Genomic DNA, 57,671 nt, shown 5'->3' on the forward strand with positions numbered 1-57,671 from the left:
GACTCATCCCGTTTATTGTGAATCAGTAGCGCAGCAATCGCATCGCTGCCTTGAATGCGGTAACCCTTACTGTGAGTGGAAATGTCCGGTACATAATTACATTCCCAATTGGCTTAAATTGGCGAGTGAAGGTCAGATATTTCAGGCGGCAGAATTGTGCCACCGTACCAATACTTTGCCTGAGGTTTGTGGACGTGTCTGCCCGCAAGACCGCTTATGTGAAGGCGCTTGTACCTTAAACGACGGCTTTGGCGCGGTGACTATTGGCAATGTTGAGAAGTATATCAACGACACCGCTTTTGCCCTTGGCTGGCGTCCTGATATGTCCGATGTGATTTGGACGGACAAAAAAGTCGCTATTATTGGCGCTGGTCCAGCAGGTTTGGGCTGCGCAGATATCTTAGTCAGAAATGGTGTAACACCTGTTATTTTTGATAAACGCCCAGAAATTGGCGGCTTATTAACCTTTGGTATTCCAGAATTTAAGATGGAAAAAGACGTCATGCGCAACCGCCGTGTCATCTTTGAAGGCATGGGCATGGAGTTTCGTTTAGAGACAGAAATCGGTACTGATGTCAGCATTGATGAGCTGCTAAGCGAGTATGATGCGGTATTTATGGGTATGGGTACTTATACCTATATGCGTGGCGGCTTTGCTGGTGAAGAGCTAGAGGGCGTCTATGATGCGCTAGATTACCTGATTGCCAACGTCAATCGCTGTAACGACTGGGAGAAAAATCCAGAAGAATATATCGATTTAAAAGGTAAGAAAGTGGTGGTGCTAGGCGGCGGTGATACGGCGATGGACTGTAACCGTACCAGTATCCGTCAAGGGGCGCAGCAAGTGGTTTGTGCTTATCGCCGCGATGAAGAAAATATGCCAGGCTCCCGCCGCGAAGTGGTCAATGCGCGCGAAGAGGGTGTTGAGTTTTTATTCAACCGTCAACCGACAGAAATTATTGGTTTAAATGGCAAAGTAAACGCGGTCAAAGTGATTACCACTCATCTAGGCGCGCCTGACAACCGTGGTCGCCAGCGCCCCGAGCCCATTCCCAATTCAGAAGAAATTATCCCATGTGATGCGGTTATTTTGGCCTTTGGTTTCCGTCCTAGCCCTGCTGATTGGTTTGCAGGGCAGCAAATCACGATGGACAGCTCGGGTCGGGTCGTAGCCGCCGAAAAACAAACCTTTAAATTTCAAACCAGTAACCCCAAAATATTTGCTGGTGGTGATATGGTACGCGGCTCTGATTTGGTCGTGACCGCTATTTGGGAAGGTCGTGAAGCGGCGGAAGGTATTCTAGATTTCTTAGAGGTATAGCATTTGGCTCTAGCAATAGCTAAAGGCTCTTAGCCAGACGTTCTCAGCTAAGCACTATCTTGGCGTGCTTTTTTGTTGTTATGTGCTAGCATGTTTTGACCTTTAACGTCTTTTATCTTTTAATAGATGAAAGGCGTTATTTTTTGACCCTTGCTTTATTATCGCTTTATCAATAGTTAAGCTAGCAGTTATTATTTAACCGCATTTTTATTCATTTATTTTTATTCATTTATTATAAGAGACAGCCTGCGTGAAACCGACTTTTTGGCAACGATTTACTGCACCGTTTGTGGAGCCATATGCCCGCTATCAGCATGCGGATATTTTGCATGCCATACGTTTGGGTGTGGCCGTGCTGATTGCACTGTTGTTAAATGAGTTCACGCACTTGCCGCATGGCGAGTGGACGACCATTACCGTGTTTGTGATATTGGGCTTATTGCAATATCAAGGGGCGATTTATACCAAGGCCAAAGAGCGCATACTCGGCACTTTACTTGGGGTGGTGGTCGGGCTGAGTTTCTTATGGCTGATCCAAGATACGGGTCATTGGCTATGGTTATATTACGGGCTGATTGGTATTATCAGTGGCATTATTGGTTATGTGGCGGTCAAGCAGCTGGGCTATATTGGTCTGTTGACAGGGATTACGATGCTGATGATTGTTTCAAGCCCTGATCATAGTAATATTGCCCAAGATGGTTTATATCGCGCCTTTAATATCTTACTTGGCGCAGGGGTGGCGGTAGCAGCGACGTTAATCCTACCGCTTAAATCGACGTTAATGTGGCGGTTTTTATTGGCAAGCAATCTTGAAACCTGCAGTAATTTGTACGCTGGAGTTGGCAATCATATTGATGCGGAAGTTTTGGTACCTAAGCCATTTAAATATAGTAAGGCGACCAGTTCAGCTAGCATTATTTATCCAAAGAGCAGCTCTGTACCAGATACACCCGTTAATAAATCTTTGGTAAAGGCGCTACAAAAAATCAATAAGCGCTTGCTTGCCGTGCGCCCGCATATCGCCGCGACAGCCAGTGAATCAGGGATTGAAAAAGAAACACTAGAGACCATTCAGCGTACCCATCGTAATATTATTGGTACGATTGATTTACTGTTAAGTGCCGCGCCGCGCTTGGCCAATATTGAAATTGACGATGAAAATCATATTTTGCTTATCCATTATCAGCATGAATTAACGCAAGCGATGCAGCATATGGCGGCGGTATTACGTAGCCCAAACGATGAGGTATTTCGTCCTATTACACGCATTGCGGTATCAGAATATCCAAGTGTAGAAAATTTGGGCTTTGAGTGGCAAGGCTATTTTTGGTTAACTCAAACTTTACAACTACAACTGCAGCGGCTCAGTGATTTGCTACAAACCACCAAGCCGCAATGGTTTGCCGCCTCAGGTCTGCGTTATCAGCGCCGCGAGCAGCGCCGTATTGAGCATAAAGGTAGCGAAACTGATTTGCATTTATAAATAGAAAAATAAATAAAAGACAAATAAAAAACGCTGACTCTATAAGGTCAGCGTTTTTTTATAGCCATATTTGCTAAAAACAGCTAATAACCATCAGCCATTAATAATCATATTTTAACAAACAATGATTAACGACCGGTTTTTAGCTTATCCCAATACTGCTGATACACTTGCAAGGCTTCATCACCGACATCTTCTTGGAATTCAGCTTTTGCTAGCACATCTTTGCTTGGATAAATGGTTGGATTGTTTCTAACCTCTTCTGGCATCATCTCACGCGCGGCGATATTAGGCGAGGCATAACCAATCTCTTCGCTGACGATTTTAGAGTTCTCAGGACGCAGTAAGTAGTCAATAAATTTGTGTGCTGCATCGACCTGTTTGGCGTTTTTGGGAATCACAAAGTTATCCATCCATAAGATAGCGCCCTCAGTTGGATATTTATATACCAAGCTGGTCAAGCCTTCGTTATTGGCAATGATAGCTTCACCATTCCAACTCATACCAACCGTGGTTTCGCCTTCCATATACGGCATGCGCGAGGCATCGGAGTTAAAGGTTTTTACATTTGGCATCAAGGTCGTCAGCTTCTCATAAGCGGCTTTGATTTCGTCAGGGTTTTTACTATTACCTGAATAGCCAAGGGTTAATAGCGCCATGCCAAACACTTCGCGCATGTCATTCATCAGCATCACTTGACCTTTATATTCAGGACGCCATAAGTCATTCCAGCTATTTACGGTCGCAGGATCGACCGCTTCGCCATTGATGGCAAGACCGGTGCTACCCCACATGTAAGGAATCGAGTATTTGTTTTCTGGGTCAACTTTAGTATTGGTGAATGAGGTATCAAGATTCTTAAAGTTGCTTAATTTTGATTTATCCAGCTCTTGTAGCAACCCTTCTTTGGCCATTTTTTCGACATAATAGGTCGATGGAATCGCTAAATCATATTGGCTAGAGTCATCAAGCAATTTAAGCTTGGCGTACATGGCTTCGTTAGAGTCAAAGGTGGTGTAATTGACCCGAATGCCCGTCTCTTCGGTAAAGCCGTCGAGGATTTCCTGCGGCATATATTCAGACCAGTTATACAAATTAAGCGTTTCTGTACTGGCAGTTGTACCGTCAGCTGCCGCATTGTCAGAATTGCTGCAGCTGGCAAGTGCAAGTCCGACTGTCACCGCTAAAAGCGCTTTTGGCAGTATACGAGCGGCAGGGTGGGATGATGATAAATGGGTCAAAATATCTCTCCTAAATAAGAATGATGCAAATGAGTAAAAGTTAGATGGTAGATAGTTAATGCTAAGTGTTGAATACTAAGTGTTAAATACTAAATATAAGCTATCGAGCCAAATGTAAAACTATTATGGCTATGATTGTGAATAATTTAAAGGGTAAGGATGCAACCGATATTCATACCACTATTAAGGCTCATGCTGATAACTGGCTAAGAATTATTTACAAGTAATAGTATGAGGTTTTCCGCTAAACTTTTGTAAGATAATAAGCACAAATAATCATGTTATGATGGGCGCTGGTTTATTTTTCAGCCTCCACTTAACAACATAGTTTATATAAAACAAATAGATTAACCATAACACAATAATAAAGGATGCAACATCATGACTCAGAGTAACCCACTGATTCCAGCGCTGCTCACGGATAAAGTCGCTATCGTCACTGGCGCTAGTCGCGGACTTGGCGCTCAGATTGCAGAGCAAATGGCAGCAGCAGGCGCATGCATTTGCGTCAATTATCTTAGTAGTAAAGGCGCTACCGACCAAGTGGTTGCCGATATCATTGCCGCAGGTGGTCAAGCATTTGCTTATCAAGCTGATGTTAGCGATTTAGCACAAATGCAAGCGCTGGCGGCTGAAGTGGTTGCGCGTTATGGTCGCATTGATATATTGGTCAATAATGCCTTGCCAAGTTATCAGTTTAATCCGAGTGCCGACTATACCAGTATCGAAACCGTCAAATGGGCGCATTTTTCGCAGCAGCTTGACGGTATTGTTAAAGGTGCGGTCAATAGCGTGCAAGCGGTACTACCACAAATGAAAACGCAAAAAATGGGCAAGATTATCAATATCTCGACCAATCTTGTTTATAATCCGGTGGTCACTTATTACGACTATACCACTGCCAAATCTGCATTGATTGGGCTGACGCGTAACTTGGCTGCGGAGCTTGGACAATACGGCATCCGCGTTAACTTGCTGGCAGGTGGATTGCTACAAACCACGGATGCGAGCCGTTTAACGACTGAAGAGGTCTTTGATTATATCGCCACCACCACGCCATTACGACAAGCAACCTCGGTGGCTGACTTTGCCAATTCGGTGCTATTAATGGCGTCTGATTTGAGCTTGGCCATCACCGGACAGTCTATCGCTGTCGATGGTGGTTTGACGATGCCTTAAGGCTTTGAGGTCATGATGCTTTGATGCCGTGATATCTAAACGTTGATAAAAATAGCAAGATAAAATAAAAAACAAGCGCAGTTCTAACCATATTGATTAAATAAGAGATAGAGGAATAAGATGAATAACCGTAAACGAGCTGGAATCATCGCCGCAGTAATTGGGATGGTCGCTTTTATGATGATGTTCCATGCTGGCTCACCGACGCCTATCTTAAACTGGCCGGTGGAAACCTATATGGGCTTGGCATTTACCATTGGTTGGCTGAGTAGTGTGCCTAATTGGCTGGCCTATGTACTGGCAGCGCTGGTGCTTATCCTGATGGTCGTCGGCTTTTATAAAATTGGTGGCTGGGTTTATAGTCTGATGACAAGGAAGCGTTAAGTCCTTTTTTGCTCTATATTTAATTATTCAGATAGTTATATGCGGCATTATTCTTGCGACCAGCTGTGAGTTATCAACCAAAAATTAGCAATGACTAGAAAAAAACCCTTGTCAGCGATTGGCAAGGGGTTTTTTTGGTTATAAAGATAAACGCTATGACTACTTTCTCTTAAGATTCTTATACTTACGATGCTACCTTAAATTGTTCAAGCACTGCTTGTATTCCGTCCTCTTCAATCGTGCCAGTGACGAAATCTGCGCGCTCGATTAGTGCGGGCTGAGCATCGCCCATCGCTACTGCATAGCCGACTAAATCAAACATCTCTAAATCATTCATGCCATCACCGAACGCCATGCATTCACGTGCATCTACGCCATAATACTGACAGACGTCTTTGATACCGCGTGCTTTAGAGGCGTTTGCTGGCAGAATATCTGCGCCAATATGATGCCAATGTACCAGCTTTAAATCGTCCTCTGCAAAGTCGATATCTTGCATCTTCTCTTCTGGATTGTTAAAAAATACTGAGCATTGATAAACCGTATTTGCCTTATGATAATCTGGGTCAAGAATAGAGTTTGGCGTTATGGCGTTGTATTCACGCAAGCGGGCGTTTTCACCGGACCATGCGATATGCGTCGCCGAGTCGAACTTATGAATCAGCTCGCTTGTTTCACATAACTGGACGATTTTGTCCGTCTGCTTAGCAGATAAAGGGTAATGACTGATGACACCCTTATTATCAAAGCTATATTGCCCATTCATACAAATAATCGCATCTAAGACATCAGCTTCAAACAAAGCTAAAATATCTGCTGGCAATATCGCTTTAGAGCGTCCCGTCGAAATTACCAATTTAATATCAGTTTTGGCAAGCGCTTCAAGGGTCGCTTGGTTGTGCGCGGCGATAACACCGTTACGGCTAAGCGTATCGTCGATGTCAAAAAATATCACTTTCGGCACTGGCAATGTATGCTTCATACTGGCTGTCGCCGCCTTATCTACAATAAACATGAGTATCCTTTATATTTGAAAAACGACTATTTAGGTAATTAGAGCAGGTGTTGAGAGTCGTTGAGATTTGCTTAATAATTTTAAGTATTATCGCTAATAATGTAGTTTGTATTTATTAATAAGTATTCAATTTTATATGACTAAGAATACAGCAATAGGGTGGTTGTGACTCATTTATGTAGCGCTTTTATAACGATAAATGCCTTCATATTTAGAAGGCGCTGGCCAGCAAACGGTTGATTTTATACTTTTTGACTTTATATAAGATCTAAATAAAAATAGCATTTCTTTTAGTATTCTTAATAAATATATAAAATGCAAACTTGCCCGATAAGGACAGCATAATGAGCTTATCTACCGAAAATAATATGAGCCAAAAAGCCTTAGACGATGATTTATTTACTTTGTCGCCGCGTCATCCTGACAGTCGGCTTGAAACGGATTGGTTGTTCTTATTCAACAAGCTACCGCCAGATCAATGGTTTAGCGCAGATTATGCTTACAAAACATCGGGCTGGCTAAAAGTACATACTAACATACGCAAGCGTCAGCGTATCTTGACACAGATTAGTGAGGCTTATCAATCTGGCGAGTACGACTGGGCAGCGTATCGCTCGCAGATGCTTAAGCGTATCAATATGCATATCCTTAAATTGCATCAACATCATGGCGTCGAGGATGAGGGGTTTTTCCCTGAGTTTATTCGGATGTATCCGCAGCTACAGGCAGGGTTTGAGATATTGGGTCGCGACCATGTGCGCTTGGATGCGCTACTCGATAAGTTGCAAGTGCAAAACGATACGTTGGCGAGAAGTGAGGTTGAGGATAAGGCGCTGGCAGCGCAATTACATCAAACCTTGGTGGAGGCGACCGATTTACTCTCGCAGCATCTGACCGATGAGGAAGATTTAGTGATTCCGATTTTGGGGTTGAGGCAGGGTTAGGGGTTGAATATTGCGCCTTTAAAGATAGAGTGCGCCCAGCTCACCATTTCCATATGTTATCAATCTTATCTAAAACCCTCTTGCACTTAGAAAAAGCAGTGTCTTGTTGTCTCTTAGCTCAGGCTAATGGTGAGCTTATAATTTTTTCATTATTGGTCGTGGTTTGGGTTGTCTTTGCTATTAATAAATCAAGATTGTATCTACGATAGCTATAAGCCTAAGAAATCATGATATCTGATAAAGAAATCGGTCAAAATCCAAAAATATTATTGATTATATTTCATCATAAAGTGTATCTTGGTTTAGATAAGTATTTTACAAATAAGGTTTTTTATGCAGATAACGACGAGCCATACTCCAGAAAGCAAAAAAAGAAATGGCGAGCATATTCTTATCAACATGACATATATCGCCAAAAATGTCGACCTAGATTCGGGAATCGAGCTGACTCGTGCATTTGAGTATTGGCGAAGATATTTTGAAGAAAACAATATAGTTTCAGCTTTAGTCATTAGTGAAGGTTATTTCGTTCAAAGTTTTCAAGGTACAAGGCCTGCTATCAATATTGCCTTAGGAAAAATACTTGACAAGCATTCAACCATTTTCCCTAATATTGTTAATATAGAGGAAATTGAATCGCGTCAATGGAATGGGTTTTTAGTTAAATATCTAACATCAAGCGCTGAAGATGAAGAATATGCCCTAAAAAGCTTCTCAGCAGGTTCTGACTATAATCCCTATCTCATGACAAGTAATCAGATTGAAAGCTTTTTGACAGCAGTTTTTGCAGATACCGAATCCAGCAAGTTTTAGACGAGTATTATCTTTTCACTATAATGGTCATCTGTTTGAGCTTGCCTAAAAAAGCCGTCTATACCTTGTGTATAGGCGGCTTTTTGTTAAGAATATTGTGAGCTTTAAATGTTAGAGACTAAAGTGCGAAGTATAGATATTATCACCCAACCTCAACACTCGTCACATTCTGAAAGCCTCTTGGTAGCTGCCCACCACGATTACCGCGAGTGCCCGTATAATTGGCTAAATCATTGGGTTTTAGCGTCACATGACGTTTACCAGCAGTAATAATTAAGCTGTCTTGTTGACTGAGTGGCGTGATGGCAAGCACCTCTTCACCGTCTTTTAATTTGATCAGCTTATTACCTTTACCACGAGCCTGTTCAGGCAAATCATCAAGGGCAAATATCAATAGATATCCTGCATTGGTCACGACAGCAACATGGTCAGGCATCGCGCTTGCGCTGCTATTTTCCCCTTCGGCATTCTCATTATTAGCATTGGCAGTCATAGCCACTGGCGCATCGATACGCGCAATAGGGAGTAAACGACTACCAGTCGCTAGGTTGATGATGTTTTTCCCTGCTTTTTGATTGCTATCGAGATTGCCAATAGTATTGATAAAACCATAACCTGCTGAGCTGGCGAGGATGATACGTTGATCGTCAGCACCCGTTAATAGCTGCTCAAAGCTAGCACCTGCTGGCGGTTTGAGTACGCTGGTCAGCGGATCGCCTTGACCACGGGCGGATGCGAGGCTATGCGCATCGATACTATAACTGCGTCCAGTGCTATCGAGCACGTAGATTCTCTCATTGGATTTACCGCGCACGTGCGCTTGATAGCTATCACCTGAACGATAGGTCATGCCAGCAGCATCGACGTCATGCCCTTTAGCGGCGCGAATCCAGCCCGCTTTCGATAGAATGGCGGTGACAGGCTCGCTTGGTACGAGGTCAGACTCTTTGAGTGCTTGCGCTTCTTCGCGTTCTGCCAATTGTGCCACGCGCTCGTTACCGTGTTCTTTCATATCGGCGGTAAGCTCATCAATCATCAGATTGGTCAGGCTGTCTGGATTGTCCAAGTATTCTTGAATGATAGCGCGTTCAGCAGCCAGCTCATCTTGCTCGCGGCGCAGCTCAATCTCTTCTAGTTTAGCGAGCTGGCGCAGACGAATGTCCAAGATAGCATTGGCTTGTATCTCAGTCAGGTCATAGTCTTGCATTAATGATAATTTTGGATCGTCTTCTTCACGAATGATACGAATGACTTCATCGATATTCAGATAAGCAATCAGCAAACCTGCAAGGATATGCAAGCGCTTATCGATCTTATCGAGGCGATATTGCAAACGGCGCGTGACCACTGAGCGGCGACAGACGAGCCATTCTTCAAGGATTTCTTTGAGGTTTTTGACCTGCGGCTTACCATTTAAGCCAATCATATTCATATTGACGCGGTAATTACTTTCAAGATCGGTACTGGCAAACAGATGACTCATTACTCGCTGCACGTCGACGCGGGTAGATTTTAGCTCTAAGACGATACGGCAAGCGTTTTCATGGTCTGATTCATCGTGGATATCAGTAATCCACGGCAGCTTTTTATCCGTCATGAGCTTAGCAATTTGCTCTTGAATCTTATTGCCTGAGACTTGATAAGGAAGCGCATCGATGATGACTAAATTCTTCTCTTTTGGGTCAATATGAAAGGTAGCACGCATTTTATAGCTGCCGCGACCAGTCTCATACATCGCCTGCAAGTCTTTTTTACTGGTAATAATTTCAGCGGGCGTTGGCAAATCAGGTGCTGGTATTGATTGGGTTAATTGCTTAACCGATAGCTCAGGATTTTTTAGCAAACGAATAGCCGCGCGTACCACTTCATTTAGGTTATGCGGCGGGATATCGGTCGCCATACCGACGGCAATACCGGTCGTACCATTCAATAAGATATTCGGCAGGCGGGCAGGTAGGGTGGTTGGCTCTTGCATGGTGCCATCGAAGTTATCTTGCCAATCGACCGTGCCTTGTCCGAGTTCTGCAAGCAAGGTATTGGCATAAGCCGACATTTTGGCTTCGGTATAGCGCATCGCGGCAAAGGACTTGGGATCATCTGGGCTACCCCAGTTACCTTGACCCGTGATGAGCGGATAGCGATAACTAAACGGCTGTGCCATCAGAACCATCGCCTCATAACAAGCACTATCACCATGCGGATGGTATTTACCCAGCACGTCACCGACGGTACGCGCAGACTTTTTCGCTTTCGCCGTCGATTTTAGCCCAAGCTCGCTCATGGCATAGACGATACGGCGCTGGACAGGTTTTAGACCGTCAGCGATATTGGGTAGCGCCCGATCCATAATGACGTACATGGCATAGTTGAGATAAGCTTGCTCGGTAAACTCCGCGACTGAGCGGGTATCCATTGGTTCACTTGGGATAATGGGCGTAATCGTATTATCAATAACATCGGACATAGAATAGGTTTCGCTTCTGAGTTTTAATAGGTATAAATAATTGGTGCAAGCATGCAAATAGGATAGTGCTATCGTAAAGGATATTGGCAAAATTAAAAAGGCATAAGTCAGAATAGACGACAGGTCGTGACGTGCTAGATAGACGTGCTGATTGCGTTTTGGCTGATAGCTTTTACAAAATAAGAGAAGTATAGTGAATCAGACGCATATGGTTTGTCTTTTTACTAAGCGCCTATTTCATAACGCACTATGCAATAGTGCTCAGCAATAATTATTATAAAGGCTGTAACACGGAACCGTTATCATCGAACTGTCTATCCAAGCCGTCTATCTATCCAAGCCGTCTATCATATGGAGTAGCTATTATGTCATCGTCATCTATATCACCTGCCTATTTATCACGAACGCGTGCTCAGCATCTAACCAAAAATGCGCTATTAGTCAGTGCTGTCGCCAGTATGATGGGATTGACGGCGTGTAGCTCATCGCCAGTGAGTCAGCCGATGGCTGAGCAAACCCGTAGCACTATCGGTCAAAACGCTATAAAGCAATCAGATAATAAAAAATCTATGCCGCCTATTGTAGCAGTCGCCGAGGCGGAGGTGGCGATGCCACGTGTTGTCTTAGCTGACAGTGCTATGAGTGCTACCAATAACACCATGAGCAATAGCATGAGCAGCATGACACGTTCCGCGCCGCAATGGAGTGTGCGGCCGTTATCTGGCATCAGCGTACAGCCACCAGTACGTGATAATTATCAAAAAAACGACGCCAACCCAGTACACCGCACCACTGAGATGGCGGTTGCCACTCTATCCATCGATACCGATACTGGCAGCTACGCCAATGTGCGCCGCTATCTTAATGAAGGGCAGCTGCCACCTGTCGATGCCGTGCGCGTAGAGGAGTTAATCAACTATTTTAACTATCAATTCGATGATGGCAAACGTATCGCCAACGCACCTTTTATCGTCGCAACAGAAGTGGTTGATTCGCCGTGGGACAAGGCCGATCAAGATAATAAAATCGTCAAAGTCGGGATTAAAGCGGTTGAGAATAGCTGGTCTAGTAAAACTGCCAATCAAGTTATGCCACCCGCCAACTTGGTATTTTTGGTCGATGTGTCAGGCTCCATGTCATCACGCGATAAGCTACCACTGGCGCAATCGTCATTAAAGTTACTCACCGAACAGATGCGCGCCCAAGACAGTATTAGCATTGTCACTTATTCGGGCACTACCAGTGTGGCGTTGCCTGCGACCAGTGGTGACCAAAAAGCAAAAATACTCGCTGCCATAGAAAGCTTAACTGCTGCTGGCTCGACCAATGGTGAAGACGCCTTAAAGCTGGCTTATAGACAAGCAGAACAAGGCATGAAAAAGAACGGTATCAATCGCATTATGATGCTGACCGATGGCGATTTTAATGTCGGTATCAGTGATGTCGATGAGATGCTAGAGTTGGTCAAAGCCAATCGTGATCGCGGTATCTCCTTGTCAACCGTCGGTTTTGGTCGTGGCAATCTCAACGACCACATGATGGAGCAGATGGCGGATAACGGCAATGGTAACTATAGCTATATCGACAGTTTGACTGAGGCCAAAAAAGTCTTTAGCGATGAGTTGGCGGCGACCTTTAACACCGTTGCCAAAGACGTCAAGGTGCAAGTAGAGTTTAATCCAAATGTGGTCAGCGAATGGCGTTTAATCGGTTATGAAAACCGCGTCCTTAATGAAGAAGATTTTAATAATGATAAAGTCGATGCCGGCGAGCTTGGAGCAGGTAAGGCAGTCATTGCGCTGTTTGAAGTGACGCCAACTGGTGCAAAAGGATTGTTTAGCGACCGCCGTTATAATGAGAATGAATCAAAGAAGACTGCTCGCGGCAAAAAAACAAACGAGCTAGGCTATCTAAATATTCGTTATAAAGCGCCAAAAAGTGGTAGCTCTAAGTTGATTAACCAACCGATTATTAATGCCAGCCGCCCTTTAAATAAAGCCAATATCGATACCCAGTTTGCCATCGCCGTAGCAGGGTTTGGTCAACGCTTAAGCCAAAGCAATTATATTAATGACTGGCATTATAGCCATAGCACCAAACTTGCGACCAGTACTCTGGCTCAAAAACCAGATAGCGACAAGGATGGCACGCGGCGTAACTTTGTGACCTTAACCGAGCTTGCTGCTGCCCTTGATAGTAAACGTTAAGAGAAGCGTAAGGTACGGTTATTTCTATTAACAATAGAACAATGTTTGGTAATAAATAATTGGTAACAATCCGTGGTATGGCCGGTCATTTAATGGTTAAGTATTTGATAGTAATATAATTAACGGCCGTCAAGTACGTTTAAGAACTCAGGTAGCAATCTTTTATATTGAGTAGTTTGTATAAAGTGTGTATGTTAATCAACAAAGGGCTATTTATCGCTATATTGTTGACTCATTGCCAGACGCTTATATCGTCAGCCGCCCGCCATCATGGTTATATGGATGGTTAGCTTGAACGATGAGGTTTGGTATGTTTATCACTCTGTGATAGAGATGGGTTAATAGCAGCACACTATTACTAGGCGCAGTAAGATTATGGAAAATCAAGGTAACCTAATTCGTCGTAATGACAAAGCGTGGCTCAAAACTTACGAAAAGCTTGGCATACAGTACGAGATTAATATGCCGCCCGCCAATACCTCTTTAATCGATATTCTTGAGCAGAATTTTGTTACTCATGCTGGTCGTACCGCCTTTGTGTGCATGGATGTAAAGCTCTCGTATGAAGATTTAGACCGTTATAGCAAACAGATTGCCGCGTATTTACAGTCGCTTGGTCTAAAAAAAGGCGATAAAGTCGGCGTTATGATGCCCAATATCTTGCAGTTACCGGTTGCCGTATTAGGTGTCCTACGTGCTGGCATGACCTTGGTTAACGTCAATCCACTTTATACCACCAAAGAGCTTCAGCATCAGTTAGAAGATTCTGAGACTAAAGTGCTGTTTATCCTAGAAAACTTTGCCAAGACTTATGAAGATATCGGTAAAGATTTGGTCGATCATGTGGTGGTGACCTCGATGGGCGATTTAATGAGCCCGTTAAAAGGTTTTATCGTCAATGCTGTCGTACGTCATGTGAAAAAACTGGTGCCTCATTACACGCTTAAAAAGAGCGTAAACTTTAAAAAAGCACTCAATCAATTGTCTGCGAAAAAGTATAACCGCCCCACCAATATCGGGCTTGATGATGTCGCCGTATTGCAGTACACCGGTGGTACGACAGGTGTGGCAAAAGGCGCGATGCTAACGCACGGTAACTTGGTCGCCAACTTAATTCAGTGTGATACCTATCTTGGCGATGCGTTTGATAAGTTTGAAGCGCGTAATGAGCAGCCTGTTATTATGACAGCCTTGCCGCTCTATCATATCTTCTCATTTACAGTTTGTGGTATGTATGGCTTATATCGTGGCTGTATCGGTCTGCTGGTACCGAATCCACGTGATGGCGCAAGTTTAATCAAAGCCTATAAAGATTATCCACCGGCGTTTTTTCCAGCAGTAAACACGCTATTTAATGCGCTCGCTAATAGTGACGCATTTAAAGCCTTAGACCATAGTAAGCTTGAGATGTCGATGGGCGGCGGTATGGCAGTATTAAAAGACACGGCTGCTAAATGGGAAGAAATAACCGGCAACATCATTGTGCAAGGTTATGGTCTGTCGGAAACCTCTCCTGTTGCTTCAGCAAATCCGCAAGGTACAGGCGAGTTCTCAGGTAATATCGGTCTACCGATGCCTGGAACAGACATGGCCATCTTGGATGAAGAAGGCAATGAAGTGCCACTTGGTGAGCGCGGTGAAATTTGCGTTCGTGGTCCGCAGGTCATGAAAGGCTACTGGAAACGTGATGATGCCACCGCTGAGGTCATGACGTCTGATGGTTATTTCCGTACCGGTGATATCGGCGTGATGGACGAAGAGGGTTACTTTAAGATTGTCGATCGCAAAAAGAATATGATTTTGGTATCAGGCTTTAACGTCTATCCAAACGAAGTAGAAGATGTGATGTCAGGTCATCCAAAGATTTTGGAATGCGGCGTTATCGGTGTCGATGATGAAAAGAGCGGCGAAGTACCGAAGATTTATGTCGTGCGCAGTGATGACAGCTTAACTAAAGAAGACGTGCTCGCTTATAGCAAAGAAAATCTAACCGGTTATAAGCGTCCTCGTTATGTTGAATTTATCGATGAGTTACCGAAATCTAACGTCGGTAAGATTTTACATAAAGACTTGCGCGCTTTAGAAGAGAAGAATCACGGTTAAGTGATTTAGCACCGAATATCATGTTTTTTACCCACATTTATCACGCTTAATACATGATAAATAGGGTTAAAAACAGCCGGATATTCGCTGGTGTCATACTGAAAGATGATAAGGTCGTTTTTATAAGACCTTATCATTTTTTTTATTTTTCTATGATGATTTGGCAGTACGCATAGAGAATGGCGAGCAAAACTGCTATAGTTCCTGCCGATTATATTTTTGTATTTCACGATAAAAGTGCATGCTTAAGCGCTTAATACCGTTATAAAAGCATCGACAATGCTGGCTATTTGAATAATAGCTTTTTGCGTTAATGCGTTTACAACTGGTGATACAATAGCTTTTATGCATTTGCATCATAGTGAGAGTAAACTTAGGCATGCGGTTTATATGTCTAAAGATTTTTGATGTAAAAAGTTTGTGAATAACAATTGCGCTCAGAGCTTAGGTGATGAGCAGTTATTTATTCACAAACTTTTGATTTTATCAATACGTGGTTGGCGACCACGGTAAGGGCAGCACATATACTCTATATTTTAACAGTAACATTTAGGGACGATTATGACGGACAGTATCAATAAAGAAACCACCAACCATAACGCTGCGGGCAACGCTCAATCAATGGTTGAAAATGCATTTCCTACCATGCCGACAATAGATAGCGACAGTCCGTGGCTGAGTGCTTATGAGCGCTATGGCATCGATGCGAGCATCGATATGCCAGATGACAGTACGTCTTTACTTGAAGTGTTCGAGCGTAACTTTAGTCGTTATGGGCAAAAACCTGCGTATATTTGCATGGGTGCGTCCATTACCTTTAAGCAATTAGACTTATACAGTCGCCAAATTGCCAGCTACTTACAGTCGTTAGGATTGGTAAAGGGTGATAAAGTTGGGGTGATGATGCCCAATATTTTGCAGTATCCAGTGGTGGCTTTGGGTATTATCCGTGCAGGTATGGTACTGGTTAATGTCAATCCTTTGTATACCAGCCGTGAGCTATCGCATCAGCTGCATGATAGTGGCGCTAAAGCGTTGTTTATCGTTGAAAACTTTGCAAAAACCTATCAAGATGCCGAAGATAAAGGCCAAGTGAAGCATGTCATCGTTTGTAAGCTTGGTGATATGCTTGGCTTGGTCAAAGGGGCAGTGGTCAACCTGGTCGCGCGTCATGTTAAAAAAATGATTCCCGCTTATCGTCTGCCAGAGAGCACCAGCTTTAAGCATGCCTTAAATGCGGTTTCAGCCAGCAAGTATAAGCGTCCTGATTTAAACTTAAGCGATGTGGCTTTGTTGCAATATACGGGCGGTACGACCGGTGTTGCCAAAGGCGCGATGCTATCGCACGGTAACTTGGTCGCTAATATGCTCCAGATTAGTGTCCTGATGAACAGCGCTTTTGATGATGATGTCGATGCCAATGATGTGATTTTGACCGCGCTCCCGCTATATCATGTGTTCTCATTTATGGTTTGCGGCATGTATGGTATGTACCAAGGTTATGCCGGTCTATTAATTCCAAACCCGCGTGATTTGGATGGCTTGATTAAAGAGATGGGCAAATACAAGCCATCGTTTATCCCTGCGGTAAACACCTTGTTTAATGGTTTGGTACATAAAGAAGGCTTTGCAGATTTAGATTTCTCTAACCTAAAAGCCTCGATTGGCGGCGGTATGTCGGTATTGCCAAGTGTGGCAAAAGAGTGGCATAAAATCACTGGTCTGCCTATCGTTGAAGGTTATGGTTTGTCTGAAACCTCGCCAGTGGTTGCCTTTAACCCAATGACTATTTCTGAATTTACCGGAAAAATTGGTATTCCTGCTTCTAGCACTGATATTATTTTAATCGATGACGATGAAAATGAAGTGGCATTAGGTGATCGCGGTGAGATTTGTGTCAAAGGTCCACAGGTAATGATTGGCTATCAAAATCGTCCACAAGAAACGGCTGAAACCTTTACCGCTAGTGGATTCTTAAAAACGGGCGATATCGGTATCATGGACGAAAAAGGCTTTATCAAAATCGTTGACCGCAAAAAAGACATGATTTTGGTTTCGGGCTTTAACGTTTATCCAAATGAGATCGAAGAAGCCATGAGTGAGCATCCTGCTGTGGTAGAATGCGGCGCTATTGGTATTCCAAATGATGACCGCGGCGAAGATCCAAAGCTATTTGTGGTCAAAAAAGGCAATGTCACCGAGCAAGAGCTGCTTGATTTTGGCAAAAAGCAATTGACCGGCTACAAACGTCCGCGTCATATCCAATTCGTTGATGAATTACCAAAATCAAACGTCGGTAAAATCCTACGTAAAGAATTGCGTAAGATGGAAGGTTTAGAATAAAGTTAACGCTAAACCTTGCTAAAGCAGCGGCGTAATAGCTTGAGAGAATCTTGCTATTGCGCCGCTGCCACGTTAGGATATCGTCATATTTACGTCTGCGAGCACATCCGTCGACGTAACGACGAACTTATTATTGTATAACTTTATACAACCATAACTCTGCTTTTACAACATCGTACTAGGAAATTTTATGCGTATTGACAACCGTGAGCTTAACCAACTTCGCTCAATCAGCTTTGAGCGCCATTACACTAAGCATGCCGAAGGGTCAGTATTGGTCAGCTTTGGCGACACCAAAGTATTATGTACTGCGAGCGTTGAGTCGGGCGTACCGCGCTGGCTTAAAGGTAAAGGCAAAGGCTGGATTACCGCAGAATACGGTATGTTGCCACGTGCGACCAATACCCGTAATCAGCGTGAAGCCGCACGCGGTAAGCAATCAGGTCGTACGCAAGAAATCCAGCGTTTAATCGGTCGTAGCTTACGGGCGATGATTGATTTAAGTAAGCTTGGCGAAAATACCATTTATCTAGATTGCGATGTATTGCAAGCAGATGGCGGCACGCGCACCGCTAGTGTGACGGGTGCAGCTATTGCTCTTATCGATGCGCTAGAAAGCCTACAAAAAACCAAAAAGCTCAAAGCTGATCCATTAATTGGTTTGGTCGCTGCGGTGTCAGTTGGTATGAAAGATGGCGAAGCCTATCTTGATTTAAATTACGAAGAAGATGCCAGCTGCGATACGGACTTAAACGTGGTGATGACGCAAAAAGGTGAGTTTATCGAGCTGCAAGGAACGGCAGAAGAAAAGCCATTTACCCGCGCGCAAGCAGACGATATGCTGATTCTTGCGGAAAAAGGTATCGCTGAGCTGATTGCTATGCAAAAAACAGCACTAGGTTGGTAAATCTCTAAACGTTCTTTTATGACTTTTTATTTAAACTTTTAACCATTCACTGCTTTTGAACAGGTAATCGCGCATGCTAAAGCTGACTGATGACGGCGCCAAAATCACCTTACAAGGTCAGTCGCCAGCGGCTGACAATGGGCTGTTTTGGTTTGGCTCCGCATTACTGGTTGGCGCAGTGGCGGTTGCTTTGGCCATGAGTCTGTTGCCTGAGCGCTTGGCTATTGGCGCTTTGGCACTGCTTATTGTTGGTAGTTTTATTTTTAATCGGCAACGCTTGAAGCATAAACAAGCCATGAGCGGTATTATTAGTAGTGGCGTATTGTGGGTGCGTGATGGCGAGTTGGTGCATGATAATCAAGGCAAACGTGAGCATATTCATCTGACCGATGGCGATAAAATTACTCTGATTGGTGAACAGCTACAGATTGTCGATTGTGATGACATACGTAAATATTTGATTGGCGGTTTTGACAATATCCAAGAAGCTAACGCGGCCAAAGCCATTTTACAAGGTCAACCGCTGAGCAAACGCCATGCCAATATTAAGATGAGCAACGATTAGATTGTCGATTGGTTTTAGTCTGTTCATACTGTGAGCTATATTTAACATAGCTTATAGCTGATTCAATTTAGAAAAAAATTAGTGCTGCTGGAAAATTTTTTGTGAAGCCTCTGGAGTGCAAAGCACACAGCAAGCGAGCAAAACTTGTTCCAGCAGAACGCTATGTAGAATATACCTTTTTGATATTGAACTGATGATATTATCTTTCCTAAATCTCTGCCTTCATTTCTAAAACCCCTATCTCGTTTTACCATTTATCCTTAATATCATACCTTTTATCGCTTATCTCCAAGCAATAAGACTTGCAGATTCCTGTGCAAATGGTTTATAAATAGGATTGAAAAATCTTATCTTACTTATCGTTAATACGCTTATTGATACTGAGCATTGATAGCCGTTTATTAATATTAAATTGAGTCGGCTAATCAATAATATGTTGACAAGGAGTTAGTCATGTCGCGTTTGTCCCTTTGGTCAATCACAACGTCGTGCAGTGCCTTATTATTTACCTTTGCTGCGGCCGGTCAGGTTCATGCCGATAGTATGAGCGCCTTGATTGCGCAAAAATCTGTCCAACCTGATTATAGCGCCCGTTATACCCCAACGTATTCAGCGGTTCCTTCGGCCAAAATTAGCACACGCTCTACCATTCAGCGTGCTGGCAATGCCACTAGCTATCGCTCGAATTCGAGCAACGCGCAACCAAGCTATTCTAGTAATAGCTCTTCTAATAACAGCTACTCTAATAACTCCTATTCTAATCAAAATGCTTACATCGGTAATGCCCAAAGCAATTACCGTTACCCTGAAGTAGCACGCCAAGCACCATCTGTTCTGCCCGCATTTTTATCTGGCAATTATGATAATGTCGATAGCGAATATTTACCGCTGCTAAGCAATGCTGAAACCCAAAGCAGTCGGGCGGCGCGCGAAGTGATTAGCACCGCGCGCAAGATGGCGTTAAATGAGCGTACGATTATTAAAGGTGGCTGCTGGGACTATCTCAATGCCGTATTTAATCGAGCAGGGGTAAGCCGCGATACCATCTATAAAGGCACTTATGGTCAAGGTCCTTATGCCAGTAGCAAGGATATTGAAGTCGGCGATTGGCTCTATTATATAAACCACGGCTATAATGGCGTCGAGCATAGCGGATTGTTTGTTGGCTGGGTCGATGAGCGCGCCAAGCAAGCCTTGATACTGAGCTATGCTGGTGAAAATCGCCGTGAACCTGCGCGCTACCGTGTCTATGATTTAAGCAACGTCTATCAAATCATGCGACCAAACGTTTAATTGTATTTACTAAGCTTACTTGAGAGATAAAAAAGCGTCCGTCACTTGTTAGAGTAACGGACGCTTTTTTGTGGATTTTAGACTCAAGATAAAAATGCTTATAAGGTAAATAAGCTTTATTGTTAGCTGTTTTTAAAAGGGCTTTACCACCGCTAAAATCACAATAAAGATTAATGCAAATACTGGCACCTCATTAAACCAGCGCCAAAATTTATGCGATTTATAATGCGGATTATCAATGAGCTTTTTACGATAAAATCCGCAAGCCCCATGATAACCAGAAAGTAGCACCACCAATAATAATTTTACGTGTAGCCAGCCCTGAGTTTTATAAACATCCCAGCCCATGCCCAACATCCATAAACCAAACAACCAGGTGGCTATCATCGATGGTGTCATGATACCGCGATAGAGCTTGCGCTCCATAATGGCAAAGCGCTCGTGGCTGATGCTATCGCCGCTCATCGCATGATAAACGAATAGGCGCGGCAAATAAAATATCGCCGCAAACCAGCACACCATAGAGATAATGTGTGCCGCTTTAATCCAATTGAAATAATCTGCCATCATATTCTCTCTTACGATTTGATATCTTATGCGCAATTTCTTGATTAATAATGTCGGCAAGCTTAGCGCAGATTACGCGATAATGGTAGCGGCACGCATGGCATTTACTCTGCTAAGACAACTTGCGACTGATGACCACTCATGGCGTCAAGCACCGGTACTTGCTTTGGCGCTCGTGGCGCGGAAAATTGCTTGGTTAACCCAAGCTCGCGCATCAGCCTATCGTCACCCGACTGGCTGGCATTGCCCGTGGTCAGTAGCTTATCACCATAAAAGAATGAATTTGCCCCTGCCATAAATGCCAGTGCTTGCTCAGAGTCAGATAAACTTTCGCGTCCAGCAGATAAGCGTACATAGCTGCTTGGGCAGCAAATACGTGTCACGGCAATCGTCCGTATCCATTCAAGGACTGGCAGCTGACCTTCTGCTAAAACTTTGTCGCCGATGGGCGTACCTTGAATAGGAACCAATAGATTGACCGGAATAGACTCGGGTGCTTTTGGCATTTTAAGCAGCTCATGGACCCAATCGATGCGGTCATCACGGCTTTCGCCCATACCGACGATGTTGCCGCTACAAACGTTAATACCTGAATTGCGTACGTTTGCAATGGTATCTAGACGCTCATCATAGCTGCGGGTACTGACTACTTGCTCGTAGTAACTTCTTGAGGTATCGAGATTATGATTGTAATAATCTAAACCTGCATCAGCCAATTGTGCTGCTTGATCCGTATCTAGCATGCCAAGGGTCATACAGGTTTCAAGCCCCAATGCTTTGACTTCTTTGACCAGTTCGACCACATAAGGCATGTCTTTGGCGCTTGGGTGCTTCCACGCTGCACCCATACAAAAACGCGATGAGCCTGTGGCTTTGGCGCGCTTAGCGGCGGCAATGACCTTATCGACCTCGATACGTTTTTCCGCTTGTAACTTAGTGGTATCGCGGTGGTGACCAGACTGGGAGCAATAACCGCAATCTTCAGGACAGTTACCGGTCTTGATAGACAGCAAGGTGCTGATTTGTACTTCATTGGCGGTAAAGTGTTGGCGGTGTATCGTCTGTGCTTGCAGTAATAAATCCATCAAAGGCAAGTCAAACAACTGAGCAATCTGTTCACGGCTGTGCTTACTGGCTGTTTGTTGCTTGGTATTAGTCGCGTCTGTTGCCAATGTCGCTAAAAAATCATGGGACGCGTTTTTATTATTAAGTGTTGTATCAGTGTGGTTATGATTGTGGTTATTGGCATTCGGTTCTGAGATGTTAAGCAATCCTGCCATGAGATAAATCCTTTTATAACGGTATTTAGAAGTGTTAGATAACTTAATAGCTATTAGTTAAATTAAGAAGAATTGAGTAACCTTGAATTTTTTGCCCTTGCTAAAGTTAAAACGATAAAATCTAGGCAATAAAAAAGGTTGCCGTATAGTATACCGCAACCTTTTTATAAAAGCAGAATAGTGCTAAGTAGCTCGTTAGAGGTTAATCAGCTACTTAATTAGGTGACGCAATTATTTACCCAACTTGTGCTTAGCAACGCCGAGCCAATGGTTGGCAAACTTCTGCGCTTTATAAGCATAAGGTTTGGCTTGCTGGATGTAAGGTTTGCACTGTTCTGGAACGGCTGGCACGATGTGTTTGGCAAGCTTATTGAACCACATCATTAGGCTATAGTCGCCCTCAATGCTTAGATTGCCTTCTTGTACAGCGGTCATAAAGGCAGGAAGACTGCCTTTGGTCAACAGCTTAACGCCGGTCATTGAGTCTTTGAAGTTAATCGTCAAATCGGCTTCTTTAGCATGACCACTATGTTGGCTAAATGTACCATTATCAAAGCTATAATAACGCGCCACATCAGCTTCAGTGCTGGCAAGCTCGATGGTTACTTTACGGTCAGCAAACAGCGCTTTGACGTCTTCGTTATCGCTATCAGCCAACATCGATAAACGGTAACCAATCACCGCCAATAAAACATCTAATGGATCAGACTTAATATCTAATACAGGAACAGTAAACATAATCGAACTCCTAAAGAATGAGACGCAAAATAATGCGTACTTTATAACAATTTTTGCGACAAATATATAATTAGATTATAAACGATTGAACGAATGATAGGTTTCAATTCTTTAGGAGTTACGTAGAGAGCCTTAAGTATCTTGTAACATTCGATGACGGCAGTATGATTGGGCAAACTTAGTGAATGACTGAATGACTGAATGACTGAATGACCGAATGACCGAATTACTGAAAGCGTGGTTGATAGTCATCATCATAGACGGGCGTATGTTCAATATAGCGGGCGGCTTGCAGCTCACGTTGCTCATGCACAGTGCGACTGACGTCTTCGTAACGCAATGCTCTGTAAAGTACCCAAGCAACCAAAGGTAGCCAGCTGATACCCATAGCAACCACATAATTGTGCCATTCTGACAAGACTAACCAATAGCTTAATAAACTATGAATGGCTTCAACCGCCAACCAATAGGCCATGCCACCGAACAGATACCATAGCAACCAACGCTGCGACGATAAGGCAAGCGCCAGTAGCAAGCCTAGCAGCAGACCAGTACCTAGTATGGCGCCAGCGCCCCATGTTTCACTAGCAAAAGTAGAAAATATTGTTAATAACATTGTTCATCTCGCTCTTCATCAGGTGAATTCCAACACGGTCATTATGAAAGTTTGTGACCTAAAGCTAAAGAGGCTAGCGACGACTTTGCGACAACAGCTGACGTTTGATTTTTTTAAACGATATTAAGGAAATACTGTGCAAATTCTGCCATTATTACCAACAAAAAAAGCGCCACAATCATGGGCGCTTTTTTGGAATCAAAGTGTTTTTTAAGAACTATTTAACTTTAAGGACGAACGCCGCGGCGCCCCCACCATGATAGAGCGGTTACCAACACGGCTCCTAACAGCATCAAGCCTAACGTAGTTAGCCAATGAGCACCCGTAGGATACTGCCATGGCATGACATTGTTGATGGCATCGCTATTTAATGTACCGAGCGCATCAGTTTTCCATGGCCATACTTTCACCAGCGAACCGGCGATAAAGCCTGTCAGCAAGGCAAGGGTTGCTTGATAGTAGCGTGATAGCAGCCATTTGAGCATACGGGTAAATAATAATAACCCCGTTGCCATACCGGCAATGACGGTAAAAATAATACTAAAGTTTAGCGTATGCACCGCTTCGAGTATCGAATCATAAGCGCCCATTAATAATAGGATAAAGGACCCTGAGATACCGGGTAATATCATCGCACAAATGGCAATCGCGCCCGCAAGGAACAAATAGGGTAAGCTTGGTGCCGTGGTCAATAACGGCAAGCTACTAATAACGACCGCGCTACCAGCCCCCAGCAAAAATAATGCGAGCCTTCCTATATTCCAGCGCGTAATCTCAGTTAATAAAATAAAGACAGTCGCCACTACTAAGCCAAAAAAGAACGACCAAATCAGTAAAGGCTGATTGTCCAATAAATGCTTAATGAGTCCGGCTAAGGTGGCAAAACTGGTGGCGATACCAAGTAATAAGCACACTAAAAAAGTAGCATCGACCTGTCGCCATACTGCAATGAAACCTTTAAGACCGCCCTCTTGACGAAATATCTGCCATAGATTGGGGCCGACGCTACTTAAGGCATTAATTAAGCGCTCATAAATCCCCGCAATCAAGGCAATAGTACCGCCAGAAACACCGGGTACAATATCCGCGGCACCCATCGCAATACCTTTGACATAGACACCCAGTAACTGCTTTGGAGTGTCGTGATAAATAGGCGAGCTTTCTTTAATTAAATGCTCATTATCTAGATTATGGGAAGATGACGGCGCATCTGGCCGCGGTGATTGTGATGCCGTCATGGACATTCCTTTCTTATTTAACAAGATAAAAGTGAGATGAATAGGGTAAAAGAGATATAGGTATATAAAGGCTTCAACATAAAGTCTTCAATCATAAAAGCTAGGTCAAAGACAAATCCTTAACCTAGCTTGTTTTTTAGAATAGTGAAGCGTTATTTTGTACGTACAAAGGCTGGATAGCCAAGCGCATAAAGCACGCCTTCAAGCCCTGTGACATTGACCGCGGCGTCTGCACGCGCTTGGACGATGGGCTTGGCATTAAACGCCACACCCAAATCAGCCAGAGCCATCATCGGTAAATCATTGGCGCCATCACCGACGCAGACCACTTGCGACATATCAATGCCTAAGCGCTCAGCGGTATGTTCAGCAATCGCTGCTTTTTTCGCGCCATTAATAATCGGCAGTTGCACATGACCGGTGACTTCGCCATCTTCGATATCTAGCGCATTGGCATGTACTTCATCGATGCCCAGCTGCTCAGCGATATAACGGGCAAAATAGGTAAAGCCGCCTGACACTAAGACCGTATGATAACCCAAGGCTTTAAGCGCACTGATAGTCGTGCGCGCACCTGTCGACAAGGTCAAACGACTGCATATATCATCGAGCACGCTGGTTGGAATACCTTTTAATAAGGCCACGCGCTGAGCAAAAGATTCGTCAAAATCCATCTCACCGCGCATCGCTGCTTCGGTAATGGTTTCGACTTGCTCACCGATACCAGCAGTTTTTGCCAGCTCAACGATGACTTCTTGCTCAATCAACGTAGAGTCCATATCGAAACAGGCAAGCTTATGGGTACGTAACATATGACCGAGCGATAAGATATGACAATCGACAACATCTAAATGGTCGCCCGCGATTGCGCTTTGCGAGTTTTTATAGTCTTCGGCTAAGTCATGACGTAGACGCGTGGTCAATTGGTCATCGATAATGTGCGCTGCTGCTGTCTTTTTAGCAGGGTGCATCAGCGTATCGGTGACTGGCACCAGCAAATAGCGGAACACTTGCACATCAATAAACGAGTGCTTGGCAAATGGCTGCGTAGTGTCTATATCAGCAATCTCAACATCGACAAAATTGGCATCGGCATCTTCTGCTACGGTGACCAAATGCCAGTTTGGCTGCTCATCCACCCATGATTGCACATATTGATGGATATCGAGCGAAGATACATGCGTAGGCAATACCACAATCAACGCAAAAATAGGCAAGGATTGCAGCGCATCAAAATCATGCAGATTAGTACCCGCAGGCAATAATGACGCTACAGAATCGACGGCTTGTTGCCATGCTTTGCTGTCTTTTGGTAACGAGTAAGATGTATTTTTTTGCATCGCTCAATTGTCCCTTGTATGCTGATATAAGATTAGGAATAATAACAGTTTTACCGGGCAGCGCCTATAGATGAGGTATAAAGTCTCACAGTCCGATAAAAATGCTTAGCATGAGCAAAAATCGCCGTCGAATAAAAGAAAATTCTTACAATAAATTTATGATATTAGCTGACGCCATAACCATTAGTATGGTGATATAGTAGAGAAAATAAACGGGGATTTGTCGATGTGCGCGTGCGCCAAACATACTTGCACAACAAATCTCATGTACGATAGTCAGGTCTCGTAAATGACATTTGATTAAATATTATTTAGCGAGTAGCTGCGGTAGTAAATTGAGCCAAAGTAAATATAAAAAAGATAGCTGCATACTCTTCCAGAAAATGAGCCATAGCCTCGTTTTTTAATTCCATTTATCCAAAAAAGTTTAACATATCATGACGTATTTAGCGCCGCGGCAAGGGTTGTTTGCCATTATTCTTCTGGTTAGTTTTTGTTTGCAGACCCTATTATTGGTCATCAGTACCGATCAGCAGCTGAGCAATAGCCGTGCCCAAAAGGGCGAGCAAATGGTCGCCCAGCTTATTGATGAGGCGCGCTTGTCTTTAGAAAATAAAGACCGCGTCAGCCTCAGCGTCATAGCCAATCGCTATACCAGTGAGCAGGACGTGACCCGCATACTGATTAAAGACAATAATGGTGATGTCTTGGTGCCGGTCGGTAATGCGCCGATGCAGCAGGGTGATACCATTAGCCAAATCGCCACCAAAGGCGATGCGGTCATCGGTAGTGTTGCCTTGACGCTAAAAGATATTAGCAAGGGTGAGATTATCGCCATGCAATGGCCGTTTGTCATTGGCTCGATGTTGCTGCATTTATTGCTATGGCTGATTTATGGTTATATTGCGCGTCCAAGTAGAGAGCAAATCAATGCGCTAAGCCGTGATATTCAAGACTTGCATCGCGAGCAGTATCGACAACTCGATCAACGTGAATTTGAGCGCGGTTATGAGCGCAACCTTAATCGTGAAAGCGAATCAGATAGTGAGCTTAACCCTGGATCTGCCTCTAACCCAACTGGTTTCGATAGCGCGATTAAAGAAACCGCTCACGATACCAGTAGCAAAAAACCGCATACTCGAAAATTAAACATTCATAGTGCGGTAAATCAGTATGTCAGAGGGCAACAAGGTCAGGATTCAGCGCTGAACACTGATGACAATAATAATGGTAATGAGGGCAATAATGGCAATGACGCTGAAAACTATACGGTAAATAGTGCGGGCAGTAATCATACCGACAGCACGCAAGACGAAATAGCGGCTAGTCATGAGAATGGTGGTAGCCATAAATCTGCTAGTGCTGCGCGCTTGTCGGCTACGCGTCCATTCGATAGTGTCAGCGTTCAGATTGTCTTTCACGATGAGTTCAATATGCTTGAGCGCCTAGCGCCATCGCAGCGTCTGCCTTATTTGGCGTTATGTACCCAATTATTGAACCAAGCAGTGACTGAGCTACTTAAGCAACCTCTGCTACTTGGGGTGAGCGCACTTAATGAGCCACACTTTGATGAAAGCGGCGCTTATGTCATGCTAAAAGCAGACAACAGCCACGCCAAAGTCGCGTTGGCAGGTGTGATGCTTGGCAAACTGTATTTGATGCTGAATAAAATCATTCATGATAAGCATGTCGAGCTATCACGTTTTGCCTTACCAGCAAAAGCGGGGGTGAGTGATAATGCGCAAGTCGAGGCGATGAGCCATCTGTTAGATAGCGTGGGTAAAAAGGAGCAAATGCTTATCTTGCTGCCCAATGCTGGTCTTAAACAAATCAGCCATCATGTACAAGTACAAAGCATCATGCGCCCAACCACCGTTTATGAGCGCGAATGCGCGATATTCGATGGCGGCAATGATGCCATGATTCAGCGTTTGGCCGATGTGCGCAATGCAGTATTAATGATTGAAGAGACAGAAGAGCAAGAGTAAATCGTAGCGTTAGATACAGGTGAGCCTCTACAATTGCCTGTGCGATAAGCGTTTGCGCAGGCTTTAACTTTGTACGTGATGCTATGATAGTGATAAAAAGGATTGACAACACTCAATAGAGACTTTATAAGGCATATATATATTCATGTATTTTTAATACCCTTGCCGAAAAATGATAGGAGTTTGTCATGAGTGACGCTGATATTGATGACGATTTTGATGATGATTTTGTAGATGATGATGATGCAAAGATGGTGGAAGAGGCCGAAACAAGTGTGCGTACACGCTTAAGCAGCCTAGAGAAACGCCGTTTGATCGATAATTTGCTAGAAGAAAAACGTTTGGCCAAAGAGCTAAAAGACGATCTTGATGATATCGATAATTTTGATGAAGATGGCGATGACTGGGATGATGACGATCTCTAAATCGTCATGCCCATTATCGGGTTGCAGCTGCCGTTTAACGGATAAGGAAAATGGCTTGGCTCCGTGATTTTTAGCCGAAAGTTGTTAACTGATTAAACCGATTGACAAGCTTAAAATCCTGCTGTCGAATGCATTGTGCTAAGCTGGTTGTTAGGTGTTTTTAATAATATTGCTCAATACTGTTTTTAAGATGAGGGTTCTTAGTATTATTATTCTAAATACTATTCTTCTTGATGCTATTCTTCTTAATGCTATTGGTTTATTAAAAATAACGCGGCAATCAGCGCTCTTCAATAGACATATTTTATAAAAGTGCTTTGGACAGGTTTTATGCGTTCAGACAGTTTTTGTTGTTGTCTACCTTGATTTTTAGCTTTCCCGCCTTTTATATTTCTTGTATTTCATAACTTATTTATTGCGCCTGACGTAATCTATCCTCCAAGGACTATCACACTATGAATAACCCACTCAGTTTCGATGAATTATTAGACTATTTGGACAATGAAGAAAGCGCGTTTGTGCTCGATAGTGTTGCCACCCATGGTTTTTTGACCGCGACTGTCATTGGCCGTCCGTTGCCAAATTGGATAGAAGCATTGTTTGAAGGTCATGTTAGTGAAATTCCAGAAAATGTTATTGACGGTATCCAGCGCTGGCGCGAATCGATTATGGCGGAACTAAAAAACGAGACGCCGATTGAGCTACCATTTGGTGAAGATGCCGGTAACGAAGAAGTGGCGGTCGATTTTTCAGACGAGTCAGATATCGTTGCTTGGTCAATTGGCTTTGTTGATGCGATGTATGGCGATGAAGCCAGTGATTGGTTTGAAGATGAAGAAACTGCAGAAGATGTGGCGGTCTTAACCTTGCCGATGATTGTACTCAGTGGCATCGATGACGAAGATCCTGAGCTTGCGCAAATGCGTGCCGATGAAGATAAAATGGCGCAAATGGCCAATAGCATTGAAGGCAATTTGACTGAGCTGTTTTTATTGTTCCATACCAACGACTAGAGCTGTTTGTATATAAACAGACGGACGAACAGATAGCTAAATAGACAGTGTTTATTCAGTATCATTATCAAAATAAATGCTGTCTATAAATTAATACTATCGATAAGCATTCTTCCTTACTATTTGCTGAATCCTTAAATATTCTTTGAACTCCCTATAAGTCACCGATAAGGCTGTACTATGACTGTGCAACTCTCCAATCTTGAGCACTTACCCAACTATCAGATTACCGAGCGCTTAGACGTCGTATATGGCAGTACCGTGCGTTCAAAGCATGTCGGTAAGGACTTATTTGCTGGGCTGAAAAACATCGTCGGCGGTGAGCTGACGGCTTATACCGAGCTGTTAGAAGAATCACGTCAAGAAGCGATCGATCGTATGGTGGTTAAGGCAGAAGCCTTGGGCGCTGATGCGGTCGTGGGCCTGCGTTTTTCGACCTCGAGCATTGCCCAAGGTGCATCAGAGTTGTTTGTCTATGGTACAGCGGTCAAAGCCGTCCCGCTGTCTCAGCAACCACCGAGCAATCACTCTGGTCATACGGATTTCAATAATCACAATCACAATCACGATCAAAGTCACAATCACAGCCAAGCAGCGCCTCAGTCGCCCAGCACCGCTACTGATGATTTGCCACGTTTCAACCCTTTTGGTTAATGAACCATAAAAAGCGGCAACGCTTTTTGATGATACGAGACGTCCGATGAATAACTCTCTTACCCAAATGCTGATGAACTACGCGCCGCTTATCGTCCTGTTTGTGCTGGGCTGGTTTTTTGGGGCGCGGCATGAGCGTCAGCATTTGGCACAACTAAGGGTTGCAGAGCAAGAACTCAGTCATATTATCGTCTCAAGCGAGCGCTTTTATGTGCCGAAGATTGCTGCGGATACTGAGGGCCAGTTGGTCATGGGCAGCGTGGTGATTGCACAAGATTATTTCAAAATGGTCATAGCGCGCATCTTAAGTATCTTTGGCAAAAATCTGACCACTTATGAAACCTTGCTTGACCGCGCTCGCCGTGAAGCATTGGTACGTATGCGCACACAAGCGCAGGTGCAAGGTTATAACCATATCTATGGTTTACGTCTTGAAGTGAGTAATATTAATCAGTTGGGCAGCATGGTCGAAGCCATTGCCTATGGTACAGCCGTACTTAGTACTGAGAATTCTATTAAAGCGCCCAATAACGCTTTCAGCAATACTCCTGCCAAAACCTCAATCAACATTTCCAAAAAATAAGCGTTTATACCGTCATAGCTATTTAACTAAAAGTAGTATTTAGCGCTAATTCTCTAAAATTACACCGTAAATGACCCCGTTTAAACCTCTGTTATTCCTACTCAATCTCTATATGCTGCATTTGACTGGTGAGTCGTTGAATAAAACAGCTAAATCTAACTTTTGCCCTATATACTCCCTTTATTAATTCTTAATTATTGTTGATAGTTAGCAATAACATGCTATGAAAGATGCTATAAAAAATCGTTCAAAATAAGTATTGTTTAAAACGGGTGATGTCAGTTATCTATAAGCATTAGCAAGGATTGCTAATCAGGCATCATTTAATCATTATAAATCGACCTAGCAATAGGTCTTATCTACAGGGATGTAGTTATGGAAAGTCTGGCTCTAGTCACCTTAGTAAATACCGTTGTTATTCCTGTTTGCTTGTTTTTAATCATGATGGGTATGGGTTTGACCCTGATTACCAATGATTTTAAACGGGTATTAAAATACCCAAAAGCTGTCGGCATTGGCTTGACCAATCAGCTGATACTGTTGCCAATCATTGGTTTTGCCCTAGCTAATATCATGCCATTACGCCCAGAATACGCCGTCGGAGTTATGCTCCTCGTTCTGTGTCCGGGCGGCACTACCTCAAACTTATTTACCTATTTGGCTAAAGGCGATGTGGCGCTGTCGGTGACGATGACAGCGATTGCCAGCGTTATTACCGTATTTACCATTCCCATTGTGCTGAGTTTTTCATTGATTTATTTTATGGGCAGCGGTAGTGAGTTTGAATTACCAGTAGTAAAAACCGTGCTTACCTTAGTGGTGCTGACGATTGTACCTATTAGTATCGGTATGCTAATTAAACGCTACGCCCCAAAAGTTGCCGATCGCTCACAAGTCTATGTGTCTCGCTTTGGGGTGATATTTTTAACGTTTTTAGTGCTGTTTTTGGGTTATGTGCAACGCGATATCATTGTCGATGCCTTTATCGCGACCGGCCCTGTATCAGTATTATTAAACGTCTCAACCATGGCGCTCGGTTATTATAGTAGCAAATGGTTCGGCCTTAACTTAGCGCAAAGAACTTCGGTGACGCTAGAAGTCGGTCTACAAAACAGTACTTTATCGATATTTATGGCATTAACGCTATTATCTAACTACGATATGTCGATGATGCCCGCCATTTATACCTTGGTAATGTTCCTAACGGCAGGGATTTTGGTGCGTATATTTAGCGCTCGGCACAATAAGCTGAGAAAGTCTGAGATAGAAAGTAGTGTGTTGGCAGCGCGTATGCTGTAAGTAGGGATGCGTTATTTGTACAATTATTCAGGCATAATTGCTCGATTATAATTTTTTAGTTATAAAGCTGCATAACCGCTTTCGATATAGTCAGTGCTAAATAAAATAAGTACAAATGTTATAAAGGGCTACTGTGGTAAATTTTCCTTGCTTGCTGTGTGCTTTGCACGCCAGAGGCGGCGTAAAATTTATCCCAGCAGCCCTGTACTATTTTTAAATGGAATTGATTATAGTTAACGTCGGTTATGGAGTTTTAGCGTGAGATTTAAAAATACTGTGCTGATTATCTCTAGTAAGGTCCACGGATATTGTTTTTTGCCTCTAGCTTATCCTTAGCTGTTTCTTCCTTTACTTTGGCTAATTCAAATAGGAAGGTACGGTTTTTAAGTATCGCGACAAATACCACGCCACCAACGGTATTGCCTATCAACACCACGGCTAAAAACAGCAAATAACGCCCTAAGCTGACGGTATTGCCATAGAGCAAGGCTGAGAATACTTCGATATTACCCACGATACTATGATGCAAACCCAAAAAGCCGATACTGCCAGTAATAAGCGTCACCAAGACGATGCGGCTGAGGGTATCGCGCGCTGAAGTTACAAGCCACGCGGTGACGCCCATCATCCAGCCTGCTAAGATGGCGCTGCCGAATATCACCCACCATCTAAACCCTAAGATATGCTCGGCATAAGTATCAATGTCGCTGACGCTAAACAGCTGCATATTTAAACCCAAACCTATCATCAATGCCGCAAATAAACAGCCGCCAACGACGTTGCCAGCGATGACGATGCCCCACAGGCGTAGCAGCTTATTGAGCGGTTCGATTTTATTGAGGACGGGTAGGCTTAAGAGTGAGGTTTGTTCGGTAAATAATAGCGACTGACCGATGACGACGATGATAAAACCAATCGGGTAAAGTAGGGAGGCGAGTACCACGGCATAATGGCTCGGTAGCACGCCACTCAATAGCGCAAAAGCCGCTAAAATCATAAAGAAACTGATGCCAATTTCAAGGCCAGCGGTAAAAGCACTGGTAAATAGTGAGCCAAGTGAGCGCTCAAAAGTTTCTCTGGCATCCATCACTTGCTCAACTAAGATACTGGCATAGCTTTTTGCTTGACTTAAATTGTCATCGTTGGCGAATTTTTTGATGGTTTCTTGGTCTTCTTTGCTAATATCCTCAGAAAAATCCTCATATTCTAAATTTTCTGTTGCATCGGTGTCGTCTGGCACATCAGCGTTGCTAACGTCCTTGTTGTTAGCATTAGATAGATGATTAGCGCTCTCATCAATCAAGCGCTTATCATCTATGTTGTCAGCTTCAGAGTGGCTGCTATTGCTATAGGTGTGCTCAGTCTCTTGGGACACGGTCGGCTCGCTATTTATCAGATTATTATTTTAGGATAAAGACGCCATTTATCATGCTATACGATAGCTATATACGATAACTATATAAGTTCTCGCATCACCTATATTTTATAACACGACTAGGATTTATTTTGTGGGAAGTTCAGCCGATTGGAGTTGTTTATTGGTATTTGCTGCTATTTGCTGGTGTTAGTGGCGCAATGACGCGCTGTAAGGCTGATAAATTACCTTAGCATCTAACAAAATCTGCCCATCTGCGTTAAAATCACTCTATTAATTATTTTCCCTATTTTTCCCTATTTTTCGATAACTTTGTTTGACCACATTCATTTTTAATAAAAGACCATTCTATTATGAGTACTCCTAATACCCCTGACAATACCAAGAGCAACCTGACCGAATCTATTCAAGCCGCCTTAAGTCAATTAGAGAACGCCTACAATCCAAGCGATGTCGAAGCAGGCATGTATCAAGGCTGGGAAGACAGTGGTTATTTTAAGCCAAGCTTTGATAAAGACGAGTCGTTTTCTATCGCCTTGCCGCCGCCGAATGTCACCGGCTCATTGCATATGGGTCATGGCTTTAATAATGCCATTATGGATGCGCTGACCCGTTATCACCGTATGGATGGTGACAACACACTCTGGCAACCGGGCACCGACCATGCAGGTATTGCCACCCAAATGGTCGTTGAGCGTCGCCTAGAAGCGCAAGGTATTAAGCGCCGTGATATGACGCGTGAAGACTTTATCGATAAAGTGTGGGAATGGAAAGAAGAGTCGGGCGACAATATCACCCGTCAGATTCGTCGGCTTGGCAGCTCGGTCGATTGGTCGCGTGAGCGCTTTACCATGGATGATGGCTTATCCAATGCGGTTAAAGAAGTGTTCGTGCGTCTGTTTGACGATGGTTTGATTTATCGTGGTAAGCGCTTGGTCAACTGGGATCCTAAGTTCCAAACGGCGCTATCGGATTTAGAAGTAGAAAACGTCGATGAAAAAGGCAGCTTATGGCATTTCCGCTATCATTTCACTGATAAAGAGTTGCAAACCCAAGAGGGTAAAAACTATCTGGTCGTCGCCACCACGCGCCCTGAAACCTTACTGGGCGATACCGCCGTTGCGGTCAATCCAAAGGACGAGCGTTACGCGCATTTGATTGGCAAAACCATTACCTTGCCAATCACTGGTCGCATTGTGCCTATTGTTGCCGATGACTATGTTGATATCGAATTTGGTACCGGCTGCGTAAAAATTACCCCAGCCCATGACTTTAATGACTATGAACTTGGTCGTCGTCATAACTTGCCATTGATTAATATCCTTGATGAGCGCGCTAACATTTTGCCAGCGATGGAAGTTTATCCTGATCTGCAAACACGTGAGCCAACATTAGAAACCACGCCAAGTGAATACGCTGGACTTGAGCGTTTTGCGGCGCGTAAATTCCTTGTTGAGCAAGCGGGCGAGCAAGGCTGGCTAGAAGATATCGAAGACTACGCGCTCAAAGCCCCGCGTGCTGAGCGTGGCGGCACCATCGTTGAGCCGTGGTTGACTGATCAGTGGTATGTAGCAGTAAGTAAGCTTGCCAAGCCTGCGATTGATGCCGTAGAAGATGGTCGTATTGAATTCGTCCCTGCGCAATATAAAAACATGTATATGTCGTGGATGACCGACTTGCAGGACTGGTGTATCAGCCGTCAGCTATGGTGGGGACATCGTATCCCTGCGTGGTATGACGACGCGACAGGTGAGATTTATGTTGCCCGTGATGAAGCGGAAGTACGCACTAAGTACAATTTAAGCGACGACGTCAAATTGCGCCAAGACGATGACGTGCTTGATACCTGGTTTAGCTCGGGTTTGTGGACGTTTAGTACGCTTGATTGGGCAGACCCTAACGCCGATCCACGCGTGCTTAAAACCTTTCACCCAACCAGCGTGTTGGTCACCGGTTTTGACATTATCTTCTTTTGGGTTGCGCGCATGATCATGATGACCATGCACTTTGTCAAAAACGAAGATGGCACGCCGCAAGTACCGTTTAAGACCGTTTATGTGCATGGTCTGGTACGTGATGGCAATGGTCAAAAGATGTCTAAATCTAAAGGTAACGTCTTGGATCCTATCGATTTGATTGATGGTATCGATTTGGAAACGCTGGTTGAAAAACGCACCAGCAATATGATGAATCCAAAAGATGCGGCGAAAATTGAAAAGCAAACGCGTAAAGAGTTCCCAGAAGGTATCCCAGCCTACGGTACCGATGCGCTGCGCTTTACCTTTACCTCCCTTGCTAGTACTGGTCGCGATATCAACTTTGATCTAAAGCGTGTCGAGGGCTATCGTAACTTCTGTAATAAAATCTGGAACGCCAGCCGCTTTGTACTGATGAATTGTGTCGATAAAGAAGGCAATGCCCAAGCGATTGACCAAGTGGCCAACATGGATGTTTGGGAATTACCAGAAAAGTGGATTATGAGTCGTCTAAACTCGATGATTAGTAATATCCATCAGCATTTTGCCCAGTATCGCCTCGATATGGTCAGTCATGATATTTATGAGTTTATCTGGAATGAATACTGTGATTGGTATGTTGAGCTTGCCAAAGCCAGCCTCAATGATGACTCGGTATCAAGCGAGCGTAAAGCGCAAATCCGCTATGTATTGCTGCATGTGCTTGAGACCGCGCTACGCTTTAGCCATCCAATCATGCCTTATCTGACCGAGCAAATTTGGCAGACGGTTGCACCGCTACTGGGTCGTAAGAATACCGACAGCATCGTCGTTGCTGACTATCCACAAACCGATACTGCCCAAATCAGTGAGCAAACTGAGGCTGATATGGCGTGGCTACAAGAGCTAATCGCTAGCGTGCGTAATATCCGTGGTGAGATGAAACTCGGTAATGCGGTACGTCTGCCAGTGCTACTACAAAATATCTCTAGCGACGAAGATGCGCGCCTATCACGTATCAAAAACCAGTTTAAAGCGCTTGCCAAAGTTGAGAGCTTAGAGATACTAAAAGAAGGTGATGAAGTGCCATTATCGTCATCAAGTATGGTTGGTCAGCTACGCGTGCTTGTGCCAATGAAAGGTCTTATCGATCCAACTGCTGAACTCGCTCGTTTGGGCAAGTCATATGATAAGTTGAAAGGTCAAGCAGAAGGTATCGCACGTAAGCTAGGTAATGAAGGCTTTGTTAGTAAAGCGCCTGTAGAAGTGGTCGATGCTGAAAAAGCAAAATTGGCTGAGCTAGAAGGGCAGATTAAGACTATGGCGGGGCAGATGGAAGAGTTGAAGGCGTTGTGATAACGCGTAAATAGATATGTTAGTGAAGAACGCCGTTATAATTTATGATGGCGTTTTTTATTGTCTACTGGTTAGTTCTCTAACTAATCTCTAGTTTTTAATATAACTGAATATTTGTGTGTTATTATCTATCGTATTTTTTGACGCAAATTGATCACTTACGATCAGAATGATTGTATCTGTTTAAAGGGAAAGTAGTTGTAAATGAACTTGATAAGTATTATGAGTTAGAAAAGAAAATAGTTATGATTATGGTGTAGATAGAAGAATTAAAATATTTATACGCTAAATAAAGGCACGATAATGATTTTATCTTTTGATATTTTTTATAATAGAGGTTGGGTATGAAAGCCAAAGAACTATTCCATGCTCAAAATGGCGAATTGAAACATAAAGTTAGGACAGTTAAAGATTTAATTCGCTTTATCGAAACTAAAGAAAATAAAGATGTATCTAACTATTCAATTTTTCTTGGTGCTGGAGCTTCAAGAAGTTCTGGAGTATCAACAGCACATGAACTCATTTCAGTTTGGATGCGAGAGTTGTACGAACGTTACCAAGGAGAGATTTTTCAAACCTCTGATGACAAAAATTATGGTAACGATCATAATGAATTAGTACGTTTTTTTGAAAAAGAACATTCGAGCTGGTTTGATGCTTCAAACGCCTATTCCTCCTTATTCGAGAGAAAATTTGATTTAGCACCTCAAAGAAGAAGATTTGTTGAACAAGAAGTAGATGGTAAACTGCCATCTATTGGGTATGCATATCTTGTTTCTTTAGTAGAAAATAATTTTTTTAATGCCATTTTTACAACAAATTTTGATGACTTACTTAATGAAGCTTTTTATCAATTATCTAGTACGCGTCCAATAGTATGTGCTCATGACTCTTCAGTTCATTCAATTTCAGTATCCTCAAAGCGCCCAAAAATAATAAAATTACATGGTGATTACTTATTTGAGAATATAAAAAGTACTTTACGTGAGACTGAGTCGTTAGAAGTCAACACAAAAGATAAGTTGATAGAGTTTTGTAAAGAATACGGACTAATAGTTTTAGGTTATTCTGGTAATGATCGTTCAATAATGGACATATTAGATTATCTTATAAAAAATGATACATATTTAAGAAATGGAGTGTATTGGTGTATCAGGCAAGACGATGAGATAAGTCCTGCTCTTAAAAACTTATTTTGGAAAGAGCGGATATATCCAGTATTAATCGATGGTTTCGATGAATTTTTTTCTGAAGTACATCATCAATTGTTGCCGAATACTAGGTTTTTAAATGGTTATAAAGAATCTAAACAACAAAAAATAATACAAAAGATTTTAGAAAATAGAGAGAGTTATAATAGCGAATATATAACAAAAGATATAACATATTTAGAGTTCGAATCTGAAAGACAAGACTTCTCATATTCTTTGACTGAAGATTTAGATATGCCAGACGATATGACTAAGTTAAAAACAACATTCCGAAATACAAAAAAGCTTATAGAGATAGATAAGCTAGCTTCAGAGAGTGTAGAAGATGCCTACAGAATGGCAAAGAAAGCTTTAAATGAAGAGAATTCGAAATACTTAAAGAATAAAATTTTACAAAAACTAATTAATTTCTCTTTACAGTTAAAAGAAAAGGATGATTACGATAAATGGGTGAGTTTATTAATTGAATTAGATCCATACAAGTTGGACTTCCATAAGGTTAGGTTCGAAAATATCAATAATATTCTAGAAAGATATACATCAGCTTTAGGGTTATTAGATAGGTTTATGAATGACTCTGATTATTATAATTATATTATAGGTTTAGGTTTAGATACCTTTGATTCCTATAAAGATTGTAAAAGTAATGATTTTTTAGATGAGATTGATAAAAATATTGAAATTAGTCTTAAGCTGAATCCTAGTCTAGAAAATATTGCTTGGAAACATAAGATTAGATTGTTGTTAAAAAAACGAAGTTTAATAGTAGATAAAAGTAAAATTAATGATATTAATAAAACAGTATATGATTTTGCCCAAAAGGCTAAAAGAATAAACTCACATGACGTAAATTTTTAAGTCTTGAGGTGTATTTTGTTAATCTGTTTGATGAAAAAATACGTTTCCGCATTGATCGAAGATTTATTTCTAAACTATAAGCAATCGAATAATTTAAATAAAAACAATATATCTATATTATTAAATAAGATTTTTAATAATATGGATTTGGATATCAACTTAGATAAAAAAATAGAGTTTTATAAGGATTATGTTGATTTCGAAGAATCCACACCAATAGAGTCTATTGTTACGAAGATAGAAATTTTATTTCTGAACAAAGCGGATAACTCTAAACTATCTAATATGCTAGAAAAACTAATAAAAACACGTAATTTTTTTGATGAGTTAGATAGAATAGTTCATTTATCTCGTTACATAAACCCTTCTCTTATAGAAAGTATGGAAAGTATATTAAAAGCAAAATTTTCCGACATTAGACCAAAGTATTATTATAATTTTCTGACTATTGTCTACAGTGCTAAATCAAAATTTAAAGATGCGATTGAGTCTTTTGAGCAGCAATATGAATATCAACCTATAAATGGTACTTACTTCTCTAGAAAAAGTTATTTGCTATTAAAGAATAAATCTTATGAAGATGTGATTAACCTAAAAGAGGAGTATATATCTAATAATTTTGATTTCGAAGAGGATTTCGAGGTTTTAAAAATTAATGCGATGTATGCTAACAAGATGTTAAATGATGCAGCCTATGATGAGAGTCTATTGAGAACTCTATCGTCTAGCGAAAATAAGTTAATAAAGATTGCCTCACGATTATTAGTTGATAACACAAGATCTCAAGCTATACAGAACATAATTTCAATGATTAAAGCAGATCCTAGGAATTACTTTATGTTTGATGACTGGGAGATTTTAACTTCTGATGAATTAACTAATATCAAGAGTAAAATAGAAGTTAATAATAAAATTAATACTTTTTTATAGTCGTTTTAGAAAGAAGAAATTTAAGGCCGCTCCAAAATTCGATGCGAGCGCTTTATTAAGATTATATTTAAACTGTTATATTTTAATAGCTTTAATCTCATATAAGAAACACTATGACATTACTCACATTAGAAAACGCTTGCCTTTAACTTAAATTTATATTGATGATACTGTATCAATAAGGTTAGATTTTAGTCGCTAAATTTCGATAGATATTACCTATTTTAAACAAGGATGTTTACCATGAAAAAAACATCAACCGCCAAAGCCCTTAACCTAAGCGCCTTGTTGTTAAGTCTAAGCGCTTGCGTCTTTGTCTCACCACCGACTAATGAAGACACTTTAACAGACGCCGATCTTATCCGAGCTACTGAGCAAAAAGAATCCGCACCAACCGAAGGCACGCAGCAGTGGGTGATTGGCTATCATCATGGTGTCGCAGTCGTCAAATCCTTCCAGTGCGCAGACCTCTGTCCGCAAAACACCTTGCGGGTGATTTATTATGACGTACCTGCCGATGCCACTTGTGAGAGTGTTGGCGGCGTGACCAAATCCATATTAGTACCCATCGCCATTACCGTGATGCCAAAAAAATACTGCTTTCCAAAGGCAATCGCCGATTACTGGGAAAGCTATCCTGCCAAATCGTAGTGAATAACGATCTACATTTACCTAACTGCTAAACAAACTACGTATCCGTAGCAAAACCGTGCAAAATCAGTCTTGAACCTAGGTTTGAACTTCTTTATCTTTGATAGCTTATATAGGTAGTCCAAACCTAACGACCGAATGTCTCATACTGATTGATTAAACTCCCATGACTCAACCAAAAAAAGCTTTTTATTATCGCCCAAAGACCAATCAACATAACAGCCCAACCGTACGTTGGACGTTTTTGATACTGGGTTGGGTATTTTTTGTCTTGGGTATTATTGGCATCTTGTTACCAGTGATGCCGACTGCACCTTTTATACTATTGGCAGCGGGTTGCTGGGCGCGTAGCTCACGACGCTTTCATTTTTGGCTAATTAATCACAAATATTTTGGTAAATACGTCCGTGATTGGGAAGATCGCCGCGCCGTACCGCTATATGCGAAGTGGTTGGCAACTATAATGATGACCATATCAACAATAATGTTATTTTTTAACATTCCTGCCGATATGATATGGGTCGCATGGCTGCTAGCCGTTGTCTGTACTAGCGTAGCGGTGTTTTTATTTCGTCTGCCCAATGCTTAAAAATAGGCTAAATAGGGCCAAAAAACAGTCAATCTTTGCACTTAGTTACACGAAAGGTGAGATAAGGCTTGCGATACTGAACTAACCTCCCTATAATACGACCAAGCTTAAGAGCAGTTCTGCACCAAATCATTACCTCGTAGTATTAGTTATAATCCTTCGTTTTAATATTTATCGTTCAGTAGCTATTTGCAAGCGTTACCGGTCACTAGACCATTAATAAATTAAAAAGTAGGATTATCAATATGACAGATACTCAAAAAGGTACAGTTAAGTGGTTCAACGAAGCTAAAGGCTTTGGTTTTATCGCTCCAGAAACTGGCGCAGACGTTTTTGCTCATTACAGCGAAATCACTGGTTCAGGCTTCAAAACTTTAGCTGAAGGCCAAGAAGTTGAGTTCACTGTAACTCAAGGTCAAAAAGGTCCACAAGCTCATAACATCGTTGCTATCTAATTTGTCTTTATAGACAATTAGAGCAAGATGAATAAAAAACGAACCCTCGGGTTCGTTTTTTTTCGTCTATTGTTTATGTTTATCGCTTATGATAAATGCCTTAATAATAAGGCACTAAGCAAAATCTTAGAACAAAAATGCCGACGACTATAGTGATAGTCGTCGGCATTTTTGGTTTGGTGTTAAGAGTTTGGTGTGTAGTCAGTAACTGTTTTAGAGTGAAGTGATTAGAGTGCAGCAATGCCGATATTAATCAGTCCGCCGCCAATGATAAGCCAAGCAAACATCATTGCGCCTAAGATAAGCGGCTTAACGCCCGCTTGTTTAATGGCGCTTAAGTGCGTGGTTAAGCCCAGCGCAAACATTGCCATGGTAAGCAACACATCATCGAGCATGACCATGCTACGCTCAAAGCTTGCCGTCATTGGCACCCAAGTATGTAGTAACACTACCAAAATAAAGACAAAGGCAAACCATGGCACTTTGACTTGTTGTACGCGATTTATCAATGACAGTTTTTCACCATTTTTGCTACTGGCTGTGGTTAAAGCAAACGATAAAATCAGTAAAAAGGGCGCAAGCATCATCACCCGTATCATTTTAGTGACGACCGCCGTATTCCCAACTTCGGTACTAACGGCATTACCAGCGACCACCACTTGCGCCACTTCATGAATGGTTGAACCCGTATAAATGCCGTATTGCTGGGCATTTAGCCAAGGTTGTAGCCAGCCAAGCTGATATAAAAATGGATAGAGCAGCATGGCAATCGTACCAAAGACCACCACGGTGGCGACGGCGATAGTGACTTTATGTGCTTCCGCTTTGACGACCGGCTCTGCGGCAATCACCGCTGCTGCGCCGCAAATACTGGCACCAGCACCAATCAATAACGTCGTTTGCTTATCGACTTTGAGCCATCTGGTGCCAAGCCAATAGGTGAGTAAAAACGTTGAGGTTAATACCAGCGCATCCGTCATTACCGCTGGCATACCAACACTAGCAACTTGGGTTAAAGTCAGCTTAAAGCCATAAAAAATAATAGCAAGGCGTAATATTTGACCTTTGGCAAAGTTAACCCCATCACTAAGTTGTTCAGAAAAATTTGGATATAGGGTATTGCCCAATATCATCCCAAGCAAGATTGCTAGGGTTAACGAGGACAGCCCAATAATACGCCCGTCCGACCACGTATCTAAGCTCATATTCAGCCACAAGCAAAACAAGCTACCAATCAGCACGACAATCAGCCCCAAAATATGGCGGTTATGCGGAAAGTAGTTATGCATATTTTGTGCTAAAGCGTTCATGTCGTACGCACCTATTATTTATCATCTATAATCGAAATAAGCATAAGCTTATGAATAGACAGTATAAGTCATGTCGATTTATAATAAAAACAGATTAATAAGATATAAACTATCGATTTTTTAGGTTAAGAATCGATTTTGAAACTTAGGTTTTTGAAAATTTATAGGGTGTATAGGATGTCAGAGCCATTATGAAAAAACCCATACAGATGCTGCCGAAGATTACCCTTAAGCAGTTATCGGTGTTTGTCAGTATTTATCAAACTGGCAGCACTAGCCGTGCCAGTGAGGAGTTGCATTTGTCGCAGTCGGCGGTCAGCAGCGCGCTCACTGAGCTAGAGGCAAGATTGCAGATGCCGCTATTTGAGCGCGTCGGGCGCAGGCTAAATCAGCATCCAAACGCCCATCCTATTTATATACAGGCACAGGCTATATTAGGACAGGCCTTAACTCTAGAGCATTATCATAAGCATCAAGCGGGGCAGATTCATATCGGTGCCAGTACCACTATCGGCAATTATGTGCTGCCGCCGTTGCTTGCTAAGCTATATGCAGCGCTACCGGATGCCCATATCGATATGTATATTGCCAATACCCAAGAGGTAGTCGGCGAGGTTGAGCAGTTAAATATCGATATTGCTTTGGTCGAAGGCATGCCACGTCCGACAGATATGAAAGTGATTGAACAGCGCGCTTGGCGGACCGATACCTTGATGGTCTTTGCTAAGCGTCATAGTAAGTGGCTGACAGGCATGAAGTATAACGAGAAAGGAAAATGTTATGAGCTGAGTGCGGAACAGCTGGCAAGGCTACCGCTATTGGTACGAGAGGCTGGTTCGGGTACGAGGCAAATTATTGATGAGCAATTATTGCAATACTTGCCGCATGCTGAGATTGTGATGGCGATTCAGCAATCAGAAGCCATTAAACATATGGTAAGCGCCGATATTGGACTTGGCTGTTTATCGCAGCATGTCATTGAGACGGAACTGGCAGCAGGAAAATTGGTGCAGGTAAAAGTAGCGGGTATAGACTTATCACGTACGTGGTGGCTAGTTTGGCACAAAGCCCGCCATCAAAGCCCTATTTGGCAAAGCTTTATTGATATTTTGATAGAAGATTGATTTTAATGGTAAATGTAGAGATTCTAGTGAGAATATTTACTGTTTTAATGAAGAATAAAAAAGCGCAATGTCATACAATGCGCTTTTTTTAATGAGATTTTTTAATAGTTTCAAATAACTTGGGAACGACGTTAAGTCTGCTCTTAGAGTTATTTATTAACCGGTTTGTCCAGTCTCACCACTAAGCTGTCGCAAGGGACATTGGGCAAGATATTATCTGCCGTCGCGCCACTGAGCCAAGCGGCGATACCATGACGTTCATGACGACCGATGACCAATAAATCAACATCATGCTTATGGCAATAGTTGACGATACCTTCACTGTTAGAGATGGCGGTGGTCACTTCAGAATTTACCGCATGTAAATCGTTACGGTCCAAAAACTGTGCCAATTTGGCGCGCGCTTCTTGGCAGCGCTCATCATCAATTTCATCATATAAGCTTGAGGCAGGCACCAGCTCATAGCCGAAGCCAACCATAGTATCTTTAACGATATGAAGCACCGATAGCTTGGCGTTAGGACGATTCTCAACGATGCGTTTGGCCTTTTGGGCGACCACATCAGCATCGGACATTAGGTCGGTGACCAATAAAATATGTTCGTAACTCATAGCGTCTTCCTCGTGTCAGATAGTATTTACTATAGCACTCCTACCGAGCGCTGTTAAGTGCTGCTAAGCTATCTTTGTCTATATCTTATAGGGATATTTGTTACGCTTAACAGTAGCTTTTTAGCGCCTTGCTTGCTTATCTCGTTATTTTGGTACAGGCTGATCGAGTTTTACCACGAGACTGTCGCAAGGTACGTTTGGCAAGATACTGTCGGCGGTTGCCTTGACTAACCAAGCAGCGATACCGCGGCGCTCATGGCGACCGATAATCAGTAAATCGACTTCTTTTTCGCGGCAATAATTGACGATACCTTTACTGTTAGAGATAGCAGCAGTGACCTCAGAATTGACCGCGTTTAGCTCATTGCGTGCTAAGAATTGCGTCAATTTAGTGCGTGCTTCTTGCCAATGTTCGCCATCGAAATCACCTGACAAACTAGACGCAGGCACCAGCTCAAAGCCGAAGCGCACCATGTCATCTTCAACAATATGTAAGACAGATAACCTAGCTTCAGGCGAGCCTGCAAGGATACGTTTGGCTTTTAGGGCAACCTCGTCAGCATCGGACAATAAGTCGGTGACCAGTAAAATATGTTGGTAGCTCATCAGGGGCTCCTAAATAGTAGTTAACTTTATAGTAGCAGTGCTGGCTACCTTTGTTAAGGGTTAAAACCATTATTTGATTATGGATATTGCATTAATACTACTTTTAAAATATTCATTGATAAATCTTACCCAGTGAGCCGTTATTACCATATGGCCAGCTTGACTTATCAATAGGTAAGCCCCATCTATTAGCGCTATAGACACCATTTTATGAGCCCTGAAAATCAGGGCACGATATACATTATCATTGATAAGGATAACTATGACTGACACGCCATTTACTGCGGATTTAACGCTACATCCAGCGTTTGAGCTGATTGAGCATCGCTACATTGAGGCGCTATCGATGGATGTGCTGATCAGTCAGCATGTTAAGACTGGGGCGATGCATTACCATTTGGCCCATCCGAGTGATGAAAATGCCTTTTTGGTCGGCTTTCGCACTCAGCCAATGGATTCAAAAGGTGAGGCGCATATTCTAGAGCACGTGGCTTTATGTGGCTCTGAGAAATTCCCCGTTCGTGACCCGTTTTTCTCAATGATTAAACGCTCATTAAATACTTTTATGAATGCGATGACCGCTGCCGATTGGACGGCGTATCCGTATGCGACGCAAAATAAAAACGACTATTTTAACTTGCTTGCCGTGTATCTTGATGCGTCATTTTTCCCCAATATTCATCCGCTTGATTTTGCCCAAGAAGGCATTCGCGTCGAGTTAGACGAAAATGATAAGCCGCAGTTTAAAGGTATCGTTTTTAATGAGATGAAAGGCGCGATGAGCGGCGAGATTGACCAGTTATATCATACGGTCGCCCATCATTTGTTCCCAACGACAACCTATCATTATAATTCGGGCGGCGATCCTGCTGATATTCCTGACTTGACCCATCATGAGCTGGTTGAATTTCATCAAAGCCATTATCACCCATCAAACAGTGTGATTATGAGCTTTGGTAATATTCCGGTCGCTGAGACGCAGGCGAAAATCCATGAAGATGCCTTGATTCAATTTGAAGCAGGCAAAAAACACGTCTCGCGTCCTGAAAAACGCCTGTCTGCACCGATTAGCGCGGTTGATACTTATACTGCTGATGAAGCCGGTCCTGACCAAACGCATCATGTGGTGGCGTGGTTATTACCATCAATTACTGATCCAAAGCAGCGTTTGGCGTTACGTCTATTAGAAGGGGTATTGGTTGAGCATGCTGGTTCGCCATTGCGTGCGTATTTGGACAGCCATCCACTTGGTAAAGCGCCAAGTCCGCTATTGGGACTCGACGACAGTCATTATGAAATGGTCTTTTATACCGGTCTGCGCGGTTCAAACCCTGAGCATGCCGAAGCGGTAGAGCAGGGCATTATTGATTTGCTTAAAGAGGTCGCGAGCAAGCCGATTGATGATGAAACCATTGAAACTATCTTGCACCAAATTGAGATTGATCAGCGCCATATTGGCGGTGATAGCATGCCGTATGGTTTGAATCTCATGCTAGAAGGCTTTAGTACGGCGATTCATGATGGCAACCCTATCGATGTCTGGGAAGTTGATGAGCATTTGCAGTGGCTACGTGAACAAGTAAAAGATGCCCAGTGGTTACCAAATTTAATCAAGACTCATTTACTTGATAATCAGCATCGTGTCCGTGTCACACTGACACCTGATAGCGAAAAAACCGCCCGTCTTGCAGCAGCCGAGCAAACCCGTCTTGATACGATTGCGATGGATTTGACCGCTGATGATAAAGCTATCTTAAAACAGCAAGCGCTTGATTTGGCAGCGCGCCAAGCAGCACCTGATGATTTAAGCTTGTTGCCAAAAGTTGGCTTAGAAGATGTCCCAACGGATATCAGCTTTAAGCAAGGCACACAAAAACAAGTGAATTTAAGCGGGCAAGACAGTACCTTATTTGAATATGAAGCGGGTACCAATGGCTTGTATTATTATCAAGTAATTGTGCCGTTGACCGATGCGATTGGTAATCAGGACACCAGCGAGCTACCCGTTAATGAGGTAATCAATCATCCATTGTTGCCGATTTACCTGAGTTTATTGTCAGAACTGGGCACGGATTCGCTAAGCGCTCATGAGATGCAAGCTAAGCAAGCGGCGCATTCATCAGGGGTGACGGCGCGTATCAGTCAGCGCACCAATATCGATGACAGCCAAGCGATTAGCAGCTATTTCGTTGTGGCAACGCGCGCGCTAAATCGTAAACCTGAAGCCATTGATTTGCTAAAAGAAGTCATGGAGCATAGTGTCTTTAGTGAGCATGACCGTATCAAAGAAATCTTGCAGCAGCGTCAAGCAGGTTGGCAGTCAAACCTTGCCGGTTCTGGGCATTCATATGCGATGCAAACTGCCAGTCGCGGCATGAGTCGCCAAGCACAGTTAGAATATGTGCGCAGCGGTCTGCCAGCACTAAACGCGTTAAAAGACTTCTTAACCCATGCCAGTACTGATGATGCGCAGTGGGATAAATTGGCAACCAGCTTGATGGATTTACATCAACGGTTAATCAGCTTGCCTAAGCACGCCGTTATTATCTGTGAAGCTGAGCAAACCGAACGCTTAAGTAACTTAATCGTTGATAGCTGGAAAGACAGCCAAGCGCCAAAGATTGCGGAAAAAATCACAAACTCTGATGCGGGTATTGAAGACAATATCCCAAGCGAGTTTGCGGATTTAAAACTGGATTCGGCGTTAAATGGCGAGAAAGACGCGGTCAAAGCAATAGAAAGTGGTGTGGCGCTCGATGTAGAAGATTTGGCGTGGCTAGTTCCGACCAACGTCTATCATAATGCTAGCGCATATACCGTGCCAGCCGCCGACCATCCTGATACCGCTGCCTTGATGGTATTAGCGCCTTACTTACGTAATGGTTACTTGCATAGTGCCATCCGTGAGCGCGGCGGTGCTTATGGTGGCGGTGCAGGCTACGATGCCAATGCTTGCGCCTTTAAGTTCTTTAGCTACCGCGATCCGCAGTGTGCTGAGACCTTTGCGCATTTTGATGCCAGTATCGAATGGTTATTAAATGAGCCGCAAACCGATGAGCAGTTGGAAGAAGCCATCTTAGGTATTATCTCAGGTATGGATAAACCAGGCTCTCCAGCTGGCGAGGCGGTCAAAGCCTGCTTTGCCAATCTGCATCATCGCGGTGTCGACTGGCAACGTAAAATGCGTGCGGCAATATTGGCCGTGACGGTTGCTGACTTGCAGCGTGTTGCTAAGCAATATCTACAAGGGCAAAAGCATGTACGTGCCGTATTAGCACCTTATGATAAAGAAGCAGCGGTACAAGAGCTTGGCTTTAAAGTGTGTAAAATTAAGAGCTAATCTTCTTAAAGTCTATTGACTTAATTGCTATAAAAAACCGCCGCTTTCACTAAAAATGAAAGCGGCGGTTTTATTTTGGGTTAGTCTTTTAAAGCGCTATTTCTTAAAGGCTTACTTTTTAATTAAATAATTTGCCAGCGCTTTATAAGCGGGTAGTGAAGTTGGGTCAATTTTGCTATTACTGGCATCTGGGTATGACGCAAAACGCACGATAACCATATCGGCTGCGGGATCAACATAAATGGTTTGACCGTGGACGCCGCGTGCCGCATAGATGGGCGTGGGATTGTTAAATAACCACCACATGCTTTTGTAGCTGCCGTTGGTTAGCTGTTTATAGCCCGCTTTTGCAAAAGCGTTTTTATCACCGCCAGCTTCGATATTATCAACGACCGCAGCTGGGAATAAACGTTCGCCATTAATCTCGCCTTTATTGAGCATTAAGCTACCAATACGTGCCATGTCATGCAAGCCTGCGCTGATACCGCCGCCAGCAAATGGCGTACCTTTAGCATCGACCGTCATATAAGCACTTTGTTCAGCACCGATTTTTTGCCAGATGCGTTCTGAGAGTAACTCATTGACCGCTTTACCAGTGGTACGCGAGATAATCCAGCCAAGCGCATCACTATTAATGGTGCGATAGTTAAATTCTGCCCCATGTTGACCCTTTTTCTTCACCGTTTGCAGATACTCAAAATAACCATTAGGTCCGCTATAATCCTTTGGTTTCGGTAGTGGGCTTGCTGCTTCTGAATACTGCCAGATATCGGCATTAGGGTCAGCATAGTCTTCGCTATAATCGAGGGCGGTGGTCATATCCATCACTTGGCGGACGGTTGCATCACCAAAGCCGCTGTTTTTAAGTTCTGGAATGATAGATGCGACTAACGCCTTATCATCAAGCTTACCTTCGGTGACAAGAATTTCTGCTAGCAGCCCTGTCATGGATTTGGTCATCGACATCGCCGCATGATTGCCAAGCTCATTGAGGCAGCCGTTTTGGCGCTCGTACACTACCTTGCCATGATGCATGACCATAATGCCGTCAGTATAATTGGCATCCAGTGACTGCTTCCACGTCATCGGGCGCTTACTATTAGTAGGCGTAAAGGTGATGGCATCAATGTTTTTATCTAACTCGTAGTTGAGCGTGGAGGGTGCGCCGATACCGCGACTGACGTCAGTGGTGGGCATCAACTCACGGATATGACATACCGTCCAACGCAGTTTTGGGAAACTAAAGAAATTAGAGGAGGGCTGCGCAATGAGCTTATCTTTGGGCGGCGGGAAACCTTGCATCCAACCAAGGGTTTGCGGGTCTGATTGTTTGGCCGTTAAGCGTGCATCGTCGGCATGGCTTGGCATGCTGATAAGAGTCATGGCAATGGTTAAGGGGAGCAGGGGCAAAGCACGTTGCAATAAAGTCAGCATGGTATCCTCGCAAATAAGCTTAAACGATTAATTTTAGGCAATAAAAAACCATTGATAAGTCGCTATATTCAAAACTTAGCATAATTCTTATCAATGGTCTTTACCAAGCATTTTTGTAAAGCTGCTTTGCTACTATTTAGTCTGCAGGTTGTTAATAAAGTGACTTATTAAAGTGCGCTTTTATAAGATTGTGGTTAATAGCGCTTAATCGCTTGGTCTTTGCCAATCATATCTTGATGAATGGGGAAATCTTCATGATTATCGTATTGCTGACGGTCGGCAAAATAGCTTTTTAAAGTACGGCGTACGGCTTCAAAGGCAAGTTTATCCCATGGAATGTCTTCTTCGGTGAACAAAGCGCAGTCGAGACTTTCAGAGCCAATACCGTAAGCGCCGTCTTTTAGCTCGGTGATATAAATACTATAGATTTGCCCGATATCAGGAATATCATAGAGGCAATATAAATGCGGATTGGTAACCACCGCTTCTGCCTCTTCAAAGCTTTCCCTTGCCGCGCCTTCTGCCATGGTTTCGCCATTTTCCATAAAACCTGCGGGCAGCGTCCATAAGCCATATTGTGGCTCAATCGCGCGGCGACATAGCAGTACACGGTGTTTATGTACGACCAATGAGCCACAAATGACTTTTGGGTTTTCATAATGAATATAATTGCAATTTGGGCATACCAAGCGCGGGATATTATCGGTGGCTGGTATTTTGCGTTCTGCTTCATGACCGCATTGTAGACAATAGCGCATATCAACTGCCTTATATAATGAAAAGGAGAAATGAGAAAAAGGTGTTCGGTATTTTAAGAATTATAATTCTTGTTTTATAAAATAGTATGACTTTAGCTTATCAATTTTTATTTGATAATAGCCATTAAGCCTAAGATAACACAAATTCTCATCGCACTGGCAGTGATAATAAAAACCCTACAGGTTTGCGCAACTGCTTGCCGTTAAAGCTGCCCTGATTAATAAATGCATTGTTAAGCGCAACATACAACACCAACTAATCCAGTCCAGTCACATAAAGTCTATGCAGCTTTAGTCAGATTGCGCTAGGCTAGACTCACGTTAACTATTAAAAGATAGCTTTATCTTGAAGGATAGCTTTACCAATAACGTGGGTAATGGCGGCCGCGACCGATATTGTTATAAATGAGGGCAACCACCACTAAGGCGAGCGCACCGACCAGAGTAGGGGTAAGTAAAAAGTGCCATTTGACGCCGCCAAGCATAACGATTAATGGATTGGAGCCAGCCGGTGGATGCGGTACGCGCAGCAATAGCATCAGCGCAATCGCCGTACCAACTGCCAGCGACAAGCTCCACCATTCGATGCCAAACAAGGTCAAAAATGATAAGCCTGTGAAAGTGGTGATAAGATGACCGCCAACGATGTTTCTAGGCTGTGCAAAAGGGCTCTCGGGATAAGCAAAAATAAGCAAACAGCTGGCACCAAATGAGCCCAAAATCATGGCGACATTTTGCCAATTGCCCAGTAGCGCCAGTATGGCAGTGGCAAACGTACCGCCAACCCAAGCTATGGCGATGATGATTAATGGCAATCTTTGCGGGCAGTCATCAGTCTTGCCCTGCATTTTATTTAATGAAAAAATCTTATCCACGAGCATATCCTAAAAACATTTGGTTTTTGACATTGATACTTGAGTAGTCAATATTTATAGTTAATTGCATTGATGCTTCATACTGATAAAAATATAGGGCAATAATAATGTTACTCCCCCCGCAGTCGCTACGTTTTGATGAGTTTTCAGTCGCTGTGCCAGACTTTATTCGCTATCCGACCATTCGAAAGTTGGCGGAACGCGTGCAGCATGAAACCTTAAATGCGGTCACCAGTCCGGCGCTGTACGACGGCTCTAACACCTCTCGTAGCGCTCGCATTTTAGATAGCTTATATCAGACACCCATTGCCGATGCCTCGGTATTGGTTGCCATCACCCATGAACGCCATCCCAAACTACTACTGACGCGCCGCGCCGCGCATATGAACAGTCATGCCGGCGAAGTCTCTTGTGTAGGCGGAAAACATGACGCCGGCGATGGTAATAATGTCGTCACCGCTTTGCGTGAAGCCTGTGAAGAGACCGCCTTACCGCCCAATAAGGTGCAGCTACTTGGTCAATTACCGATTCAAACTTCTAAAAGCGGTATGAGTGTCCGTCCTATTGTGGCGCTGATTGCACCGGATTTATTGTTAGTGCCTGAGCTTGGTGAAATCTCACGTATTTTTTGGGCAGATTTTGAGACCTTGCTGACTCAGCCTACCGTAGAATATGCGGTAGAGTATACGATGCAAGATCAGACCGCGACCATTCTCACGCCCAGCTGGCAGGTTGATGGTGAAACGGTTTGGGGTCTGACAGGACGCGTCATTGCCAGCTTGTTGGAAACAGGCTTTGATCGGCAACTAGAGTGGTATTACCGCATCCAAAATACGCGTAATTAACACGTATAACGGTTGAGGTTATTCAATGAAGTATCTAAAGTAAAACCATTCTCTAGTTAAACCAAGCGCGTCTTTTGCGGATTTATTATAGTTATTGTGGACGCCGTTGATAATGGCTTAACATATTCTATTTACTACTAATAATATTCGACATATGCTTTGTAGTTATGGTTTTTAAATTTAATGAATATCATTTGTTATTGGTTTTATTTAATATCGAGTGGCTTTTCTCCTTAAATTACTCTGCATTTATCATGCTTTATTTATAGTAATCGTCATTTTTCTTCAGCCACCAATTCATATTGTCTTGGCGTTTGGCGCGAAAGGCTTCTAATTTTTCCGCCACCCTTTGATTGTGCTGGCGTGCCGTATCGAGCGCAAAAAGAATCGGTACTGAGGATAAGACACCAAAGCGTATCTTTGATTTTGGTAAATCCAGCCCATCGCCGATATCATCGCCGACCAAGGTACGGGTGACACTGGCATTGACCATCTCAACGAAACGCCCACGGCGATTGTCCTCGCCCATCAGCTGACGCGGCAAATCATGCAGGGCTTTTGCTAGCGGCTGGCCCATTTTAAAATCAAGCTGCTGAATCGATAAATAGGTATAAAGCCATTCCCAGCAAGCAGCTTCATCTTTAGGCAAGCGCTGTAAATCAACGCCCATCCAATAGCTGGCAAGATTCCATAGATGCAGGATACCTTCGGCTTCCTCAGTACTGATACGGGCACCAAGCAGCCGCAATCCGCGCATAATCAACAGTGAAAACTGCAAATGGGTCGCAATCATATCGGTTTGATTGATAGGAATACCCCAATAGGCGCTATTCCAACTGCCATCTGGATTATGGTGCTGGTCGGCATTGGGTATGACGCCCTTAGCCGCATTGCCTTTACCTTTAAGCAGATTTTGCCGCACTAGGGTATGAATTTGCCGCACCTTGATAGACTGCCGCCAACCTTCTGAGCCAATCGCCAATACCTGCTCGATAGGCTGACGCTGATTGCCTGCGCTCGTATGCGACTTGTGTAATGGAGGATGCTCAGAGACAGCTAGGATATAAGCATAGGTACGCATCAAACGCGGTAGAGCATCGTGCATCAATGCGCCTGTTTGAATGAGCGGCAGGGAGAGGGCAGGAATACTATATCCTGCCATTAGCGCCACGTTACGTAATAACCAAATCAGCATAAGCGGATAACGGCGATAGGCAACCGCACCGATTTGTGCAAGCTTGGGGTCAAACCACGTAGGATGGCTGCTAAACTGCTCGGTTAAGGCGTTAAATGCAGGGTTATTTGTAAGGTTGGCGTCGAAGTTGCTGCCACTGTTACTGCCGCTGATAATAAATTGCTGTAAGGGCTTTGCAAAACGAATACCATCAGCCGCTAATGCATCTGCGACGGGATCACCGATATCATAACCCGCAACCATTTCCTCTAATAAACCTTGCGAGATAACAAAGTCTTTTGGCAATAAATAGCGCTTGATGCGCTTTAAGACTTGCAGGTCACTATGGTCGTCAATCGCCGTCGTGCGCCCATGACGCTGATAAGAGTCAGCATGTGCGTGGTGAGGATTAGCATTTCCCCGACCACTGGCAGCAATTGTTTTAGCGATTTTTTTAGTAATATCGATGGAATTCATTTTTATAAGCCATTCTTTAGCAACTGCCTTTTATTAACCAATATTAAGCGCTTTGAGCAACTTCATTATAAAGTTACTCAATCAGTGATTATGAATGATGGGTTAAATCTACTGAGGTATTATTAACATCGTCTTTTAAAGTGGCTTTTAGCATCAGATAACCGGCAATACCAGAAACAATCGAACCCATAATGATACCTAAGCGCTCATCAAATAATGGTGTCGCGCCGCCGAAAGCAAGGCCGCCGATAAACAAACTCATGGTAAAGCCAACGCCGCAAAGTAACGCTGCGCCGTAGATTTGCTTAAAGTTCATGCCTTTTGGCATAGTAGAAATACCCAGTTTGAAAATTAACCAGCACATGAGCATCACGCCCACTTGTTTACCAATAAACAGTCCGGCGGCAATACCCAATGGCACGGAATGAAATAGCTCTGCAAAGCCTGCGCCCTTGAGCGATATACCTGAGTTTGCAAAGGCAAATAATGGCAGAATCCCGTAAGATACGGTGTTTTGTAAGTCGTGCTCAAGCTCTTCAAGCGGGGAATGTTCAGGGTCAGTACGGTCAAATAACGGAATGAATAACGCGAGTACCACCCCAGCTAAGGTCGCGTGAATGCCAGATTTGAGCACGGCAATCCACATAATCACCCCGATTAATATGTAAGGGGTAATGCTGGTGACGTTACGGCGATTAAGTAGATATAAGAACGGTAAACACAAAGCGGCGATAGCCAATGAACCAAGTGATAAGTCGCTGGTATAAAATAAAGCGATGATTAAAATAGCGCCAATATCATCAAAAATAGCGATAGATACCAAAAAGACTTTGAGTGAGTTTGGCACCCGATTGCCAAGTAGACTTAAAATGCCAAGGGCAAACGCAATGTCGGTCGCCGCCGGAATTGCCCAACCTTTCCAAAACTCAGGCTCATTATAGTTAAAGAGCAAATAGACGATAGCAGGCATAATCATGCCGCCCAATGCCGCGCCAGCTGGTAAGATAATTTGTTTGACGTTCGAGAGCTCGCCGATGAGCACTTCACGCTTGAGCTCAAGACCGACTAAGAAAAAGAACACTGCCATCAGACCATCGCTGATCCAATGGTGGGCGTCTTTTGCAATCGCAAAGCTGCCGATTTGAATGACAACGGGGGCATGAATAAAGGATTCATACCAAGTATTCAGAGGGGTATTGGCAATAATCATTGCCGCGATAGCTGCCAGCGCTAAGACAATGCCGCCTGACGCCTCGAGGTTGAAAAATGCTTTGATTCTTTGTATTGCCATATTATCCTCATTAACTAAATAAAACGTGCTAAATCATTCAAGAACTTCAAGTACCTATTGTTATTTGGTTTGCTTAGTTCAGCTCAGGACTACTCAGAATAGCTAAGCGATAGACCACCATTAATAATGACATAGATAATAGTGACATAGATTGATATAACAAATAGGTGTCTCTAGTTTCTCACAATTTTATTCATATAAACAATTAAATACGTTAACGGTTTTATGCTTCTTCCTTGAAGACTCAACGATTATCAAAGGATATATCGATAAGACAGTCGATATGACAAATCTAGCAGACTTTGTTAGGTTTTTGGCTTTTTTTACATTTTTATCTTTATAATGAGCGCCGTTAAGCAAATCCTCATATCCAGTTTGGTACTGATGAAAGAGTGGTATCGATTAAAAAAATAGCCGCTATTTTATCAACCAACGTATTCTGAGCCTGATTTTTTCAGGCTTACTTTTTTTATGTCATAAATTTTCAAGGTCGGTGTCATGGACATATCGCTCTCTATCGAGATTATTTTAATGCTGACGGTCGTGGCCGCGCTGGCTGGCTTTATCGATGCTATCGCAGGCGGCGGTGGTTTATTGACCATTCCAGCCATGTTGCTTGCTAATATTCCACCCGTACTAACCTTGGGGACGAATAAGTTACAAGCAGCATCAGGCGCGCTTGCGGCGTCCATTACGATGATTAGAAAAGGTGTCGTCAAACCGAAGAATATAAAAACGGCGATTATCGCGGCTTTTATCGGTTCTGTTCTTGGTACGATTGCCGTCCAATTATCGCCGCCTGATTTATTAGAAAAGCTGATTCCGTTTTTGATTGCGGCGATTGGTATTTATACCTTATTTGCCCCAAGGCTGGGTGAAGTGGAAGCCGCACCGCGCATCTCAGAAAGCAAGTGGCAAAAAGTAGTGGCACCCTTGATAGGTTTTTATGATGGTTATATCGGACCGGGTACGGGGATGTTTTTTGCCTTAGGAAATGTGGCGCTGCGTGGTCGTCAAATTATTGAAGCAACAGGGGCGGCAAAGGTGCTGAATTTGTCCACCAATATTGGCTCGCTCATTTTCTTTATTATAGGCGGTAATGTGTTGTGGAAAGTGGGACTGGCAATGATGGTAGGGCAGACGATAGGTGCTTATTTTGGCTCGCATATGGTTGTCAAAGGCGGTAGTAAACTGATTCGTCCGATGATTGTTTTGGTTTGTATGGCGATGCTGACGAAATATGTGTTTGGTTAAGGTTAGCTATGTTGAGGCTGGGATAGTCTGTGTCAATTAAAAGCGCTTTGTTTATAGTCGTCTACTGCTGGAATGTTTTTTTTCGCTTGCTGTGTGCTTCGCATTCCAGAGGCTTCAAAAAAATTATGCCAGCAGTAACGTCACGGTTTTAAGTTATTTCGTCTATATATTAATTTCAAAAACCTTATTCAAGACAGAAAAAAACCTCAGCCGATTGTGAACTGAGGTTTTTTTATTTCTAAACTTTTATCATTGGCTATTTTGTATTAAAGCTAGCCACGTTTCATTTAATCGCGCTTAACATCGTCGTATTCACTGCCCATAATGCCATCGCTAAAGACTTCAGAGAATTCGCGCTCGCTGTTTTCATCGATATGACCATCGAATACGTCTTTTGCACCGGCATCAGGGTCGTTATAAATTGCCAAATCCATCTTGCCTTCTGACTTTGCTACGATAGCGGTCACAGCGGCATCGCCACTGACGTTGACGGCAGTACGCAACATATCAAGGATACGGTCAACCCCTAGGATAAGACCAATCCCTTCAATCGGTAAGCCCACTTGCGCAAATACCATCGAGAGCATGATGAGACCAACACCAGGAACGCCTGCCGTACCAACAGAGGCAAGCACCGACATTAAAATAACAGTCAGATATTCGGTTACGCCCAAATCTATACCATAGATATTGGCAATAAAAATGGTCGCCGTCCCTTGCATGATAGCTGTACCATCCATATTGATGGTGGCACCAAATGGCACGGTAAACGAGGCGACAGAGTTATTGACGCCCATACGTTTAGTCACGGTACGTAAGGTAATTGGAATCGTCGCGTTTGAGCTTGAGGTACTAAACGCAAAAATCTGTACTTCGCGCATTTTTGTTAAAAAGGTTCTCACCGATAAGCCTGAAGCCAGCTTCAGGACAATCATCATGGTCACAAAGAAATGGAAGGCAAGCGAGCCAACCAATACCGCGACATAACCCAGCAGCGACCAGATAAGGTCTAAGCCAAGCTCAGACATGGCTTTTGCTAACAGCGCAAAAACACCATAAGGAGCAAGGTTCATAATGATGGTCACCATCTTTAAGATGACTTCATTGATAAGCTCTAAGCTTTGCACCAAGCCTTTAGCAGGCTTACCAACCATCAAGATACTGATACCGATTAAGATAGCAAAGA

General features: G+C 43.1%; 48 protein-coding genes (1 of these 48 running past the window's edge). 28 read left to right on the forward strand and 20 right to left on the reverse strand.

Features of this window, described 5'->3' with window-relative positions:
- Positions 1-1,321, forward strand: a 1,321-nt coding sequence (locus JMX94_RS08915) for an FAD-dependent oxidoreductase (protein ID WP_201565022.1), incomplete at its 5' end; no start/stop codon positions are given.
- Between the two features lie 250 nt (positions 1,322-1,571).
- Positions 1,572-2,807 carry an FUSC family protein gene (locus JMX94_RS08920; RefSeq protein ID WP_201565023.1) on the forward strand — a complete coding sequence of 412 codons (1,236 nt, stop codon included), beginning with the start codon at positions 1,572-1,574 and terminating at the stop codon, positions 2,805-2,807.
- Positions 2,808-2,935: 128 nt separating this feature from the next.
- On the opposite strand, the gene JMX94_RS08925 is transcribed toward JMX94_RS08920, so the two are convergent.
- Positions 2,936-4,048, reverse strand: coding sequence for a PotD/PotF family extracellular solute-binding protein (locus JMX94_RS08925; RefSeq protein WP_201565024.1), 1,113 nt, complete (start codon positions 4,046-4,048; stop codon positions 2,936-2,938).
- Between the two features lie 381 nt (positions 4,049-4,429).
- On the opposite strand from JMX94_RS08925, the gene JMX94_RS08930 reads away from it, so the two are divergent.
- Together JMX94_RS08930 and JMX94_RS08935 are read left to right on the forward strand one after the other, a co-directional pair.
- Complete coding sequence (locus tag JMX94_RS08930) at positions 4,430-5,227, forward strand: 3-oxoacyl-ACP reductase (protein WP_201565025.1); 798 nt, start codon at positions 4,430-4,432, stop codon at positions 5,225-5,227.
- Between the two features lie 120 nt (positions 5,228-5,347).
- The gene (locus JMX94_RS08935) at positions 5,348-5,611 is read left to right on the forward strand and encodes a hypothetical protein (RefSeq protein ID WP_201565026.1); all 264 of its coding nucleotides are present in this window, start codon (positions 5,348-5,350) and stop codon (positions 5,609-5,611) included.
- Positions 5,612-5,795: 184 nt separating this feature from the next.
- Here JMX94_RS08935 and JMX94_RS08940 read toward each other — a convergent pair whose 3' ends face one another.
- Entirely contained in the window at positions 5,796-6,626 is an 831-nt protein-coding gene (locus JMX94_RS08940) for an HAD family hydrolase (protein WP_201565027.1), read from the reverse strand.
- Between the two features lie 344 nt (positions 6,627-6,970).
- Here JMX94_RS08940 and JMX94_RS08945 point away from each other — a divergent pair, with 344 nt between their 5' ends.
- Both JMX94_RS08945 and JMX94_RS08950 read left to right on the forward strand, forming a co-directional pair.
- A complete protein-coding gene (locus JMX94_RS08945; protein WP_201565028.1) occupies positions 6,971-7,570 on the forward strand; it encodes a hemerythrin domain-containing protein in 600 nt (199 codons plus the stop codon).
- Positions 7,571-7,903: 333 nt separating this feature from the next.
- Positions 7,904-8,383, forward strand: coding sequence for a hypothetical protein (locus JMX94_RS08950; protein ID WP_201565029.1), 480 nt, complete (start codon positions 7,904-7,906; stop codon positions 8,381-8,383).
- Between the two features lie 142 nt (positions 8,384-8,525).
- On the opposite strand, the gene parC is transcribed toward JMX94_RS08950, so the two are convergent.
- The gene (gene parC, locus JMX94_RS08955; RefSeq protein WP_201565030.1) at positions 8,526-10,847 is read right to left on the reverse strand and encodes a DNA topoisomerase IV subunit A; all 2,322 of its coding nucleotides are present in this window, start codon (positions 10,845-10,847) and stop codon (positions 8,526-8,528) included.
- A gap of 365 nt (positions 10,848-11,212) precedes the next feature.
- Here parC and JMX94_RS08960 point away from each other — a divergent pair, with 365 nt between their 5' ends.
- The 6 genes from JMX94_RS08960 (at position 11,213) to JMX94_RS08985 (ending at position 20,265) form a co-directional block, all read left to right on the forward strand.
- Positions 11,213-13,054, forward strand: a complete 1,842-nt coding sequence (locus JMX94_RS08960; protein WP_201565031.1) for a von Willebrand factor type A domain-containing protein — start codon at positions 11,213-11,215, stop codon at positions 13,052-13,054.
- 375 nt (positions 13,055-13,429) lie between these two features.
- Positions 13,430-15,157: an AMP-binding protein gene (locus tag JMX94_RS08965; RefSeq protein ID WP_201565032.1), complete on the forward strand. Its 1,728-nt coding sequence runs from the start codon at positions 13,430-13,432 to the stop codon at positions 15,155-15,157.
- Between the two features lie 621 nt (positions 15,158-15,778).
- The gene (locus JMX94_RS08970; RefSeq protein ID WP_201565080.1) at positions 15,779-17,500 is read left to right on the forward strand and encodes an AMP-binding protein; all 1,722 of its coding nucleotides are present in this window, start codon (positions 15,779-15,781) and stop codon (positions 17,498-17,500) included.
- A 190-nt stretch (positions 17,501-17,690) separates the two neighbouring features.
- Positions 17,691-18,407 (forward strand): ribonuclease PH, encoded by a 717-nt coding sequence (gene rph, locus JMX94_RS08975; protein WP_183620154.1) that lies wholly within the window; start codon positions 17,691-17,693, stop codon positions 18,405-18,407.
- Between the two features lie 73 nt (positions 18,408-18,480).
- Positions 18,481-18,972, forward strand: a complete 492-nt coding sequence (locus JMX94_RS08980; protein WP_201565033.1) for a hypothetical protein — start codon at positions 18,481-18,483, stop codon at positions 18,970-18,972.
- A 453-nt stretch (positions 18,973-19,425) separates the two neighbouring features.
- On the forward strand, positions 19,426-20,265 hold the full coding sequence (locus JMX94_RS08985; protein WP_201565034.1) for a hypothetical protein: 840 nt from the start codon (positions 19,426-19,428) through the stop codon (positions 20,263-20,265).
- A gap of 132 nt (positions 20,266-20,397) precedes the next feature.
- Here JMX94_RS08985 and hemJ read toward each other — a convergent pair whose 3' ends face one another.
- The 7 genes from hemJ to serB form a co-directional block, all read right to left on the reverse strand.
- Positions 20,398-20,832: a protoporphyrinogen oxidase HemJ gene (hemJ, locus tag JMX94_RS08990; protein ID WP_201565081.1), complete on the reverse strand. Its 435-nt coding sequence runs from the start codon at positions 20,830-20,832 to the stop codon at positions 20,398-20,400.
- Positions 20,833-20,936: 104 nt separating this feature from the next.
- On the reverse strand, positions 20,937-22,112 hold the full coding sequence (bioB, locus tag JMX94_RS08995; protein WP_201565035.1) for a biotin synthase BioB: 1,176 nt from the start codon (positions 22,110-22,112) through the stop codon (positions 20,937-20,939).
- A 231-nt stretch (positions 22,113-22,343) separates the two neighbouring features.
- Positions 22,344-22,850 (reverse strand): hypothetical protein, encoded by a 507-nt coding sequence (locus JMX94_RS09000; RefSeq protein WP_201565036.1) that lies wholly within the window; start codon positions 22,848-22,850, stop codon positions 22,344-22,346.
- Between the two features lie 226 nt (positions 22,851-23,076).
- A complete protein-coding gene (aciT, locus tag JMX94_RS13295; RefSeq protein WP_227673586.1) occupies positions 23,077-23,454 on the reverse strand; it encodes an AciT family ciprofloxacin tolerance protein in 378 nt (125 codons plus the stop codon).
- Positions 23,435-23,485, reverse strand: coding sequence for a hypothetical protein (locus JMX94_RS13585; protein WP_374220411.1), 51 nt, complete (start codon positions 23,483-23,485; stop codon positions 23,435-23,437). Before JMX94_RS13585 ends, aciT begins: the two co-directional genes overlap by 20 nt.
- 208 nt (positions 23,486-23,693) lie before the next feature.
- Entirely contained in the window at positions 23,694-24,704 is a 1,011-nt protein-coding gene (locus JMX94_RS09010; RefSeq protein ID WP_201565037.1) for a DUF368 domain-containing protein, read from the reverse strand.
- A 152-nt stretch (positions 24,705-24,856) separates the two neighbouring features.
- Positions 24,857-26,044 (reverse strand): phosphoserine phosphatase SerB, encoded by a 1,188-nt coding sequence (gene serB, locus JMX94_RS09015; protein ID WP_201565038.1) that lies wholly within the window; start codon positions 26,042-26,044, stop codon positions 24,857-24,859.
- A gap of 437 nt (positions 26,045-26,481) precedes the next feature.
- On the opposite strand from serB, the gene JMX94_RS09020 reads away from it, so the two are divergent.
- The 6 genes from JMX94_RS09020 (at position 26,482) to JMX94_RS09045 (ending at position 32,006) form a co-directional block, all read left to right on the forward strand.
- Positions 26,482-28,032, forward strand: a complete 1,551-nt coding sequence (locus JMX94_RS09020) for a hypothetical protein (RefSeq protein ID WP_201565039.1) — start codon at positions 26,482-26,484, stop codon at positions 28,030-28,032.
- A gap of 188 nt (positions 28,033-28,220) precedes the next feature.
- Entirely contained in the window at positions 28,221-28,457 is a 237-nt protein-coding gene (locus JMX94_RS09025; protein WP_045443968.1) for a PA3496 family putative envelope integrity protein, read from the forward strand.
- A 455-nt stretch (positions 28,458-28,912) separates the two neighbouring features.
- On the forward strand, positions 28,913-29,470 hold the full coding sequence (locus JMX94_RS09030) for a UPF0149 family protein (RefSeq protein ID WP_201565040.1): 558 nt from the start codon (positions 28,913-28,915) through the stop codon (positions 29,468-29,470).
- Between the two features lie 180 nt (positions 29,471-29,650).
- Positions 29,651-30,124, forward strand: a complete 474-nt coding sequence (locus JMX94_RS09035) for a YbjQ family protein (RefSeq protein ID WP_201565041.1) — start codon at positions 29,651-29,653, stop codon at positions 30,122-30,124.
- Positions 30,125-30,170: 46 nt separating this feature from the next.
- On the forward strand, positions 30,171-30,707 hold the full coding sequence (locus JMX94_RS09040) for a YbjQ family protein (RefSeq protein ID WP_201565042.1): 537 nt from the start codon (positions 30,171-30,173) through the stop codon (positions 30,705-30,707).
- A 375-nt stretch (positions 30,708-31,082) separates the two neighbouring features.
- Positions 31,083-32,006, forward strand: a complete 924-nt coding sequence (locus tag JMX94_RS09045) for a bile acid:sodium symporter family protein (protein WP_201565043.1) — start codon at positions 31,083-31,085, stop codon at positions 32,004-32,006.
- 289 nt (positions 32,007-32,295) lie between these two features.
- Here JMX94_RS09045 and JMX94_RS09050 read toward each other — a convergent pair whose 3' ends face one another.
- Entirely contained in the window at positions 32,296-33,381 is a 1,086-nt protein-coding gene (locus JMX94_RS09050; RefSeq protein ID WP_201565044.1) for a formate/nitrite transporter family protein, read from the reverse strand.
- 353 nt (positions 33,382-33,734) lie between these two features.
- On the opposite strand from JMX94_RS09050, the gene JMX94_RS09055 reads away from it, so the two are divergent.
- From JMX94_RS09055 to JMX94_RS09080, 6 genes are all read left to right on the forward strand, one after another.
- Positions 33,735-36,692, forward strand: a complete 2,958-nt coding sequence (locus tag JMX94_RS09055) for a valine--tRNA ligase (RefSeq protein ID WP_201565045.1) — start codon at positions 33,735-33,737, stop codon at positions 36,690-36,692.
- 344 nt (positions 36,693-37,036) lie between these two features.
- Positions 37,037-38,761, forward strand: coding sequence for an SIR2 family protein (locus JMX94_RS09060; RefSeq protein WP_201565046.1), 1,725 nt, complete (start codon positions 37,037-37,039; stop codon positions 38,759-38,761).
- A gap of 141 nt (positions 38,762-38,902) precedes the next feature.
- Entirely contained in the window at positions 38,903-39,691 is a 789-nt protein-coding gene (locus JMX94_RS09065; protein ID WP_201565047.1) for a hypothetical protein, read from the forward strand.
- A gap of 243 nt (positions 39,692-39,934) precedes the next feature.
- A complete protein-coding gene (locus JMX94_RS09070) occupies positions 39,935-40,342 on the forward strand; it encodes a hypothetical protein (RefSeq protein ID WP_227673583.1) in 408 nt (135 codons plus the stop codon).
- 166 nt (positions 40,343-40,508) lie between these two features.
- Entirely contained in the window at positions 40,509-40,931 is a 423-nt protein-coding gene (locus tag JMX94_RS09075; protein ID WP_201565049.1) for a YbaN family protein, read from the forward strand.
- A gap of 245 nt (positions 40,932-41,176) precedes the next feature.
- Complete coding sequence (locus JMX94_RS09080; RefSeq protein WP_201565050.1) at positions 41,177-41,386, forward strand: cold-shock protein; 210 nt, start codon at positions 41,177-41,179, stop codon at positions 41,384-41,386.
- Positions 41,387-41,613: 227 nt separating this feature from the next.
- Here JMX94_RS09080 and JMX94_RS09085 read toward each other — a convergent pair whose 3' ends face one another.
- Positions 41,614-42,696, reverse strand: a complete 1,083-nt coding sequence (locus JMX94_RS09085; RefSeq protein WP_201565051.1) for a YeiH family protein — start codon at positions 42,694-42,696, stop codon at positions 41,614-41,616.
- A 191-nt stretch (positions 42,697-42,887) separates the two neighbouring features.
- Between JMX94_RS09085 and JMX94_RS09090 the strand changes: the two genes are divergently transcribed.
- Complete coding sequence (locus JMX94_RS09090) at positions 42,888-43,820, forward strand: LysR substrate-binding domain-containing protein (protein ID WP_201565052.1); 933 nt, start codon at positions 42,888-42,890, stop codon at positions 43,818-43,820.
- A gap of 149 nt (positions 43,821-43,969) precedes the next feature.
- Here the strand turns inward: JMX94_RS09090 and JMX94_RS09095 are convergent, their stop codons facing one another.
- Positions 43,970-44,431: a universal stress protein gene (locus tag JMX94_RS09095; protein WP_087813544.1), complete on the reverse strand. Its 462-nt coding sequence runs from the start codon at positions 44,429-44,431 to the stop codon at positions 43,970-43,972.
- Between the two features lie 144 nt (positions 44,432-44,575).
- The gene (locus JMX94_RS09100) at positions 44,576-45,037 is read right to left on the reverse strand and encodes a universal stress protein (RefSeq protein ID WP_201565053.1); all 462 of its coding nucleotides are present in this window, start codon (positions 45,035-45,037) and stop codon (positions 44,576-44,578) included.
- Positions 45,038-45,299: 262 nt separating this feature from the next.
- On the opposite strand from JMX94_RS09100, the gene JMX94_RS09105 reads away from it, so the two are divergent.
- Positions 45,300-48,377 carry an insulinase family protein gene (locus tag JMX94_RS09105; RefSeq protein WP_201565054.1) on the forward strand — a complete coding sequence of 1,026 codons (3,078 nt, stop codon included), beginning with the start codon at positions 45,300-45,302 and terminating at the stop codon, positions 48,375-48,377.
- A gap of 111 nt (positions 48,378-48,488) precedes the next feature.
- Here JMX94_RS09105 and JMX94_RS09110 read toward each other — a convergent pair whose 3' ends face one another.
- The 3 genes from JMX94_RS09110 to JMX94_RS09120 form a co-directional block, all read right to left on the reverse strand.
- Positions 48,489-49,811: a serine hydrolase gene (locus JMX94_RS09110; protein ID WP_201565055.1), complete on the reverse strand. Its 1,323-nt coding sequence runs from the start codon at positions 49,809-49,811 to the stop codon at positions 48,489-48,491.
- 194 nt (positions 49,812-50,005) lie between these two features.
- On the reverse strand, positions 50,006-50,569 hold the full coding sequence (locus JMX94_RS09115; protein WP_201565056.1) for an NUDIX hydrolase: 564 nt from the start codon (positions 50,567-50,569) through the stop codon (positions 50,006-50,008).
- A 359-nt stretch (positions 50,570-50,928) separates the two neighbouring features.
- Positions 50,929-51,450, reverse strand: a complete 522-nt coding sequence (locus JMX94_RS09120) for an HPP family protein (RefSeq protein WP_201565057.1) — start codon at positions 51,448-51,450, stop codon at positions 50,929-50,931.
- Between the two features lie 101 nt (positions 51,451-51,551).
- On the opposite strand from JMX94_RS09120, the gene JMX94_RS09125 reads away from it, so the two are divergent.
- Positions 51,552-52,289, forward strand: coding sequence for a CoA pyrophosphatase (locus JMX94_RS09125; RefSeq protein WP_201565058.1), 738 nt, complete (start codon positions 51,552-51,554; stop codon positions 52,287-52,289).
- 259 nt (positions 52,290-52,548) lie between these two features.
- On the opposite strand, the gene JMX94_RS09130 is transcribed toward JMX94_RS09125, so the two are convergent.
- On the reverse strand, positions 52,549-53,940 hold the full coding sequence (locus JMX94_RS09130; RefSeq protein WP_201565059.1) for an oxygenase MpaB family protein: 1,392 nt from the start codon (positions 53,938-53,940) through the stop codon (positions 52,549-52,551).
- Positions 53,941-54,028: 88 nt separating this feature from the next.
- On the reverse strand, positions 54,029-55,231 hold the full coding sequence (gene nhaA / locus JMX94_RS09135; RefSeq protein ID WP_201565060.1) for a Na+/H+ antiporter NhaA: 1,203 nt from the start codon (positions 55,229-55,231) through the stop codon (positions 54,029-54,031).
- Between the two features lie 498 nt (positions 55,232-55,729).
- Here nhaA and JMX94_RS09140 point away from each other — a divergent pair, with 498 nt between their 5' ends.
- A complete protein-coding gene (locus JMX94_RS09140) occupies positions 55,730-56,485 on the forward strand; it encodes a TSUP family transporter (RefSeq protein WP_201565061.1) in 756 nt (251 codons plus the stop codon).
- A gap of 287 nt (positions 56,486-56,772) precedes the next feature.
- Here the strand turns inward: JMX94_RS09140 and JMX94_RS09145 are convergent, their stop codons facing one another.
- Positions 56,773-57,671, reverse strand: the 3' portion of a protein-coding gene (locus JMX94_RS09145) for a dicarboxylate/amino acid:cation symporter (RefSeq protein WP_201565062.1). The gene runs 475 nt beyond the window's last position; 899 of the gene's 1,374 nt are visible here — the last part of the coding sequence; the start codon falls outside the window, past its right edge — the gene reads right to left on this strand; the stop codon is at positions 56,773-56,775.

This window comes from Psychrobacter sp. CMS30, from assembly GCF_904846565.1.
Lineage (GTDB): Bacteria > Pseudomonadota > Gammaproteobacteria > Pseudomonadales > Moraxellaceae > Psychrobacter > Psychrobacter maritimus.

Excerpts from the sequence above, each read along its gene's own strand:
- JMX94_RS08930 (WP_201565025.1), top strand. The coding sequence starts at position 4,430 with ATGACTCAGAGTAACCCACTGATTCCAGCGCTGCTCACGGATAAAGTC.
- JMX94_RS08935 (WP_201565026.1), top strand. The coding sequence starts at position 5,348 with ATGAATAACCGTAAACGAGCTGGAATCATCGCCGCAGTAATTGGGATG.
- JMX94_RS08940 (WP_201565027.1), bottom strand. The coding sequence starts at position 6,626 with ATGTTTATTGTAGATAAGGCGGCGACAGCCAGTATGAAGCATACATTG.
- JMX94_RS08945 (WP_201565028.1), top strand. The coding sequence starts at position 6,971 with ATGAGCTTATCTACCGAAAATAATATGAGCCAAAAAGCCTTAGACGAT.
- JMX94_RS08950 (WP_201565029.1), top strand. The coding sequence starts at position 7,904 with ATGCAGATAACGACGAGCCATACTCCAGAAAGCAAAAAAAGAAATGGC.
- parC (WP_201565030.1), bottom strand. The coding sequence starts at position 10,847 with ATGTCCGATGTTATTGATAATACGATTACGCCCATTATCCCAAGTGAA.
- JMX94_RS08960 (WP_201565031.1), top strand. The coding sequence starts at position 11,213 with ATGTCATCGTCATCTATATCACCTGCCTATTTATCACGAACGCGTGCT.
- JMX94_RS08965 (WP_201565032.1), top strand. The coding sequence starts at position 13,430 with ATGGAAAATCAAGGTAACCTAATTCGTCGTAATGACAAAGCGTGGCTC.
- JMX94_RS08970 (WP_201565080.1), top strand. The coding sequence starts at position 15,779 with ATGGTTGAAAATGCATTTCCTACCATGCCGACAATAGATAGCGACAGT.
- rph (WP_183620154.1), top strand. The coding sequence starts at position 17,691 with ATGCGTATTGACAACCGTGAGCTTAACCAACTTCGCTCAATCAGCTTT.
- JMX94_RS08980 (WP_201565033.1), top strand. The coding sequence starts at position 18,481 with ATGCTAAAGCTGACTGATGACGGCGCCAAAATCACCTTACAAGGTCAG.
- JMX94_RS08985 (WP_201565034.1), top strand. The coding sequence starts at position 19,426 with ATGTCGCGTTTGTCCCTTTGGTCAATCACAACGTCGTGCAGTGCCTTA.
- hemJ (WP_201565081.1), bottom strand. The coding sequence starts at position 20,832 with ATGGCAGATTATTTCAATTGGATTAAAGCGGCACACATTATCTCTATG.
- bioB (WP_201565035.1), bottom strand. The coding sequence starts at position 22,112 with ATGGCAGGATTGCTTAACATCTCAGAACCGAATGCCAATAACCACAAT.
- JMX94_RS09000 (WP_201565036.1), bottom strand. The coding sequence starts at position 22,850 with ATGTTTACTGTTCCTGTATTAGATATTAAGTCTGATCCATTAGATGTT.
- JMX94_RS09010 (WP_201565037.1), bottom strand. The coding sequence starts at position 24,704 with ATGACGGCATCACAATCACCGCGGCCAGATGCGCCGTCATCTTCCCAT.
- serB (WP_201565038.1), bottom strand. The coding sequence starts at position 26,044 with ATGCAAAAAAATACATCTTACTCGTTACCAAAAGACAGCAAAGCATGG.
- JMX94_RS09020 (WP_201565039.1), top strand. The coding sequence starts at position 26,482 with ATGACGTATTTAGCGCCGCGGCAAGGGTTGTTTGCCATTATTCTTCTG.
- JMX94_RS09025 (WP_045443968.1), top strand. The coding sequence starts at position 28,221 with ATGAGTGACGCTGATATTGATGACGATTTTGATGATGATTTTGTAGAT.
- JMX94_RS09030 (WP_201565040.1), top strand. The coding sequence starts at position 28,913 with ATGAATAACCCACTCAGTTTCGATGAATTATTAGACTATTTGGACAAT.
- JMX94_RS09035 (WP_201565041.1), top strand. The coding sequence starts at position 29,651 with ATGACTGTGCAACTCTCCAATCTTGAGCACTTACCCAACTATCAGATT.
- JMX94_RS09040 (WP_201565042.1), top strand. The coding sequence starts at position 30,171 with ATGAATAACTCTCTTACCCAAATGCTGATGAACTACGCGCCGCTTATC.
- JMX94_RS09045 (WP_201565043.1), top strand. The coding sequence starts at position 31,083 with ATGGAAAGTCTGGCTCTAGTCACCTTAGTAAATACCGTTGTTATTCCT.
- JMX94_RS09055 (WP_201565045.1), top strand. The coding sequence starts at position 33,735 with ATGAGTACTCCTAATACCCCTGACAATACCAAGAGCAACCTGACCGAA.
- JMX94_RS09060 (WP_201565046.1), top strand. The coding sequence starts at position 37,037 with ATGAAAGCCAAAGAACTATTCCATGCTCAAAATGGCGAATTGAAACAT.
- JMX94_RS09065 (WP_201565047.1), top strand. The coding sequence starts at position 38,903 with ATGGATTTGGATATCAACTTAGATAAAAAAATAGAGTTTTATAAGGAT.
- JMX94_RS09070 (WP_227673583.1), top strand. The coding sequence starts at position 39,935 with ATGAAAAAAACATCAACCGCCAAAGCCCTTAACCTAAGCGCCTTGTTG.
- JMX94_RS09075 (WP_201565049.1), top strand. The coding sequence starts at position 40,509 with ATGACTCAACCAAAAAAAGCTTTTTATTATCGCCCAAAGACCAATCAA.
- JMX94_RS09080 (WP_201565050.1), top strand. The coding sequence starts at position 41,177 with ATGACAGATACTCAAAAAGGTACAGTTAAGTGGTTCAACGAAGCTAAA.
- JMX94_RS09085 (WP_201565051.1), bottom strand. The coding sequence starts at position 42,696 with ATGAACGCTTTAGCACAAAATATGCATAACTACTTTCCGCATAACCGC.
- JMX94_RS09090 (WP_201565052.1), top strand. The coding sequence starts at position 42,888 with ATGAAAAAACCCATACAGATGCTGCCGAAGATTACCCTTAAGCAGTTA.
- JMX94_RS09095 (WP_087813544.1), bottom strand. The coding sequence starts at position 44,431 with ATGAGTTACGAACATATTTTATTGGTCACCGACCTAATGTCCGATGCT.
- JMX94_RS09100 (WP_201565053.1), bottom strand. The coding sequence starts at position 45,037 with ATGAGCTACCAACATATTTTACTGGTCACCGACTTATTGTCCGATGCT.
- JMX94_RS09105 (WP_201565054.1), top strand. The coding sequence starts at position 45,300 with ATGACTGACACGCCATTTACTGCGGATTTAACGCTACATCCAGCGTTT.
- JMX94_RS09110 (WP_201565055.1), bottom strand. The coding sequence starts at position 49,811 with ATGCTGACTTTATTGCAACGTGCTTTGCCCCTGCTCCCCTTAACCATT.
- JMX94_RS09115 (WP_201565056.1), bottom strand. The coding sequence starts at position 50,569 with ATGCGCTATTGTCTACAATGCGGTCATGAAGCAGAACGCAAAATACCA.
- JMX94_RS09120 (WP_201565057.1), bottom strand. The coding sequence starts at position 51,450 with ATGCTCGTGGATAAGATTTTTTCATTAAATAAAATGCAGGGCAAGACT.
- JMX94_RS09125 (WP_201565058.1), top strand. The coding sequence starts at position 51,552 with ATGTTACTCCCCCCGCAGTCGCTACGTTTTGATGAGTTTTCAGTCGCT.
- JMX94_RS09130 (WP_201565059.1), bottom strand. The coding sequence starts at position 53,940 with ATGAATTCCATCGATATTACTAAAAAAATCGCTAAAACAATTGCTGCC.
- nhaA (WP_201565060.1), bottom strand. The coding sequence starts at position 55,231 with ATGGCAATACAAAGAATCAAAGCATTTTTCAACCTCGAGGCGTCAGGC.
- JMX94_RS09140 (WP_201565061.1), top strand. The coding sequence starts at position 55,730 with ATGGACATATCGCTCTCTATCGAGATTATTTTAATGCTGACGGTCGTG.